Here is a 55843-nt window from a genome sequence, read left to right as displayed (position 1 = left end):
GTTTTCCTCGCGCCCCGGCCCTTGCAGCGCGCGCACGACCGACCGCACCAGATCGGCGGTGGTGATCGGCTTGACCAGGAAATCGGCGACCTGGAGCTGCACCAGGATACGCACTGCGGCTGCGTTGAATTCCTGGGTGACGACGACCACCGGAACGAGGCCTTCAAGCCGGCGCATGATGCGCTGCAGCGACTCGATCTCTTCCAGCTTTGCCGCATCCATGTCGACGATGAGCGCGCCGAAATCGGCTTCCTGGACCTCGCCGCGCAGTTCGGTAATGTTCTTCTCGACGGTCGAAAGCTGGATCACCTCCGAGGCCGCGAACGCGGTGCGCGTATCCTGCGCAAAGGTCCGGTCGCTGGACACCAGCAGGATCTTCTTGGTCTTGATGCCGCTTGCCATTTTGTCAGCCTGTCAGGTCATTCCCGGTCAAATCACCGGGCAAATCAATCGGTTGTCGCTGTCGGTTGCACGGCCTTGGCAGCAGCAGCCTGGTCGGCGGCGTTGACTGCCGCCTCACTGCGTTGCGCCGGCACCAGCAGCCTGGTGTTCTGGACGCCGTATTTCCAGGGATCGACCATCTGCATGGCCGTATTGGCAGCCTGTGCGTTGCCGGCCGCCATCGTCGGTCCCTCGGAGCGGATATAGTCGTCGCTGGTGCAGCCGCTGGCGAGGCCGGCGAGCAGCAGGGCGATGCATGGTCGCAAGCGCATGGCTTCAATCCTTCGGCAGGTCGAGGAAATGCCCGACGGTGGTGACCGCGGCCGGCTGTGCCGTGCTGCCGCTGGCCATTGCCACCGCACGATTGGCGTCGGACGATTTCACTTCCTCGGTGTTGTTTAGGAAATAGTCGACATTGCTGGCCGGCTGCGTGCCGTCGGTCGGCTCGAGCAGCTTCTTCGACGGATCGACCGGCTTGACCAGATAGGGGGTGACGATGATCACCAGATCGGTCTCGCGCCGCTGATAGGATTTGGAGGAGAACAGCGAGCCGAGCACCGGCAGCTTGCCAAGGCCGGGAAGACGCGACGTGGTGATGTCGTTCTGTGACTGCAGCAGGCCGGCGATCATGAAGCTCTGGCCGTTCTTCAGGTCGACCGATGTTCTGGCGCGGCGCACGATAAAGCCCGGCACCGAGATATTGCCGATATTATAGGAGGCCGAAGCATCGATCGAGGACACTTCCGGCGCGATGTCGAGGCTGACCAGCCCGTCCTTGAGAACCGTCGGCGTGAAGTCGAGGCTGACGCCGTATTTCTTGTAGCTGACGGAAATCTTGCCATTGTCCTCGGAGACCGGGATCGGGAACTCGCCGCCGGCGAGGAAGCTTGCCGTCTGGCCCGAACGGGCGATCAGGTTCGGCTCGGCCAGCCGCCGGGCGAGACCACGTTCCTCTAGGGCCTTGATGGCGACGTCGATCGACAGGCCGTTGGACAGCAGCCGGCCGATGATCTCGCCATTGCCGGCTCCCGGCACCGAGCCCGGCTCGATGGTGACGTCGCGCCCGCCAATGCCGTAAGCAAAATTGGCGCTGTATTTGGCGCCGAGATCCTGTCCGGCCTGGCGATTGATCTCGACGAAGCGGACGTTGAGCTGAACCTGCTGCGAGGACGAGATGTTGACCGAATTGATCACTTCTTCATTGCCGGAGAAGCGGCTGGCGATCTTGCTTGCCTTCTCGGCGGCGACCGCGTCATCGGCCTCGCCCGACAGCACGACGCGGCCATTGGCCGAGCCGACCTTGATCTTGGCGTCCGGCACGCTGGCGCGAATGGTGCTGGCCAGCTGGTCGGTGTCCAGCGTCACCTCGATGTCGACGGTGCCGACCAGCTGCTTGTTCTCGTCGAACAGCGCGATGCCGGTGGTGCCGAGATTGTTGCCCAGCACATAGAAGGATTTGTCGGTCAGCGGATTGACGTTGGCGATCTCCGGATCGCCGATCACGATCTGGTAGAAGGCGGCATTGGTCATGACCGTCTTCGGCTTGCCCTTGGCCACCTTGATCGACGCATTCGTTGTCGACGAGACATGGACGATATCGTTGTCGGCCTTGGCTGGCGCGCTGAGGCCGAGCATTACGGCCGCGGCAAGGCAAGCCCCCACCGCAAGCGCCCGCATTGGGCGCAGCCCTTTCGTCGTCTGAAATGCATGAAGTCCCGACATCTGTCCCGTCCCTCGCCCGGTCCCCACCGGCAGTTATTGCTGGTCCCGCGCAGGAACCTGGTATTCTTCGACCTGCGTGCCGCGCGTCACGATGATCGTCTTGAATTTCGGCTTCTCAGGCTCCTTGGTCGCGGCAGTGAACAGCGCGCCGGCAGCGGCCTGGACGCCGGAGGCGACCGATCCGCCGAAGGACGAGATGGTGGTGACGCCGTCCTTGGCGGCACCACCGTCGGCGGCCGAGCGGAGCGACAGCGACAAGGTGCCGACGGTGCGGGCAAGCGCCACTTTCTGCGCGCCTTCGGTCGTCACCTCGATGGTCACGGAATTGGCGATCTGCGGCGTGGTCTGGCGCTCGTCGGCGCCCTGTCCGACGGTCAGCACCTTGGCGTCGGAGACGACGATCTCGGAGGTAACGGTCGATCCGGCAGCGCCCTGCGCGTTCTTGGCCACTTCCTGGATTTCGCCCGCATCGCGTGTCAGCACCACGTCGACCCGGTCGCCCGGCATGACGAAGCCGCCGACGCCGGCGATCTCGTCGGTGCGGATTGTCACCGCCCGCATGCCGGGCGTCATCATGTTGGACAGCGTCGCGCGGCCGTTCGGCCCCGACAATTTGCTGATCAGCACCGGCTCGTTGATCTCGATCGGCGACAATACCACGCGGCTGCCTTCGGCGAGCAATGCATTGACTGTGGTGAACGCGCCCTGCGGCACCGAATCCTCGGACCATGGGATTTCGCTGAGCTGCGCCCGGTCAAGCTCCATGCCGTAACGCAGCGGCGCATTGGCCACCACGATGGTCTTGAAGACGACCTTGGGGACGGCGGGCGCCGGGATCGACGCCGTTTTCTCTTCGGCATCGGCCTTGGCCTGGCTTTTCACCCAGAAATCCGCGGCAAAGATTGAAATCGCGCCGAAGACGGCAGCGATGCCAATCATCGTTATGGCCTTGCCCCTCACAACCAACCCCTGACTCTCGTGGTCTTTTGTTTTGTTGGGGCGACGCTAGGCCGCTTTGTTAAAGATTCAGGAATCCCAGCGGCTCCGCACGGACCTATTTCCGCCGGCTTGGTTATCGAAAGGTTTTAGGATAAGAAGGGGTTAATCCCCGAACGTAACAGGAACTTCCGTCGCTTGGCGCCGAAAAGCGTGGCAGTATCGACGGGTGATTCGCGGCACCGGATTCTATGGCAGGCATGGACGACAACAACGATCTTTTCGGCAATCTGGAAAAGCAGCCGCAACCGGCTCGGACACCTTCGCGCCCGGCCGACCCGCTGGTGCAGGCCACGAAGCGTCCTGCCGCGACCAAGGACGGCAGCGAGGGCTATAGCGCCGCCGACATCGAGGTGCTGGAGGGGCTGGAGCCGGTGCGGCGCCGTCCCGGCATGTATATTGGCGGCACCGACGACAAGGCGATGCACCATCTGTTTGCCGAGGTCATCGACAATTCGATGGACGAGGCGGTCGCCGGCCATGCCACCTTCATCGATGTTGAGCTGTCGGCCGACGGGTTTCTGACCGTTACCGACAATGGCCGCGGCATCCCGGTCGATCCGCATCCGAAATTCAAGAAGCCGGCGCTCGAAGTCATCATGACGACGCTGCATTCGGGCGGCAAGTTCGATAGCAAGGTCTATGAGACCTCCGGCGGTCTGCACGGTGTCGGCGTCTCGGTCGTCAATGCGCTGTCGGACCATCTCGAAGTCGAAGTCGCGCGCGGTCGCCAGCTTTACCGCCAAAGGTTCTCGCGCGGCGTTCCGGTGAGCGGGCTGGAGCAGCTCGGCGAAGTGCACAACCGGCGCGGCACCAAAATCCGCTTCCATCCCGACGAGCAGATTTTCGGCAAGGGCGCCGCCTTCGAGCCGGCGCGGCTCTATCGCATGACCCGCTCGAAAGCCTATCTGTTCGGCGGCGTCGAGATCCGCTGGAGCTGCGACCTATCGCTGATCAAGGAAAAGGACCAGACGCCGGCCAAGGCGGAGTTCCATTTCCCCGGCGGCTTGAAGGACTATCTCAAGGCATCGCTCGGCGATGATTTCCAGGTGACCCGCGAAATCTTCGCCGGCAAGAGCGAAAAACAGGGCGGCCACGGCTCGCTGGAATGGGCGGTGACCTGGTTCGGCGGCGACGGCTTCGTCAACTCCTACTGCAACACCATCCCGACCGGCGAAGGCGGCACGCATGAGGCCGGCTTTCGCAATGTACTAACGCGCGGGCTTCGCGCCTATGCCGACCTGGTCGGCAACAAGCGCGCCTCGATCGTCACCTCCGAAGACGTTATGATCTCGGCGGCCGGCATGCTGTCGGTTTTCATCCGCGAGCCGGAATTCGTCGGCCAGACCAAGGACAGGCTGGCAACGATCGAAGCCATTCGCATTGTCGAGACCGCCATCCGCGATCCCTTCGACCACTGGCTGGCCGACAATCCGCAGGAAGCCTCCAAGCTGCTGGAATGGGTGATTGCGCGCGCCGACGAGCGGGTGCGCCGGCGCCAGGAAAAGGAAGTGTCGCGCAAGAGCGCGGTGCGCAAGCTGCGCCTTCCCGGCAAGCTCGCCGACTGCACGCAGAACGCCGCCGCGGGTGCGGAACTGTTCATCGTCGAAGGCGACTCGGCCGGCGGCTCGGCCAAGCAGGCGCGCGATCGCGCCAGCCAGGCGGTGCTGCCGCTGCGCGGCAAAATCCTCAACGTCGCCAGCGCCGGCAATGACAAGCTCGCCGCCAACCAGCAGATTTCGGACCTGATCCAGGCGCTCGGTTGCGGCACGCGCTCGAAATACCGCGACGAGGATTTGCGCTACGACCGCGTGATCATCATGACCGACGCCGACGTCGACGGCGCTCACATAGCCTCGCTGCTGATCACCTTCTTCTACCAGGAAATGCCGAACCTGGTGAATGGCGGCCATCTCTATCTGGCGGTGCCGCCGCTCTATTCGATCCGGCAAGGCGGCAAGGTTGCCTATGCCAGGGACGATGCGCACAAGGACGAGCTGTTGCGCACCGAATTCACCGGCCGCGCCAAGGTCGAGATCGGCCGCTTCAAGGGCCTGGGCGAGATGATGGCCGCGCAGCTCAAGGAAACCACCATGGACCCGAGGAAGCGCACGCTGCTCAGGGTCGATGTCATCGACGCCGTGGCGGCGACCAAGGATGCTGTCGACGCGCTGATGGGCACCAAGCCGGAAGCCCGCTTCCGCTTCATCCAGGAACGCGCCGAATTCGCCGCGACGGAAGTGCTGGATATCTGAGCGCCGGCCGACTCTTCGTTTTGACGCAGTTCCGGGCGGAAAACCGTTTCAAACTTTTCCTGGAATTGCTCTAGCCTGCACTTCCGATACGGAGACCAGCTTGTGATCCGGGTGCGGCTGAAGAGCGACTTCGAAACCAGTTTGGCGGGCCTGACGCAGCCGACGCGCTCGGATTGGATTTTCGCCCTGCGCACGGTTTCGGCCGGTCTGATCGCGCTTCTCGCTGCTTACGCGTTGAAACTCGACCACCCGCAATGGGCGATGATGACGGTCTTCATCGTCGCCCAGCCGGTCGCCGGCATGGTGCTGGCGAAAGGTTTTTACCGGCTGCTCGGCACGCTGGCCGGTGGACTTGCGGCGATCGGCATCACCTCGGTTTTCGGCACCAATCCCTGGCTGCTGGTCACGGCGCTATCCGTCTGGATTGGGCTGTGCACGCTGGTTTCGTCGCTGCTGCGCAATCCGGAAGCCTATGGCGCCGCACTTGCCGGCTATACCGCGATGATCATTGGGCTGCCGGCTTTCGGCCAGCCGCACGTGGTCGTCGATCTCGCTGTCGCGCGCTGCGCCGAGATCGTGCTCGGCATCGTCTGCGCCGGCCTGACCAGCCGGCTGATCCTGCCCAAGCTGGCCGCTGATGCCATCATCTCCAGGTTGAAGCGCAGCATCCTCGACCTCGCAACCTATGCAGGCGGCGCTTTTTCCGGCGGCGACCCGGCGACGCTGGCCGGCCTGCACCGCAAGCTGATCAGCGACGCCCAGATGCTGGCCGAGATGCGCACCTATGCCCGGCTCGAAGCACCGAGCTTCGCCACCCGCGCCCATCCGGTCCGCCTCACCATCGGTCAGCTTCTGTCGGCGCTGTCGGCGGCACGCGCGCTGCATTCGCATGCCGCGCCGAAAAACGCAGCGCTCATTCCGGTACGCTCCGAACTGCAGTCGTTGGTCAGCGAGCTGGCAGCGAAGCCCGAGGCGCTGGACGACACGTCGCCCTGGGTGACGCGGCTCGACGCGATTGCCGGCAAGGCCCGGCAAATGCCCGACGCCTCGACCGATCAGGGCGACGACAGGGTCGGCACCATAACCCGCCTCACCATCGCCGCCGATTTCGCCGAAGCCTTCAAGCAGGTGCTGCGCGGCGTCGACGCCCTGCGCGCACCGGTGACGGGCCCCAGCCGGAGCAACAGGCAGCCGCCTGCGCTGGTGGTGCACCGCGATTATCCCGGGGCTTCGCGCAATGCCATACGCGCCGGCCTTGCCACGTTGGCGGTCGCCGCCTTCTGGCTGACGACGAAATGGTCCGATGCGGCCGGCACCGTCATCCTCGTTGCCGTCGTCTCCAGTCTTTTCGCCGCGCGGCCTGACCCGGTGCGGGTGTCCTGGGGCTTCTTCAAGGGAACGCTGCTGGCTTTGCCCTTTGCCTTCCTTGTCGGCCAGGTCGCGCTGCCTGCCCTGCCCGGCTTCGGCTGGTTCACGCTGTTTGTCGTGCCGATCCTGGTACCGACGGCGCTGGGCATGGCCAATCCACGCACCGTCGGCGTGGCGACGGCGTTTGCAATCAATTTCCTCGCCTTCCTCAGCCCGCATCAGGCGATGACCTATGCCCCAGGCCCGTTCTTCGCCGGCTCGGCGTCGGTGCTGGTCGGCATCCTGCTGGCCATCGGCGTCTTCATCGTGGTGCTGCCGGTGGATCCATGGCGCGCGGCCAACCGCATCGTGCGCGCCATGCGCGAGGATCTGGCGCGGCTGTGTCTGCACGAGCGGGTACCGCGGCGTTCGGCCTTCGAGAGTCTGGCCTATGACCGCATCAACCAGCTGATGCCGCTCTTGCAAAATGCCGGCAGGAAGGGCGATGCGATCTTGGGCGGCGGGGTCGCCGCCGTTGCCGTCGGCCTCGAAATCCTGCGCCTGCGCGCCGCGCAGCAGAGCCCGTCCACTCCTTCCGACACCGCGCTCTCGATTGCCAATTTCCTGCGCGGCCTGGCGCGTGAACTGCTCTTTCGCGCACCCGGCGATCCGCAGACAGCAACTGTCACTGTGGCCCGGCAATATGCAGCCAGCCTTTCAGAGCGCAGCGGCGGTGCGGATATGCTGCAGATCGCAGCCTCGCTGCGCATCATCGCCGCCGCGATCGAGGATTTCCCGGATTTCTTCGCCAAGGACCGAGTTTAGGGCGTCAGGCCGCGGCTATCGCCAGCGCATGCCCGCGCGCGTTTTCCCGCAGCGCGTCGAGATGGATCGACTTGACCAGGCCGGCGAGATCGCCCTCGGTGGCCGGACCGCCGAGGTCCTTCAGCATCAGCCAGCTGACCTCCTGCACGCCGGCGAGGCGCTTGCCGTTGGCGACTTCGCGCCAGATTTTGAGCGCGCGCAGGATGATGCCATGGGTGGAAGCGGCAAGGCCGGCGCCGCGGAACAGCGCCTGCAACGCAACGTCCTGGCCGCCTGCGAGCAAGGCCCGCACCCGCTGCTCCGACTGCTGGCTGAGCGCAACCAGGGCCGAGCCGAAAAAGTCGACCTTGCCGTGGGCAATGGCACGGATGATGAAACTTGCGGTCAGGTCGCCGCGCAGGCGCAGATGTTCGATAAGTGCCGCATGTTCCTCCGCGCGCGTGCCTTCGACCAGCCGCACCGAAGCCTTGACGCAAGCATCGCGCGTGACGCGCTCGGCTCTGGCCGCCCCCATCAGCGCCATCACCAGCGGCGAAGCCTTCAGCGTTTCGCCGAGCTTGACCAGCAGCATGTGCCGGCAGTCGGCCGGCAGCCGCACATCCGTGACCATTGCCTCGCGCAAATGAGCGATATGGCCATGCCGCTCGGCGATGCGGCGGAAGGAGAGCGAGGCTATGTCGGCGCCGTCATTGGCGAGCAGCGCCGCACACGCTTCCGGTTCGCCGATCTCGGCGATCGCCGCGGCAACCGCCATCGAAACGACCGGCCGGTCGGCGATCAGTTTTTGCGTCGCCTTGTGCCCGGCCGCGACGCGGTCGATCAGGTCGGCGTCCGTCAGCAGCGGGGAGCGCGCCAGCACCAGGGCTGCCACTTCCGGCTGATCGGAGGCAAGCGCGCTGATGATCTGCAGCGGCGCGTGATGGCTCATCGACAGCGCTTCGGCCATAGCCAGCCGCACCTTCGACGAGGCGTCGTCGAGCAGCAGCGTCAGCGCCGCTTCGGCCGCGCAACGGTCTTCGAAAGGCAGGTCGGAATTGACGTAGGCGCGGGCCAGCGCGCTCGCCGCCGCGGCGCGCTCCGAAACTCTCGCGGTGTAGATCCATTTGAGAAAATGCGAGACAACCATACTGCCTGCTACGCCCCTTGCCGGAAAGCTTCCGGCCCCAGGAATGACCCTAGGCAGAAATGGTTTACGAACGGTTCACCATGTTTGTTAATGCATGTCGCTCGAAAGTGGTCCCGGTTTCGAGGCAACGACATGCATCAAAACAAAGACTTAAAACTTGCGGGTGGCATGGGCAGCGCCTATCAACCGTCAGGCAGCGGAGGAGAAAAACGATGCCCGGGCTTTATCTCGAAGAGTTCGTCGTCGGACATGTCTTTCGGCACACGCTGCGCAAGACCGTCACCGAAAGCGATAACATGCTGTTCTCGGTGATGACGCTGAACCCACAGCCGCTGCACATCGACTTCGACTTCGCCGCCAAGAGCGAATGGGGCAGACCGCTGGTCAATTCGCTGTTCACGCTCGGCCTGATGATCGGCATTTCCGTCAATGACATCACCGTCGGCACCACAATTGCCAATCTCGGCATGAAGGAGACGGTGTTTCCGCACCCGGTCTTCCACGGCGACACCATCCGTGTCGAAACGACGGTGCTCTCAGTCAGGGACTCGAAATCCAAGCCGGACCGCGGCATCGTCGAGTTCGAGCATCACGCCTACAATCAGAACGATGTGCTCGTTGCCAAATGCACGCGCCAGGCGATGATGATGAAAAAGGCGGCCTGATGCGCTCGCTGCTGTTTGTGCCCGGGGATTCCAAAAAGAAACTGGAGAAGGGTTTTGGCGCCGGCGCCGACGTGGTCATCGTCGACCTTGAGGATTCCGTGGCGCCACAAAACAAGCCGTCGGCACGCGACATCGCAGCACGCTTTATTGCCGGCAACAGGCAGCAGACAAGCTCCGCCATCTATATCAGAGTCAACGACCTATCGACCGGGTTGACCGACGATGATCTGGCCGCCCTGGTTCCGGTCAAACCCGACGGCATCATGCTGCCGAAGTCGAACAGCGGCCAGGATGTCCAGCAGCTATCCGTAAAGCTCCGCGTACATGAGGCCGAAAACGGATTGCCGGATGGCGCGATCAAGATCCTGCCGATCATTACCGAGACCGCTGCTGGGTTGCTGGCCGCCGCGACCTATGCCGGGGCAAGCGCCAGGCTTGCCGGCCTCACCTGGGGTGCCGAAGATCTGTCGGCGGCGATCGGCGCGCAGGCTGCGCGCGACGACAACGGCCGCTACACCGATGTCTTCCGCCTTGCCCGCACCATGACCATCCTTGCCGCCGGCGCAGCTGAAGTCGCGGCGATCGACACGGTTTTCCCCGCCTTTCGCGACATGGCCGCCTTCGAAGCCGAATGCACGGAGGCCGAGCGTGACGGCTTTACCGGCAAGATGGCGATCCATCCGGCGCAAGTGCCGGTCATCAACGCCGCCTTCACGCCATCGGCCGAGGCGGTGGAGCGCTCGCAGGCGATCGTCTCTGCCTTCGAGGCGGCAGGAAATCCTGGTGTGGTCGGCATTGACGGCAAGATGTACGACCGGCCGCATCTGCGGCTGGCCGAACGGATTCTGGCCCGGGCCAAGGCGGCCGGGGTTTAGTCCCGCGCCAGCACGATGACCCGGTCCTCCGGCAGGTAGGCCAGCGCTTCCGACTTCAACGGGTTGACGGTGACGCCGCCCAGCGCCCGCTCATCGGCTTCAGCAGTGCGGACGCGCCGGTATCCGATGGCGATCTCGCCACGCAACCGCGCCGATTCCGCGATCGTCCAGAACGTCACCGGCTGGTCGATGGCGACATAGTCGCCGACCGGGCGCATGTAGATTTCGGAGCCCTCTTCGTCGAGCAGATCATCGAAGATCGCGGCGAGATACTGGTTCTCCGACGCCTGCGCCAGCATCAGGCTGACCAGCCGGTTGCTGACGACGAAATCATCGGCCTTGGTCACCGCTGCCAGCTCGCGGTTGCGCACATCGATCATCTCGCTGACGATGCTGATATGCGTGCCGGCATCATCTGAAATCTTGCGCAGATGCAGCAGCGTCACCAGCGTGCGCGTATCGGCGGGCTGCGCCGCCATGGTCTCGCTGTAGCCCAGCACGAGCACGTGGTCGTAGGAAGGCACGTCCAGGCTGGCAAGCTCGGTGCTGCTCGACGTGTCGGTGATGCGGCAGGACACCGACAGATTGTCGCCCACGACCGGCAGTCCGGCAACTTCCTGCTCGAGGCCGGGTGTGTCGGCGGCGATGGTCAGGATCGAGCCGGGCGCGACATAGCGCGACAGTTCATAGGTGATGATCGGACCGCGGCGGTTCCAGCCGAGGATCAGCGTGCGCTCGGGCTTCGCCTCGACAGGCTGATGGCGAAGGATCGCCGCGGTATCGATCTTGGCCGCCGCGCCTCCCAGCTTGATGGCGGCATCGTCCTCGGCAATGATGATGGCGCGCATGTCCTTGCCGATCACCAGCTCCGACGACGGGTTGAGATTGACCCGCCCCTTTTGGTCGCAAAGCCCGATCAGCGCGCAATGCTCATACGCCATCACCGCCTCGCCGAAGGTCTTGCCGACCAGATCCGGTTGTTCGGTCGTGTAGATTTCGCAGCCGTCGAAATCGAGCAGCTCCGAATAGACGCCGCTGAGACCCGACTGCCGGCTCGAATGCACGACGATGCGCGAGATCAGCTGATCGGCCAGCACGAGCTGCACCTCGGCCCCGCCGACGACGCGGGCGACCTCGGCGTTCTTGCCGTCGCGGATTTCGGCGGCGATGTTGTAGGGCGCGGTGCGCCGGTTCGGGTCGTTGGCCAGCGCCAGCACCGTCTTGATCACCTGCGAATCCGGATCGTCGCCGTCCGGCGACAGCACGATGATCGAGCGCGAAGTCTGCGGGTTGACGATGGCGAGGTCATAGAGGTCGGTCGGGTCGCCGCTGCGGCAGATGATGCGCGTGTTGCCCAGCCTGTCGACCTTGGCCGCGATCTCGTCCTCCATCGCGACCTTGTCCATATTGGCCATGACCACAATGCGCGGATGGCGGCGGCTGGCATTGGCAATGACGAGTTCGGAGATGACGTCGAAGATCGACGGCGACCAGTTGAGGATAATGGTGTGGTCGCTCTCCAGCACCCGCGAACGGCCCTTGCGCAATTCATCGAGCTTGCTGTCGACGCCGGCGCTGAGCACGCCGATGAGCGCCGACACGACGAAGATGCCGGCAAGCGTGACAAAGAGCATGACGAGGCGGAAGGCCCAGCCGGTGTCGCCGCCCATCGTGCCGGAATCGAGCGTACGCATCAGCGATTCCCAGAGCGCTTCGAAGAAGTTCAGCGGTTCGCCGCCCTCCGGCGCGATGCGGGTCACCGCAAGGAAAGCCGCGGCGGCGATGATGATCAGCAGCGAAGCGAGGGCGAGCCAGCCGATCAGCGCGATCGGGCCGGCGGCCATGCTCTTGTCAAACCCGTAGCGCAGCCGGGTTCCCAGCGAGTCTCGTTTCTTCATGTCGCCGGCGACCCCCAATATCCTATGATCGATACGCCAACCCCACGCATCGCCAAGCCGCCGTCTTAGCCTGTGTTTAAATAAAGGGGAATCGCTTTCGGGTGTCAGCCGTTCCACGGCCCAGTATAATCGGCATAGAGCTTTGCCGGATCGGGCCGCGGCCGTTCCGGCGCCGGGCCCTGGTAGGAGCCGACATGGATGAAGCCGACGACGCGCTCCTGCGGCGCCAGCCCCAGGATCGCCCTGCCCTCCGCGACGTCGGAATACCAGTTGCTGATCATGTTGGTGCCATAGCCCAGCGCGTTGGCCGCGATCATCAGGTTCAGCGCCGCCATGCCGCCGGACAGGAACATTTCCCATTGCGGGATTTTTGGATTGTCCTTCGGAACCGACACCACGCCGATCACCAGCGGCGCGCGGGAAAACCGCGCAAGCTCCTGGTTGCGGCGGTTTTCCGGCAGCGGCCCTTCGCGCTGTTCGGCGAGCGCCGCCAGCTTCCTGCCGATCTCGACGCGCGCCTCGCCGCGATAAAGGATGAAGCGCCACGGCTCCAGTCGGCCGTGATCGGGCACACGGCTTGCAGCCGCGATCATGGTCGCGATATCGGCATCGCTGGGCGCCGGTTCCTTCAATTCAGGAATAGGTGCGGAGTTTCGGGTCAGCAGGAAGTCGATGATCGGCGACGCCATGGGGGCCAGGTCTCCTAAAGCACTCGATTTTGAGCTGAAGCGCGCCATTGCGGATCGGGGCGGCTCGGGCATTGGCGCGGGCGCGCCGGACGAAAGAACCTGTTGCCAAGGCGGTCGGACTCTTAAGCCTTGAAATTGCCACCGCCTTGGGCTTCAACGCAAGGCATGTTTGAGGGGACATCGCGCCTTTTCCTGATTTGGCTCGCCGTAGCGCTGTTTGCGCCGGCCTCGATGGCCATGGCGCAGAATGCCGACGGCATCGGCAATCTGAAACTCCCCGATATTTCGAGCTATGCACCGCCCAAGGGCGAGACGCCGCTGGCACTCGGTGGCGGCGGTGCCATAACGCTGTCGGCGCAGTTGACCGACAAGGGCGCCGACATCACGCGCGGCATCGTCTGGCGCGTCTTCAAGCCCGAGGCCGCGAGCGACGGCAAGCTGCCGATGGTGGCTTCCGCGCATGGCGGCAGCGCCGTGTTCCAGCTCGAACCCGGCAGCTATCTGGTCCACGCCTCATACGGACGCGCCGGCGCCACCAAGCGCATCACCGTCGGCAAGGACGCCAAGCGTGAAAGCCTGGTGCTCGATGCCGGCGGCCTCAAGCTCGACGCGGTGCTGTCGGGCGGCGTGCGCATTCCGCCGAAAAAGCTGCGCTTTTCCATCTATGAGGGCACCGCCGAGGCCAATGGCGACCGCGCTCTGATCATCCCCGATGTCGAGCCGAACAGCGTCGTGCGGCTCAACGCCGGCGTTTATCATGTCGTCTCCACCTATGGCGCGGTCAATGCCGTTATTCGCTCTGACATCCGTGTCGAAGCCGGCAAGCTGACCGAAGCCACCGTCGAGCATCGCGCGGCGGAGGAGACCATGAAGCTGGTGCGCGAGACCGGCGGCGAAGCGATCGCCGATACATCCTGGTCGCTACTCAACGAATCCGGCGACCCGATCAAGGAAGCCGTCGGCGCCTTCGCCTCGATGGTGCTGGCCGAAGGTCAGTACACCATCATCGCCAAGAACCGCGACCGCATCTACCAGAAGGATTTCACCGTCGTCGCCGGCCAGAACCAGGAGATCGAGGTTCTGGCCACCGAAGCCTCGGCGATCGATCCCGAGGAAGGCGCCGACTAACCGGCGCGTTTGCCGCTCTATTGAAGTGGTACCCGTTTCGTCAGGCTGCCTTGCGCATACGGCGCGGCAGGAAGTGGACGCGGCTGCGCGGTGCGTCGGGCGCCAGATCGAAGACGCCGCGATGAAGGCGATCAAGCAAGGTCTTGCGGTCGCGCAGCGGCTCCAGCTCATCCCAGCGCAGTACGTTGCCGACGCGAACGTCGATCGCTTTGCCGGACAGCCGCGCGAATTCGCGGATGAGCATTGAAAGGCGCAACGTCAGCGACGCCTTGCCGACTAATTTCGCCAGCCTTCCTTCGCGCTCCCCCATGTTCATCGGGCCGCTGACCAGATGGAACAGCCGGCCGTTCTGCCCGGAAAAATGCATCGGCACCACCGACGCCTTGGCGTCCTGCACGAGGCGCGCCGGAAACATCTTCCACGGCAGGTCTCGCGCCCGGCCAAAGCCTCTCGGCGCGGTGGCGACGCCGCCGGCCGGAAATACCACGATGGTGACGCCCTCTTTCAACAGCCGCACTGCCTCGTGGCGCACCGCCATGTTGTTCTTCACCGCGTCCTTGGTCTCGGAAAAGTCGATCGGCAGCGAGTACGGTTCCATTTCGCGGACCTTCAGCAGATCCTTGTGGATCATGACGCGGAACGGACGCCCGAGCTGCTCGACCAGCGACAGCACGGCAATGCCGTCGCCAATGCCGAACGGGTGGTTGGCGACGATCACCAGCGGCGTGTCCGGCAGCCCCGCCGGCGGCCACCGATCGGTGCTGCGCACCTTGACGTCGATCAGCTCCAGCATGCGGCTGAACACCCGCTCGCCCGTCGGCGCCACCTGGCGGCGCCAGAAATCGTAGAGCGCGGCATACCGGTCGCGCCCCGAGAGGCCTTCAATGGAATGGATGAACCAGCGCGTCAGCGCCGGTTGGCTCGCATTGGCGTAGGAGAGTTCGGGAAACGGTCTTTCCCGTATCTTCAGCTTGAGCATGGGGGCTCGTTACAAGGTTCGCGTGACAGGCATGTGAAAATGGCGGTGGATCGCTCCACCGCCATTTCTCCGAAACATTGTTTGCTCAGGCCGCGCTTCGCCTGCGGTCGGGCGAAACAGCCTCGTCAGAAAGCAGCTTCAGCGCCTCCGCCAGCTTGAGCGATTCCTGATCGCGCGAGCCGAGCCGGCGGATGTTGACCGTCTCCTCCTCCGCCTCGCGCTTGCCGCAGACGAGGATCACAGGAACCTTGGCCAGCGAATGCTCACGCACTTTGTAGTTGATCTTCTCGTTGCGCAGATCCGGTTCGGCCAAAAGTCCTGCCGCCTTCATCTGTGCGACAACCTTTCGCGCATAATCGTCAGCATCCGAGGTGATCGTGGCCACAACCACCTGCAGCGGCGCGAACCACAGCGGGAAATGGCCGGAATAATGCTCGATCAGGATGCCGAGAAAGCGTTCCATCGAACCGCAGATGGCGCGATGCACCATCACCGGCTGCTTCTTTTCCGAATCCGAACCTATGTAGAAGGCGCCAAAGCGTTCCGGCAGATTGAAGTCGACCTGCGTGGTGCCGCACTGCCATTCGCGGCCGATGGCGTCCTTCAGCACATATTCGAATTTCGGCCCATAGAAAGCGCCCTCGCCCGGATTGATCGAGGTCTTGATGCGGTTTCCCGAGCGCGTCCTGATTGTATCCAGCACGTTGCCCATGATCGCCTCGGCATGATCCCAGGCCTCGTCGGTGCCGACGCGCTTATCCGGCCGCGTCGACAGCTTCACGCTGACATCGTCGAAGCCGAAATCGGCGTAGGTCGACAGGATCAGATCGTTGATGCGCAGGCACTCCGCGGCCAGCTGCTCCTCGGTGCAGAAGATGTGCGCATCGTCCTGCGTGAAGCCGCGCACGCGCATCAGCCCGTGCAAGGCGCCGGACGGTTCGTAACGATGCACATTGCCGAATTCCGCAAGCTTTACGGGCAGATCGCGATAGGATTTCAACCCATGCTTGAATATCTGCACGTGGCCCGGACAATTCATCGGCTTCAGCGCGAACACGCGGTCGTCGTCGGTGTCGTCGCCGGCCACCGTCACCTTGAACATGGCATCGCGATACCAGCCCCAGTGGCCCGACGTCTCCCACAGGCTCTTGTCGAGAACCTGCGGTGCGTTGACCTCCTGGTAGCCCTGCTCGTCGAGGCGGCGGCGCATGTAGTTGACCAGATTCTGGAACATCTTCCAGCCCTTGGCGTGCCAGAAGACGACGCCCGGCCCCTCTTCCTGGAAATGGAACAGGTCCATCTCGCGGCCGAGTTTGCGGTGGTCGCGCTTCTCTGCCTCTTCCAGCATCGTCTGGTAGGCATCGAGTTCAGCTTGCTCGGCCCAGGCCGTGCCGTAGATGCGGGTCAGCATGGGGTTGTTCGAATCGCCACGCCAATAGGCGCCGGCCACCTTCATCAGCTTGAAGGCGTTGCCGATCTGGCCGGTCGAGGCCATGTGCGGGCCGCGGCAGAGGTCGAACCAGTCACCCTGGGAATAGATCTTGAGATCCTGGTCTTCGGGAATGGCGTCGATCAGTTCCAGCTTGTAGCGCTCGCCCTTGTTGCCAAAGACCTTTTTGGCCTTGTCGCGCGACCAGACTTCCTTGGTGAACGGCTTGTTGCGCGCGATGATCTCGCGCATCTTCTTTTCGATCACTGGGAAATCGTCCGGCGTGAACGGCTCGTTGCGGGCGAAGTCGTAATAGAATCCGTTCTCGATCACCGGCCCGATGGTCACTTGCGTTCCCGGCCACAGTTCCTGCACGGCCTCCGCCAGCACGTGTGCTGCATCGTGGCGGATCAACTCCAGCGCGCGCGGATCGGTGCGGGTGATGATCTCGACCTTGCCGGACTTGCCAAGCGGGTCGGAAAGATCGCGAACGGTGCCGTCGATGGCATAGGCGACAGCCTTCTTGGCCAGCGACTTCGAGATCGATTCGGCGAGGCCCGCACCGGTCATCGCCGCGTCATAGTCGCGGACGGAGCCATCGGGAAATGTCAGGGAAACGGAATTCAGCATCGGGTATCTCCTATCCAGTCCCGCAAACGAGCGCGGGTGGTCGTGGTGTGAAGCCGGAGGCATCCGGCAGCGGGCGGGTTTTAGAGGCCACGCGGCATCAGGTAAAGAGCCGTCGTTGGCGCAGCTGTCAGGAAATGGCGCGACAGATGTCGCAGGCCAGTCGCACAGGCTTGCGAATTTCCCCGACACGAGGTTGGAATCCCCGGCATGGAAGACGCAAAACCCAGCCGAACCGCCTTGGGCGTCGCGCGCATGCGGGCCCTCCACCAGTTCTCGCAGCAGGCGGCGCTGTTTCGCGACCCATATGCGAGTGCGATACTGGGCGATGCCGCACCGACGGTGCAGGAGCTCGAGCAGGAAGGTGAGCGCAGCCGGCGCATGCGCCTGTTCGTGGCAGCGCGCGCCCGCCTCGCCGAGGACTGGCTGGCTGCGGCGGTGCGCCGGGGCGTCCGGCAAGTGGTGGTGCTCGGCGCCGGCCTCGACACTTTCTCGCTGCGCAATCCGTACCCTGATGTCGCGGTGTTCGAAGTCGATCACCCGGCGACACAGGCCTGGAAACGGAAATGCATCGCCGATGCTGGTCTTGCCGAACCGCGGGCCACCATGTTCGTGCCGGTCAACTTCGAGCGCCAGCGCCCCGCGGATGAACTGGCATCGGCCGGTTTGCGGCAGACCGCGCCCAGTTTCTTCATCTGGCTGGGTGTCGTTCCGTATCTGAGCCAGGACGCAACCTTCAGCACCCTGTCTTGGATTGCCGGCATGCCCGGTTCGGAGGTCGTCTTCGACTACAGCGAGCCGGCCGAGAACCGCGATGCGGCTGGACAGGCTGCCCTCTCTTTCCATGCGGCGCGCGTCGCCGCTGCCGGAGAGCCCTGGATCAGCTTCTTCGTGCCCGCGGCACTGGCGCAATCGCTGCGCGAACTCGGCTTCGATGAGATCGAAGATCTGGAAAGCAGCGACATCGCCGCCCGCTTCTCCAGGACGCCAAAGGCGGAGACAAGGAATTCCGGCGGCCACATCCTTCGTGCCCGCCGGAGCACTTGAAGCTAAAGCAAGTTCACTTCACCAGTTGCGGCAAATCCCTCAGGAACGCCCCGCGGGTCGCCGGGCCCTTCGGTGTGTCGATCGGCTTGGTGTCGACGACCAGCCGGGCGAAGACGATCCGGCGGCCGCCCTTTTCGGCCCAGCCGACGAACCAGCCCAGCGAGCGCTTGTCCTTGCTGTTTCCCAGCCTGGTGCTGCCGGTTTTGCCCCGCACCGTCCAGCCGCCGGCCTGGAAAGTCGGCAGGATGGCTCGGGTCATCTCATGCGCCTTGGCAGAAACCGGCATCTTGCCGGCGAGCAGCTGGCGCAGGAAGGCTGTCTGTTCGACCGGCGATATCTCAAGCGAGGAATTTATCCAGGATTGCGTGAGCCCGTTGTCCTTGTCGGCATCGCCCGAGACATCCATGTTGCCGTAGCCGAATTTCGAGACGTAGAGGGCAAAGCTTTTTGCGCCGAGCCGGCGCACGATCTCGCGCGAATACCATACGATCGAGTCGCGCTCCCAGATCGTCGGGTCGACGGCCTTGTGGTCGCGCTTCACGGCGTTGAACTCAGGCTTGTAGTCCCAGCTCGGTGTATGCGCGTCGCTGAGGACACCGCTGTCGTAGCCGATCAGCGCCAGCGGCACCTTGAAGGTCGACGCCGGGCTGACGCGTTGGTCGCAGACGCCGCTTTGATAGAGCGTCTCGCCGCTCGCCGCGTCCTGGATAAGCGTGCAGGCGAAATCGCCAAGCGGCGCCGATTGCGCCCGCATCGGAAATCCCAGAAACCAGGCCAGCAGGAAGAGGACCGCGGCAATGATGAAGGGATGGGTTTCGATCCGACGCATGTGGGCTCTCCTGGGAATGAACAGGAGGCGCTTAGCCAAGTGTCTTGGCTCGATTTTGACTCAAATGCGCAGTCTTTGTGCAGCCCGTTGTAACCTTACCGGATTGTAAAGAAATGCCGCGCTGGCGATCTGGATCAGGGACCAGCGCGCCCGCCGTCAGGCCTCGCCGCGCTTCCTGCCGATCTGCCAATAACGCCATGGCATGAACCAGACATAGCGCTGATCGAGTACCTCCGGCACGCGATCGATGCCATGCGAACCGAAAGGGCCGCAGCGCAGTACGCGGAACAGCCCCATGAAGCCGCCGGCCCACAGACCATGGCGGGCGATCGCCTCATGCGCGTATTCGGAACAGGTCGGCAGATGCCGGCAGGAATTGCCGACAAATCCGGACAGCGTCAGTTGATAGAGGCGCACCAGCGACGTGCCGAAAATGCGGCCGGGTGTTTTGCGCCAGGGACCGGGCCAGTTGCGCCCGCGCCGGGTCCGTCCGGCGGCATGCACATGCCGATGCTGGTCGCCCACCGCAGTCTCTTTCCGAACGCGACCCGAAACCGGCTTCCGGGTCAGCTTGCGTTTCCAAACCGATAGATGTGAGCTTCGGCCGGCAAACGCAATCCTCTTCACTCACTCGCCTCTTTGTCGGCTCAGGTCGCGAGCGGCGAAAGGGATGCCGCTCCGATGGAGCCGCCCAGCGGGTGGCCGGCCTTTGCTCGGTGCGCTGCACATGATGCCGCCTGTCGCCATGCCACTGAAATGTCGCGATCCGCATCACATCGCAAAAGATCTTCAGTAACTGGATCATGGCGCATCTCCTTTGAGGCGGATTAGACGCCCGCTGGCCTTCGCCTTCAAACGAGTATAATTTCCGGTCCGGATAACTTCGGGTTATGCGAAATGAAGCGCGGACGGCTGCCGCTGACGGCGTTGCGAAGTTTCGAGGCAGCTGGCCGGCAATTGAGCTTTAGCCGGGCCGCCGAGGAGCTGTTCGTCTCGCAGGCCGCCATCAGCCGGCAGATCCGCGAACTCGAGCAGTTCCTGCGCCAGCCCTTGTTCCACCGTCATCACCGCCGCGTCGAGTTGACCGAGGCCGGCCAGCGCCTGCTCGATCAACTGGTCAGGAGTTTCGACGACATCGACAGGCTGCTTTCGGACCTGGTGGCGGCCCCGGCACAGTCGGTGGTTCGCGTCAGTGTCGAGCCGTCGCTGGCCTCGGTATGGCTGTTGCCGCGGCTCAACCGGTTCAGCCAGTTGCGGCCTGATATCGACGTTTCCCTCGAAGTCGACCCAAGGCCGATCGAGTTCCGCAGCGATCAGCCTGAACTCGCCTTGCGCTTCAGCGCGCGCGCCACCTCGTGGCCGCGCAGCGAGGCCGAATGGCTCGCCTCGACCGTCGATTCACCGGTCCTGTCGCCCGCCTTGCTGGCATCGGGCCCTGCCCTCGAAAAGCCGCTCGACCTTGCCCGCTACACGCTGTTGCACGAGGAGAATCGTCAAGGCTGGGCGCGCTGGTTCGAGGCAGCCGGCGTCGCCGCCGACACCATTCCGGCGCGCGGCCCTATGCTGGCGGATGTGTCGCTGTCGAAGCAGGCGGCCCTGCTCGGCCACGGCGTGGCGCTGGGCGACCTCTTGCAGATCGGCGAGGAGATTGCATCCGGCGCACTGATCAAGCCGTTCGACATTGATGTCGCATCGGGCGCCTACTGGCTGGTCGCCAGGAGTTTGAAGGACCTGGCGGAGCCGGCCAAGGCCTTCGCCGACTGGGTGAGAAGCGAATTTGCCGAAAGCAGACGGGCGCAGCAAACCAAGGCATGAGCCCGGTTACGTGAGAAGCTCCTCGACGTGTTCAGCGCCCAATTTTGACAATTCACCGGCTGTTGGAGGAGCCGTCATGTACCAACATCACGCTGCTTCTTCTGCGCGTTTCTTCTCGATCTGACCGATGGCATCGACGACCGCATCGAAGGTCAGCATGGTCGAGGCATGGCGCGCCTTGTAGTCGCGCACCGGCTCCAGATATCTCAGATCGGCAAAGCGGCCTTGCGGCGGCGCGCCGTTTTCCTTGAGCATCTTCAGCACGGTGTCGCGCACCGCCCGCAATTCGTCGGCGCTGGCGCCGATGACATGTTGAGCCATGATCGAGGACGAAGCCTGGCCGAGGGCGCAGGCCTTCACGTCATGAGCGAAATCGGTGACGACGCCATTGTCCATCTTGAGGTCGACGGTTACCGTCGAGCCGCACAATTTGGAATGAGCCTTGGCGCTCGCATCCGGATGATCGAGCCGGCCTATGCGGGCGATGTTTCCGGCAAAACCCAGAATTTTCGCATTGTAGACGTCGTCAATCATATTTTTCCAATCCGTCGCCGCCAAGCGAACAGCGATTGCCGCTGTGGCGTCTTTCATTCGCTGCGCACGACCATATATAATGCTGGCAGTCGGGTATCGACAAGGCAACGCAGAGCCATCGTCCTTGCCCATTTCGTTCACGCCGCTTGCGGGCTGGAAACCGGGCGAGTTTTCAGCACCCGAAAGGTCGTGGTCCGTTCAACTCGTTCCTCCTGAGAGAGGAACTACGGGAGACGCCTTTATGGATGCCGTCATCAAGAAAATCATGCCCCCTTCCGACTATCTGGACAAGCCGGTCACCGACAGGCCGAGCGAAGCCGAGGTCGAGGCCGCCGTGCGCACGCTGTTGCGCTGGACCGGCGACAATCCGGACCGCGAGGGCCTGATCGACACGCCCAAGCGCGTCACCAAGGCCTTTCTCGAAATGTTCAACGGCTATGACATGTGCCCGGCCGAAGAACTCGGCCGCACCTTCGAGGAAGTCGCCGGCTATGACGATCTCGTCATCGTCAGGGACATCCAGTTCCACTCGCATTGCGAGCACCACATGGTGCCGATCATCGGCAAGGCGCATGTCGGCTACCTCCCGGACGGCAAGGTCGTCGGCCTGTCCAAGATCGCGCGCGTCGTCGATATCTTCGCCCATCGCCTGCAGACTCAGGAGGCCATGACCGCACAGATCGCCGGCGTCATCCAGGACGTGCTCAATCCGCGCGGTGTCGCCGTCATGATCGAGGCCGAGCATATGTGCATGGCCATGCGCGGCATCCGCAAGCAGGGCTCCACCACGCTGACCTCGACCTTCACCGGCGTGTTCAAGGACACGCCCGAGGAACAGGTCCGTTTCGTCACCATGGTGCGCGGCCTCGGGGCGTAAGCCCCTCGCCGGCATCGCTAGATCAAGGACCCGCGATGTCGGCACTAACATTTCCCACGGCTCCATCAGACAAGAAGGCTCTCGAAGAAGGCGCGGTGTTTTCCCCGCGCTTCGATGCTGCCGGGCTGGTCACCGTCGTCGTCACCGACGCCGCTGACGGTATGCTGCTGATGGTCGCGCATATGAATCCCGAGGCGCTGGCGCTGACGCTCGAAACCGGCATCGCGCACTACTGGTCGCGCTCGCGCAGCACGCTGTGGAAGAAGGGCGAAACATCAGGCAATTTTCAGACGGTCGTCGAGATGCTCACGGATTGTGACCAGGACGCCATATGGTTGCGCGTCAAAGTGTTGGGCCACGACGCAACTTGTCACACCGGCCGGCGTTCATGTTTTTATCGGACGGTGGGGCTAATCGGCGGCAAGGCAACGCTTGCCGGCGATGGCAGCACGCCGCTGTTCGATGCGGAAAAAACGTATCGGAAGCCCGCGTGAACCATTCAACAGTCGCAAACCACTCATATTCACTATTCTCAAACGTCCTTCCTGTAGAACGGACGCGGGACAAGGGAGATCATGATGCTCGAGTGGGCGTCATTGCGTAGCAGACCGGACGTGCGGGAGGCCAATGGCCCCTCATCGTCCGGCGGCGTGCCTGACCCGCAACCCGCGGGCAAGACAGGCATTTCGCTCGCGCTGGGCGGCGGCTGCGCACGCGGCTGGGCGCACATTGGCGTGCTGCGCGCGCTCGACGAAGCCGGCATCGAAGTCTCAATGATCGCCGGCACCTCGATCGGCGCGCTGGTTGGCGGCTGCTATCTCGCCGGCAAGCTGGACGAACTCGAGGAGTTCGCCCGCAGCCTGACCAAGCGGCGCATCTTCGGCCTGCTCGATCTCAATCTGCGCGGCAGCGGCCTGTTCGGCGGTATGAAACTGGACGTCAGGCTGCGCGAGCACATGGCAGGCATCCGCTTCGAGGATCTGACGAAACCGTTCGTCGCCGTTGGCGCCGAAATTCGCACCGGCCATGAGATCTGGCTGTCCAGCGGTTCGCTGATCACCGCGATGCGGGCTTCCTATGCGCTGCCCGGCGTGTTCGAACCGGTGAATTGCAACGGCCGCATTCTGGTCGACGGCGCGCTGGTCAACCCGGTTCCGGTTTCGGTCTGCCGCGCCTACGAGCAGCCGCTGGTCGTCGCGGTCAACCTTCACTACGATCTGTTCGGCCGCGCCGCCGTCATCAAGCACAGCGCCGGCGAACTGCTCATCGAGAAGGACGCGCCCCGGCCAGGCCAGGCCAGCCCCGACCACCAGCCGCACCAAAGCCGTCTCGGCATCACCGGCGTCATGGTCGAAGCTTTCAACATCATCCAGGACCGGATTTCACGCGCAAGGCTGGCGGGCGATCCGCCCGACATGTCGCTCCAACCGAAACTCAGCCATATCGGCTTGACCGAATTCCACCGCGCGGATGAGGCGATCAGCGTCGGTTACCAGGCGACGATGGCGCAGATCAGCGAGTTGAAGCGGCTGCAGACGGTTCTCGCTTAAACCAATTCGGCAATGTCAGGCTTTGGCCGCATCGGTGATGCGGAACTGCACCGTGCGGTTGCCGTTCCAATAATTCCCCGACAGCGAGCCGGCTACATGGATCGTGTTGCCCCTGTTCTTGAACAGGAATTCGCCCAGCGCGGTATCGACGGATCGAAAGGCGATGCCCTGGATGCGGCCGCCGCTTTCCGACTGCAGATCAGCCCGGATGTGGTTGGTGCCGACGGCCCGCGCGTCGGCCAGCCGATGGCGCGGCAGCGCGAACACCGGCGCGACATGGCCGGCGCCGAAAGGCCCGGCCTTTTCCAATGCATCGAGCAAAGCAATCGTCGCGCCCTCGGCGGCGAGCGCGCCGTCGACGGCCAGACTTTCTTCGTCCTGCAGCCGGAACACTTCGGCCGCCGCGCGCTCCTCGAAGAAAGCACGGAGTTCGCCGAGCTTGGCGCGTTCCACCGTGATGCCGGCGGCCATGCCGTGGCCGCCGCCCTTGACGATCAGCCCGGCATCGGCGGCTGCGCGCACCAGCCGTCCGAGATCGAAGCCCGACACCGAACGGCCAGAGCCGGTGCCGATGCCATTGGCGTTGAAGGCGATGGCGAAGGCCGGCCGCCGCGCATGGTCCTTCAGCCGCGAGGCGATCAAGCCGACAATGCCGGGATGCCAATTGGTGCTGGCGGTGACGATGATGGCCGGCCCGTTGCCGCCGGCAAGTTCGGCGTCAGCCTCGGCGCGCGCCGCTGCCAGCATCTCCAGCTCCATCTGCTGGCGTTCCTGGTTGAGCCGGTCGAGTGTCTCGGCAATGGTCCCGGCCTCAACCGGATCGTCGGTGGCGAGCAGCCGGCTGCCAAGTGCTGCATCGCCGATGCGGCCGCCGGCATTGATGCGCGGCCCAATCAGATAGGCGAGATGAAAGGTGCTTATCGGCTCACCGATGCGGGACACCCGCGCCAGTGCGGCGAGCCCCTCATTCTTCTGCTGCCGCGCCATCTGTAGTCCCTTGACGACGAAAGCGCGGTTCACGCCGATGAGCGGCACCACATCGCAAACCGTGGCCAGCGCCGCCAAGTCGAGCAACGACAACAGGTCCGGTGGCGCTGCGTCGGGCAATCGGCTGCGCAGGACCCTCGCCGTCTGCACCAGAGTGAGGAAGACGACACCGGCGGCGCACAGATGGCCTTGCCCGGAAAGGTCGTCCTCGCGATTGGGATTGACGACCGCGGTCGCCTCCGGTAGCGGGCCGCCGACCTGATGGTGGTCGAGCACCACCACATCGGCGCCTGCGGCCTTGGCGGCATCGATGGAGACAGCGCTGTTGGTGCCGCAATCGACGGTGACGATCAGCGTCGCGCCGCGCGAGACCAGTTCGCGCATAGCCTCCGGATTGGGGCCGTAGCCCTCGAAGATGCGGTCGGGAATGTAGATCTCCGAAGGCACCGAGAAATGCGTCAGGAAGCGCTTGAGCAACGCCGAAGAGGCGGCGCCGTCGACATCGTAGTCGCCGAAGATTGCCACCTTCTCCTTGGCCATGACCGCTTCGGCGATGCGGGTCGCAGCCTTGCCCATGTCGGTCAGCGAAGCCGGATCCGGCAACAGATTGCGAAGCGTCGGATCGAGGAAGCGCTCGGCCTGGTCGGCGGTGACGCCTCGCCCGGCGAGCACGCGAGCCACAATGTCGGGCACGCCGTGGCCCTGCGCTATGGCAAGCGCGGTCATGTCCTGCCGCTCGCTCAACCGGTGTTCCCAGGAAACACCGGTCGCCGACTGCCTGATATCGAGGAAGAGGCGTTTGTCGCCCGTCATAGGAGGCGTAATCTATAGATTGTCATTTCCGGCAATATGCGACGGCTAAACAGGAAAGTCTCAAAACTTTTCCACATCCTGGTGACGCGCCTTGATCTCGCGGCTCACGCCTCCGCCAGAGCCCGATGATGATTGGTGGGTTCGACCTGAAATCTCAATCCGGCTCCAAATCAAAGAGATAGAGCATTATGGCGTCCGAAACCACTTTTCAGCAGCAGCATCAATCGGTTAAAGGAAAAAAATGACTTGGCCTAGCCCGCACGCTCGATGCGGATAACCTGCGGCTTGTCTGTGAGGTGGCCGTCCTTGGTGATGCCGTCGACAGCCTTGCGCACCGCTGCTTCCGTCGTCTCGTGGGTGACCAGGATCACCGTCTTTTGCGCGTCCGTCTCGCCGCTGACGGCATGCTGGACGATCGATTCCAGCGAAATGTCGTTGTCCGCCATGCGCTTGGCGATCGCGGCGAAGACGCCGATGCGGTCGTGCACGGTCAGCCGGATGAAATAGCCGCCGGCATGGCTGCGCATCTGCGCCTTCTTGTAGGGACGCAATTCCTTGGCCGGCAGGCCGAACACCGGACCGTGCTGGAAGCCCGGCCGGCTCTTTGCGATGTCGGCGATATCGCCGACCACGGCGGACGCGGTGGCGTTGCCGCCGGCACCGGGGCCGGAGAGCAGCAGTTCGCCCAAAATGTCGGTTTCGATGGCCACCGCATTGGTGACGCCATGCACCTGTGCGATCACCGAAGCGGTCGGCACCATGGTCGGGTGCACGCGCTGCTCGATGCCGCTGTCGGTGCGCTGCGCGACACCGAGCAATTTTATCCGGTAGCCGAGATCGGCGGCAGCGCGGATATCGGCCTGGCTGATATTGGAAATGCCTTCCATGTAGATGTCGTTGGCGGCGATCCTGGTGCCGAAGGCCAGGCTGGTCAGGATCGACAATTTATGCGCCGTGTCATGGCCCTCGATATCGAAAGTCGGATCGGCTTCGGCGTAGCCCAGCCGTTGCGCGTCCTTCAGGCACTCGTCGAAGGAGATGCCCTCGGCCTCCATGCGGGTCAGGATGTAGTTGCAGGTGCCGTTCAGGATGCCGAAGACGCGGGTGACCGAATTGCCGGCCATCGCCTCGCGCATCGTCTTGATGACCGGGATGCCGCCGGCAACTGCCGCCTCGTAGTTGAGCAGCACGCCCTTCTTCTCGGCGATTTCGGCAAGCGCCACGCCGTGCTTGGCCAACAGCGCCTTGTTGGCGGTGACGACATGACGTCCGGCTTCAAGTGCTGCCTTGACCGACGCGCGCGCTGCCCCTTCGTCGCCGCCGATCAGTTCGACGAAGACGTCGATATCGGCGGCCTGCGCCATCTTGATCGGATCGTCGAACCATTTGGCGGCGCTGAGGTCGACGCCACGGTCGCGCTTGGGATCGCGCGCGGAAACGGCCGTGACGATGACATCGCGTCCGCACTGGCGCGTCAGCTCCGCTGCCTTGTCGCGCAGCACGCGCGCCACCGAGGCGCCAACCGTACCCAGACCCGCAATTCCAACACGCAACGCTTCAGCCATGCCCGGCGACGCCCCTCAAAAAATCTGCTCGAATAAGATGTGCGGCGACTTTAGCGATGCGCGGCGAGCGGCACCACATTGTTCGGCTGCTTGGCGCTGGACGCCAGGAAGCGCTTGATGTTGCGCGCCGCCTGCCGGATCCGGTGCTCGTTCTCGACCAGCGCGATGCGGACATGATCGTCGCCATGCTCGCCAAAGCCGATGCCCGGCGCCACCGCCACGTCGGCGTGCTCGATCAGGAGCTTGGAAAACTCAAGCGAGCCGAGATGCTTGAACGGCTCCGGGATCGGCGCCCAGGCGAACATCGAGGCAGCCGGTGCCGGAATGGTCCAGCCGGCGCGGCTGAAGGCGTCGACCATGACGTCGCGGCGCTTCAAATAGACCTCGCGCACTTCGGCGATGTCGGCGCCGTCGCCATTCAGCGCATGCGCCGCCGCAACCTGGATCGGCGTGAAGGCGCCGTAGTCGAGATAGGACTTCACCCGCGTCAACGCCGAGATCAGCCGCTCATTGCCGACGGCAAAGCCCATGCGCCAGCCGGGCATGGAGAAGGTCTTCGACATCGAGGTGAACTCGACGCAGACATCGATGGCGCCCGGCACTTGCAGCACCGAAGGCGGCGGATTGCCGTCGAAATAGATCTCCGAATAGGCAAGGTCCGACAGGATGATGATGTCGTTCTTCTTGGCGAAGGCGACCACGTCCTTGTAGAAATCGAGCGAGGCGACCAGCGCCGTCGGGTTCGACGGATAGTTGAGGATCAATGCCAGTGGCTTCGGGATCGAATGACGGACACCGCGCTCGAGCGCCGGGATGAAGCCGTCATCCGGCTCGACCTGCAGCGAACGGATGACGCCGCCCGACATGATGAAGCCGAAAGCATGGATCGGATAGGTCGGGTTGGGGCACAGGATCACGTCGCCCGGCGCGGTGATCGCCTGCGCCATATTGGCGAAGCCTTCCTTCGAACCGAGCGTCGCCACCACCTGCGTGTCGGGATTGAGCTTCACGCCGAAACGGCGCTGATAATAGGCGGCCTGGGCGCGGCGCAGACCTGGGATGCCGCGCGAGGAGGAATAGCGATGCGTGCGCGGATCGCGCACCACTTCGCACAATTTGTCGACGATCGCCTTCGGCGTGGGCAGGTCCGGGTTGCCCATGCCAAGGTCGATAATGTCGGCGCCGCGCGAACGGGCGCTGGCCTTCAGCCGGTTGACCTGCTCGAACACGTAGGGCGGAAGCCGGCGGACCTTGTGAAATTCTTCCATGTCAGTTCCAGACGATTTAAGATTGGCTTTAGCACAGTTGGCTTGGCTAGGCGCCTTTGGCAAAGACCGCTTTCGGCGCGCGATATAGCCTTATTTGCAGGTAGGGTCGAGGGCGGGATCGCATTTGGCTTCGATCTGCTTCAGCGTGTCCTTGCCATGGTTCTTCGCCAGCGAATTCAGCGCCGCCGGGCTGGTGGACGGGGCACCGCCGCCGCCCTTGGCCGCTTGCCCCTGCTGTTCGCCCTTCAACTGGGCAAGCTTGGCCTGCGTCTCCTCAGGGGTGAGTTGCTTTGCCGCCACCTGCGGTGGGATGTTGAGATTGGGATAAGAGCCGGTGTCCTGCGCGCCCTGGGTCAGGCCGACATTCATCCCGTTGCCGGTGTTGGCGCTCGTGCAGCCACTTGCCGCCAGCAGCCCTGGCGCCAGACAGGCGATTGCAACCGCGATGCGGCAAAAGCGGCCTGCCCCCGAAAAAATGGTCTTGCCGGTGTTAATCGTCATATTGTTTTCCTGGCAGCCGGGGTACAGCGCATTGGACCCGGTCAGATGTCCCATGATAATATGTCAAGAAAACGCCTCGGGAGGAACCCCGCGAGCCATGTCCAAAACACCTGATTCGAGCAAAGCGGAAGATGATCAATCTTCGACCGTGGAGCAATATCTGGTGAAAGACCCGGAACGCTTCGCGTTGAACATGGCGCGCATGGTCGAGCAGGCCGGCAAAGCCGCCTCGGCCTGGGCCGAGCCGCGCGAAAAAGGCGAGGTGCGCGATCATGTCGCCGAACCCGTGGTCGACATGGTCAAAACCTTTTCCAAGCTCAGCGAATATTGGCTGGCCGACCCCCAACGCGCGCTGGAAGCGCAGACGCGACTGTTCGCCGGCTACATGACGGTCTGGGGCAACGCCATCCAGAAGGTTAGCCCGAATGCCGAAGCGCCGGACGATGCGGTCAAGCCCGAGCGCGGCGACAAGCGTTTTCAAGACCCCGAATGGGGTCGCAACGCTTTCTTCGATTTCCTCAAACAGGCCTATCTCGTCACCTCGCGCTGGGCGGCCGACCTGGTCGAGCACGCTGAGGGCCTCGACGACCACACCCGCCACAAGGCGAGCTTCTACGTCAAGCAGGTGTCCAATGCCATCTCGCCGTCGAACTTCATCCTGACCAATCCGGAGCTGTTTCGAGAAACCGTCGCCTCGAATGGAGAAAACCTGGTGCGCGGCATGAAGATGCTGGCCGAAGACATCGCCGCCGGCAAGGGCGACCTGAAGCTGAGACAAGCTGACTATTCGCCCTTCGAGATCGGCAAGAACGTCGCGACCTCTCCCGGCAAGGTGGTCGGCCGCAGCGATGTCGCCGAAATCATCCAGTACGATCCGACGACGGAGACGGTGCTCAAGCGCCCGCTGCTGATCTGCCCGCCCTGGATCAACAAGTTCTACATCCTCGATCTCAACCCGCAAAAGTCCTTCATCCGCTGGGCGATCGAGCAAGGCCATACCGTGTTCGTCATCTCCTGGATCAATCCCGACGAGCGGCACGGCGCCAAGGGCTGGGAAGCTTACATACGGGAGGGCCTGCAATACGGCCTCGACACGATCGAGAAGGCGACCGGCGAGAAAGAGGTCAACGCCATCGGCTATTGCGTCGGCGGCACGCTGCTGGCGGCCGCACTCGCACTGCTGGCACAGGAAGGCGACAACCGCATCAAATCGGCGACTTTCTTCACCACGCAGGTCGACTTCACCCATGCCGGCGACCTGAAAGTCTTCGTCGACGAGGACCAGGTGGCAGCGGTCGAGAAATCGATGAACGAAAAGGGCTACCTCGACGGCACCAAGATGGCGACCGCCTTCAACATGCTGCGCTCGGGCGACCTGATCTGGCCTTATGTCATCAACAATTACATGCGCGGCAAGGATCCCCTTCCCTTCGACCTGCTCTACTGGAACGCCGATTCCACCCGCATGGCGGCCGCCAACCACTCCTTCTACCTGCGCAACTGTTATCTCGAAAACAATCTGACGCGTGGCGTGATGGAACTCGCCGGCCGCACTTTGTCGCTGGCCGACGTCACCATCCCGGTTTACAACCTGGCGTCGAAGGAAGATCACATCGCGCCGGCCCTTTCCGTGTTTCTCGGCTCGCAATATTTCGGCGGTGACGTCGAGTTTGTGATGGCTGGTTCCGGCCACATTGCCGGTGTCGTCAACCCGCCGGCAGCCAAGAAATACCAGTACTGGACCGGCGGCAAACCGACAGGCGATTTTGACCAGTGGCTCGCCTCCGCGGTGGAGCATCCCGGCTCCTGGTGGACGCACTGGCAGCACTGGATCGAGACCCAGGACGACACCCTCGTTCCGGCCCGCAAACCGGGCAAGCACATGAAAACCCTGGGTGATGCCCCCGGCACCTATGTGAAGGTGCGTGTGTAACGGCCGGCACCTTTTGCAGGTGCCTGTGTGTAACGGAATGTAATGTCTGGTGAGTTGACGAGCCGGCAAAACGGGGCGAAATGGTGTCGTCAACCTTCAAGAAGCCTCAATTGGCCTCCAACGAGCAAATAATTCAGAGGCTTGCAGAATTGACACAAGTCTCGTTTCCGGTTTGGGAACACAAGGTTATTGGATGTGAACGTTTCGACGCCGCACCAATAGCAGTCCGGCCGGACACCGAGGGGGAATTTAGTTTGAAATCAGTAGGATCGCGTCTCGCGGGGAGAGAAGGTCGCACTATAGCGGCAGCGCTTTTCTCCGTGCTTCTGGCGTCCTGCACCTCCGCTGGCGACCCCACAATGTCCGTCGGCATGCCTGGCTACAACGCGACCGCTTCTGACATCTCCGCGGCTTCCGGCGCCAGCCCTGCGGCGCCGGGCGATTCGACCGTGCAGGTCACATCCACCGGGCCGCAGATGATGATGACGGCAGCGGGCGATGCGACACTGCCCGAGCAGGTCGCCTATGTGCCGGTGGCCAAGCCCGGCACCGGCTTCCCGGTCAATGTTCCCGCCGGCTCCGAAACCATTGTCGGCCAGACGCCGCAGTCGCTGCAGCAGTCAGCACAGACCGCGGCCGCAACGGACGCCGTGGCGCAGAAGATCGCCGCCGCCGATGCCGGCGTGACCGCACCGAAAGCGACGGCAGCGGCACCCGCGACCAACGAGGTCTACGTGACCGCCGCGCCCCAGCAGATCGACACGCCGAAGAAGGGCTTCCTGGCCTCACTGTTCAGCACCACGCCAACCTCGGCGGCACCTGCTCCGCTGGTCAACTCGCGCTCGGGCGAACAGCCTGCGGTTGCTTCCCAGAAGGCCGCCCCGGCAAAGCCGATCATCACGCTAGCGTCAGCCAATTCCGCCGACAAGCCCTTGCAGCTTGCCTCGCTTGGCAACGAGAGCAACCACATCACCGGCAGCGATGCCTTGCCCGGCGTGCGCCAGACGGCGCTGTTCGAGATCAAGCGCAAATCCGGCCTCGACGACGAAAGCGACGTCGACCTGAACGAGGACGAGGGTTCGGGCGGCGCCTATCAGGTGGCCTCCGCCGCCGGCCTCGCCCGGCTGGCGCCCAATGGCCTGTTGAAGCAAAACGAGAGCGTCGACGTCGCCTGCCTGAAGCCGTCGCTGGTGCGGGTGCTGAAGACCATCGAAGGCCATTACGGCCGCAAGATGATGGTCACATCAGGCTACCGCGACCCGGCCCGCAACCGCCGCGCCAACGGCGCCAAGAATTCGCTGCACATGTATTGCGCCGCCGCCGACATCCAGGTTCCCGGCGTCTCCAAATGGGAACTGGCGAGCTACATCCGAACCATGCCCGGCCGCGGCGGCGTCGGCACCTACTGCCATACCGAATCCGTTCACGTCGACGTCGGCCCCGAGCGCGACTGGAACTGGCGCTGCCGCCGGCGGGGTTAGCATCCCCATTCGGCAAACGGGCCGAGGGGCTGTTAGCAGCCCGCCGTTTTTTCCGATTAGCTATCAGCGACGTTCGAGATTAGCCGAGGCACCCGCGACTTCGTCATCCTATGGCGAAGCAAGGAGCGCAGCGACGCAGCGCAGACCAAGGATGACGAAGTCGCGGGGCGTTCAGGCTAATCTCCAAAGATGTGCAATGACGCGAGGGCAGAAAACCCGGGCTGGCTCACCAAACTGGCCCTTTTCGCCCCTCTTGAAAAAAGTTTCCGCATCTGGCGGCTGATGGGTTGCCGGTTGGCAACAACGCAATTATAAGCCGCTTCGTCTGAGCGCGCCCATCGTCTAGCGGTTAGGACACCGCCCTTTCACGGCGGTAACAGGGGTTCGATTCCCCTTGGGCGTACCAGATCTTTCAGGAAAACAGGAAGCTCGCGGCAGCCGCCGAACTAGCAGCGGCTGGAACGGTGGCGCGGCGAATCGGTTGAAACGGCGAACAGCGGCTGCCGTGCCGAGGTTTCCCTCGGCGCCTGCTCGCGGCAATCTCCGGCCACTCACCCCTGGTCGTGTGCTACCTGCGGCCAGCGCTGTAACGCCGCGTGACCACCCTCGGTCAGCGCGTAGACGCCGCGCTCGGCCCTGGCGAACCAGCCATAGACATTGTCCAATAGGATGCTGGGCGCGCGGGGCGAAATCGCTTTCAGATCGCGCGGGCGTTTCGGCCCGTCGGTCATGGCTGCGGCGCAGGCCAGCGCATCCTGCCGGTAGGCGGTCATGATCGGGGCGCGCGAGCCACCGCCGACCACCGGATCGCCGCGCCGGCGACGGTGTTCCTCCATCAGTCGGGAGCGGCGCTTCGGATCGCGACGCGGCGGCAGAGCCGCCGGGCTGAGCAGCACTTCGACCTCCCCCTTGCCGCTGACAGCCAGAAGCCCGAAGCCGAGCCGCCGGCACAGCGCGCGAAAACGGCGGTCGTGCTCGCGGCCTTTGCCACGCGCCGACATGCGCGCGGCCAGCCACACTTCGTCGCATGCCGCGGCGCGATCGACACCTTGCAGCACCAGTTCGAGGTTGAACTGCAATTTCAGTTCGCAGATGACCAGCACAGGCGGCTCGCCGTCGCGCACCGCCACGATATCGCAGTGCCCGACTTCGCCCTTGACCGTGAATTCCAGGCTCTCGAGAAACCGCTTCACCGGGATGTAGAGAGACGTTTCCTGCATCGCGCAGGCATAGCCGATTCGGATCGGGTCGGCACAGGGATCGCCGAGAGGCCGACGCCTTGCGCTAAGCCGCCTTGAAACCCACTGTTTGCAAAGGCGGCCGTCAGGCAGGTCTCCGGCATGATAGCCCGCCATAGCGCTCGACGATTTCCTTGGCGATGACCGACGTCGCCAGGGCCGAGCGCGACCAGTATTTCATCGCCTGTCTCGCGTTCAACAAGGCGCTCGCCGTGGCTGGGACGGCACAATCGACAGCGTAGGACCTGAGATCCGTCGACGCCAAGACCGGTCCACGGTTGGCCACACGATGATGAGCGCGTGTGTTTTGAGGCTAGGGGCGGGTGCGCGTCCGGCGCTGCCCTGGTGCGGCATCGTCCGCCTTGAAATGCATCTCGTCCTGGACCGCGGCAAAAAACCGGCGGACATCGTTGGCCGCCGAAGCCGCATCGCAGCCGGCCGCGACCGCCTTGTCGAGGAGTTCGCGCGCCGTGGCCTTCCAGAACGACGTGGCCGTGTCGCCGTGCAGTCTGCCCAGCCTTGCGGCGACCTCGCGCACCAGCACGGTCTGCCGATCTAGTGGGAAGGTACGCACATTGGCTGAAGACATGTTCTGCACCATGAAACCGACGCAACGAATCAGACGCTGCTCCATGGCCTCATGCCTAGCTGTGAAGTCGGAAACGGAACCTTAACGCCGCGGAGTCCGCGCCGATTGGAACGAGTCGGTTGGCCGGCCTCCAGGCCAAGCAGAACTCTAGACCCTCAGGCCCCTCGCCTCGCCGGCGCGCTTGGCAGTAACCATCATATCCCTGGCCAGCAGGCCACTGACCCGGCAAAACGCCATGAAGGCGCGCCAGGCGTCCTCTGTCCTGACCACATCCACCGTGGCCCCGAAGCAGGCATTGAACGCCGCTTCATAGACCTTGCCCTGTCGCTTCTTTGGCCAGTCATGCAGGATATCCAGCGCCTGTTCGACGCTGTATATTTCCTCTACCGGCAGCCCGGGCGCGGGCGCGATGCGCACCGGCACCTCGAATTGCAATCTGTCCATTCTATATCTCCCGAACTGGCGTCGACCACAGCAACGCCGTTCGTCGTCAAAAGTTGCTTTGGCTGCTTTTGCGCGAAAATGTGTCGTCAGTGCGATCTCGGCATTCGGAGGAGATCGCGCACCTGGATGTCATCTGAGCGGCCGCGCAAGCCAGGAATATCGCCAGTATCAGTCCATTGCCGGCAGTTCTTCCTTGAACCTTGCGGCTTGCAGTGCCAAATCTGAGGAAATTTTCTAACGGGCTGATATGCGCCGCCCGCTTACAGGCAAACGGACACTATGGTCACCTATCTCGACGCCGCCACGGCACCCCTCAGGAATACCGGCCAGATCCGCCTCTACGGCGAAGAAGGATTTGCCGGCATGCGCAAGGCCTGCGATCTCACCGCGCGCTGCCTTGATGAACTGGTGCCGATGGTCCAGCCGGGTGTCACCACCGAGACCATCGACCGTTTCGTCTTCGAATTCGGCATGGACCAAGGCGCGCTACCGGCGACGCTCAACTACCGCGGCTACACCAAATCGTCCTGCACCTCGATCAACCACGTCGTTTGCCACGGCATTCCAGACAACAAGCCGTTGAAGGATGGCGACATCGTCAACATCGATGTCACCTACATCCTCGACGGCTGGCACGGCGATTCCTCGCGCATGTATCCCGTCGGCACCATCAAGCGCGCCGCCGAACGCCTGCTCGAAGTCACCCACGAGTGCCTGATGCGCGGCATCGCGGCGGTCCGGCCCGGCGCCCGCACCGGCGCCATCGGCGCCGCCATCCAGACCTATGCCGAGGCAGAGCGCTGCTCGGTGGTGCGCGATTTCTGCGGCCACGGCGTTGGCCAGCTGTTCCACGACGCACCCAACATCCTGCACTATGGCACCGCCTCGGATGGCGTCGAGATGCGGCCGGGCATGATCTTCACCATCGAGCCCATGATCAATCTTGGCCGGCCGCATGTGAAAGTGCTGTCGGACGGCTGGACGGCGGTGACGCGCGACCGCTCGCTGTCGGCGCAGTACGAACACACGATCGGCGTCACCGAAACTGGCTGCGAGATTTTCACCCTGTCGCCAAACAAGCTCGACCGCCCCGGCCTGCCGCCGGTCAGCTGAAAACAAGATCGCCTCAAGCCGCAGCTTTGAGGCGCCGTCGCCGAAAAAACTCGACCGCGCGCTGCTTACCGCTCTAATCTGCCGTCGAAGCCTTCGGGGAGTGTGGGGGATGGGTGGGGAACAGCGGTGACGACGAACGGGGGTTCTTCTCCGAGCGGTGGCTTGAACCACCGGCGAAGGACAAGGCACCAACAGACAAATCGATGGAGAAGCCACACTATCACGGCCATCGCGACCGTTTGCGCGAGCGCTTCGTTGCCGGCGGCGCAGACGCCCTGCCCGACTACGAACTTCTCGAACTGCTGCTGTTTCGCCTGATCCCGCGCGTCGACACCAAGCCGATCGCCAAGGCGCTTTTGGCGCGCTTCGGCACTTTTGGCGAAGTGCTTGGCGCACCGGTGGCGCTGCTGCAGGAGGTGAAGGGCATCGGCCCCGCCGTGGCGGTCGACCTGAAGGTGATTGCCGCTGCCGCGCAGCGCATGGCGCGGACCGAGGTTCGCGACCGCGAGGTGCTGTCCAACTGGACGCAGCTTCTTGCGTACTGCCGCTCGGCGATGGCGTTCGAGAACCGCGAACATTTCCGCATCCTGTTCCTCGACAAGAAGAACGTGCTGATCGCCGACGAGGTACAGCAGGTGGGCACCGTGGACCACACGCCGGTCTATCCGCGCGAAGTGATCAAGCGCGCGCTCGAACTGTCGGCCAGCGCCGTCATCCTGGTGCATAATCACCCATCAGGTGATCCGACACCATCGCGTGCGGACATCGAAATGACCAAGCAGATCATCGACAGCGCCAAGCCGCTCGGCATCGCCGTCCACGACCACATCATCATCGGCAAGAAAGGCAACGCCTCGATGAAGGGCCTGCTGCTGATCTGAGCCTGATGGGCGCCGGTGCCGTCATCCCAAACGCCACCGCTCGCGAGCCAATCAGCAACATTCCGGCTTGGCTCAAACGCCCACGCTTGCGGTGTAGAAGTGATGATGCGACGGAAGCGCCCGCTTCGGCGACAATGTCGTAGACTCGCGAATACGAAGCAGCCAGTTCCCGTCAGCCATTGCAGGAGATCTATTCAATGACGCTCGAATGCATAAATCCAAATGATCTGCCGATTCCGGAAATGTACTCCCAGGTCGTCGTTGCGACAGGAAGCAAGCTGGTGTTCGTCTCGGGCCAGCAGCCAGAAGACATACACGGCAAGCTCGTTGGCCATGGTGATTTCGCAGTCCAGGCGCGCCTGGCGTTCGGGAATCTCAGCCGAGCGCTTGCTGCCGCCGGCGCTCGGCCCGAGCAAGTCTGCAAGATCACGATCTACATCGTCGATTACAAACGCGACGAACACGTGCCGATCATCGAAGCGGCCCAGGTCGAGCTGTTCGGCGATCACAAGCCAGCAAACGTAGTGGTCGGGATAGCGGTGATGTCTCCCGGCTACCTGATAGAGATCGATGCGATCGCGGTCATCGACCCGTAGGCCAAGCGAGGACGCGTCAAGTCGCCCAAACCAATCCCGGAGCTCGCTGCGAGATTGCCACGACCTTGATCTCTCCATCCATCCACGATCACATCGTCATCGGCAGGAATTGCGATGTCTCGATGAAGAGCCTGCTGCTCACCTGATCAACGTCGGAAACAGGAAACACGCAATGCCCCAGCCCGGCGACGAACCATGGCCGTTCGACAAGCAACGCGCAGCCCTTCTGGTCATCGACATGCAAAGCGACTTTGTCGATGAGGGCGCCGTCATGGAAGTGGCCATTGCCCGCCATCGCATTCCGGCGATGCGGCAGGTGGTCGAGCTTTGCCGCGCGCAAGGCGTCCCGGTTATCTACACCCAGCATGTGCTCAGCGACCATTTCGATATCTCGCCGCTGGAAACCGGCTATCAGCCGAAGCTGAAAACCAAAGGAATGCGGGAAGGCAGCGCCGGCGCCGAAATCGTCGCCGCGCTTGCGCCCTTGCCTGGGGATGTCGTCATCAAGAAGCACCGCTACGATGCCTTCCACAACACGCAGCTCGAGACCGTGTTGCGCAACATCCGTGGCGCAGGCCGGGTCGACACGGTGATCATCATCGGCACCGTGACCAGCATCTGCTGCGAATCCACCGCGCGGAGCGCCTTCATGCGCGACTACAAGGTGGTTTCATCAGCGACGCCAATGGCGGACTGGACGAGGCATCGCACAATGCAACCCTCGACATCATAGGCAAGGTGTTCGGGCGCGTGATGACGGTTGCCGAGCTTGGGAACCTGTTGCGGAGTTGAACCCCAGCGTCAGCTGGCGTGCGTCTCAAGCTCCGGCGCCGAGCCTGCCCTCAAGAAGGTCGCGCCGCTGCTGCAATTCGCCGGAGACGAATTTGGTGAAGGCGTGGACGCGCGCCGTGCGGCGCAAATCGTCGTGCACCAGCACCCACAGCGCCGAGCCGATCTCCTCGATCAGCCCTCCGACCCTTACAAGCCCGGGCAGGCTGTCGCCGAGATAACAGGGCAGCGCCGCAACCCCGATTCCGGCGCCCGCCGCATGCGACATCGTCACCAGGGAATCGGCGCGCATGGCGATCTCGACATCGGGCAGCGACGACCGCATCCAGCGGGCGACGCCGGTGTTGGCCAGGCTGTCGTCGGGCGCGATCCAGCGCAGCGCACCCAATCTCGGCTCCGGGGGTAGCGTTTCGGCATAGGAACGTGTCGCGTAGGCGGCGAAGGCGACGCCCGAAATGCGCCGGCCGACCAGGATTTCCTGCGGTTGCGACACCGGCCTGATCGCCACGTCTGCATCCCTTTGCGTCAGGTTGGCGATGGAATTCTGCGTCATCGCCTCGACCCGTATGCCGGGATGGAGCTTATGAAACGCCGCCAGGATCGGCGGCAGCACCGACGCCATCAGCGTATCGGTGGTGGTGACCCGCAACCTGCCTTCGAACCTGAGATCCTGCCCCGACAGTTTGCGCGCCAGTTCATTGACCGTCTCGGCCATTGTGCGTGCCGCGCCCAGCAGTTCCTCGCCGCCCGCGGTGAGGGCATAGCCAGTCGGCAGCCGATCGAAAAGGCGGATACCCAGCCGCGCCTCGAAGGCGTTGACGCGCCGCAGCACAGTCGTGTGGTTCACGCCCAGGATCCGAGCCGCCGCCGCCAGCGAAGCGCCATCGGCGACGGCCAGCACCATGCGCAGATCTTCCCAGTCGATATCGCGTGAGCTGTGCATTCTTGCAGAAAGATAAAAGAAAGCGCTGCGCTCCGCGAGTCAAAATGACGCTTCGCTGTGCAAAAACGCAGAGCAAGCGGGCGAATCGGCATGTCGATCTGCGCATGCACGCACGCCATATGGAGTCCGACGACAAAAGAAACAGTCGCGGAGAAGAGCCATGACGCCGATAGAACTCTACACCTGCCAGACACCCAACGGGCACAAGGCCTCGATCATGCTGGAAGAGGTCGGCCTGCCCTACTCGGTCCGCTTGGTCGACATCGAAAGGGGCGACCAGACCAAGCCTGATTTCCTGGCGCTCAATCCCAACAACAAGATCCCGGTGATCGTCGACCGGGACGCCGGCCGCACGGTCTTCGAATCCGGCGCCATCCTACACTACCTGGCGCGACGGTCGGGCAAGCTTCAGCCGGTGGGCGCGCAGGAGGCGGACGATACGCTGACCTGGACCTTGTTCCAGGCGGCCCATGTCGGCCCGACGCTTGGCCAATTGTGGAATTACAAAATCTTCGCGCCGGAAAGAATCCCTTACGTGATCGAGCGTTTTGAGCGCGAAACCGGACGTGTCTTCCGCGTTCTCGATAGCCGGCTAAAGCACCATGAGCACATTGTCGGCAAAAGCTACGGCATCGCCGATGTGATGACATGGCCATGGATCGACGCGGCCGTCACCAGGCTCGGCCTCAGCCTCGATGACGCGCCAGACCTGGCGCGTTGGTATGCGGCCATAGGCCGACGCTCCGCAGTTGTCAGAGGCATTGCCGTTCCCGCCCTGCCCGAAGCATCGGCTGCCGCTTAGATCATGATGAGATTTGGTTGAAATCTCATCATGATCTAACCCTTTGTTGGAGCATGATCTTTTCCAAAAACCGGCACCCACTTTTTGGGATCATGCCCTAGCAGCCGCACCCCGCATTCAAGGAATACGATCGTGGAAATCCTCTTCATCCCTCTGGCGCTTGTCGCCGGTGGCCTGCTCGCAGTGCAGGCTGGCGCCAACGCCCAACTTTCAAAGGCGGTCGGCTCACCCTTTGCCGCGACCACGCTTCAGCTCGCGGTCGGCGCCATCGTGCTGTTGTCGATCACGGCCCTCACCGGAACGACACCGGCTCTGCTTGCCGTTCGGCAAGCCGAATGGTGGCATGCGATCGGCGGCATGGCTTCGGCCTTCTACGTCGTTTCGACCATTCTTCTGTTCCCTCGCCTTGGCGCCGTCGTGTCCGTCGGGCTCTTCATCGCTGGGCAGATGCTTGCATCCATCGCCCTCGACACGTTCGGCTGGCTCGGGATCCCCGAAGCCGGACTGCGAGCCGGGCCTGCCTTCGGCATGCTCGTCTTGCTTGCCGGGGCTGCCCTCATCGTTCTGGGACAGAAGGGCGCGGCCGACAATACCGCATCCTCAAGACCAGGGTGGATCGGACTGGCGCTGCTGGCAGGCGCCGTGCTTCCGGTGCAAGGCGCTGTAAACGCCTTGCTTCGGCACGACCTTGGCGTGCGCGCCGTTTGCGGTCGGCACCATCTCGTTCCTGGTGGCGATGCTGGCCATGGCCGCGGTGCTTCTGATCGCGCTTGCCCTGACGAAGACGCCCCGCCCTCGCCTCGCCGGCCTGTCGTCGATGCCCTGGTGGGGCTGGCTCGGAGGTTTTGCCGGCGCCACCTATGTCACGACCGTGTTCACCGCCATCCCCGTCATCGGAGCGGCAGCTGCCGTCAGCCTGACGGTGGCCGGCCAGCAGGTCGCCGGCATCTTCGTCGACACCTTCGGCTGGTTCCGCCTGCCGCAGCGGCTTGTCTCCGGCATGCGGCTCGCCGGCGTCGTGCTGCTTTTGGCCGGGTGCATCATCATCAAGGCGCTTTGATCCCGCTGGAACAAGGCAAGCCGAATCAAACCAGCCCCTGCCCTCCCTGATTTGGGGGGTCAGGTGTCGCTCCGGCGTCACCAACGAAGCAAGGTCCGGGCGCCGCAGAAGCAATTTTTCGCTCCTTCCACAACCGGCTCTAGAATTTCGATCGCAAATCACGCATGATGCACTTGGTATTTTCCCGGGACGGCTTCGCGCCCCCTGAAATACCGGGAGGAACGGGACATGCCCATAGTGGTTGTACTCGTTTTGATCGTCGTGGGCTCGGTGTTGTTCCACTTCCTGAGCCCATGGTGGTGGACTCCGATTGCCTCGAATTGGGACTATATCGACAACACCATCATCATCACCTTTTGGATTACCGGCGTCGTCTTCGCCGCAGTCGTCCTATTCATGGCCTATTGCGTTTTCCGCTTCCGTCACCGCGAAGGCAACCAGGCGGCCTACGAACCGGAGAACAAGCGGCTCGAATGGTGGCTGACGATCGTCACCGGAGTGGGTGTTACCGCCATGCTGGTTCCCGGCCTGTTTGTCTGGAGCCGGTTCGTCAACGTTCCAAGCGACGCAACCGTGGTCGAAGTCGTCGGCCAGCAATGGCAGTGGAGCTTCCGCTTGCCCGGCAAGGACGGCAAACTCGGCACATCCGACACCCGCGACGTCACCGCTGAAAATCCGCTGGGCGTGATCGCCAAGGATTCCAGCGGCCAGGACGACGTCGTGGTCGAAGCGGCCGACCTGCATCTGCCGGTCGGCAAGCCGGTCAAGATGCTGCTGCGCTCGATCGATGTGTTGCACGATTTCTACGTTCCGGAATTCCGCGCCAAGATGGACATGATACCGGGCTCGGTCACCTATTTCTGGTTCACCCCCACCAAGACCGGGACCTTCCAGGTTCTGTGCGCCGAACTGTGCGGCCAGGGGCACCCGATGATGCATGGCATCGTCATGGTCGATACCGAGCAGGACTATGTGGCCTGGCTCGACCAGCAGCAGACGTTCGCGCAGTTGTCGGCGCCGCAGCAGACGGGCTCGGTGGAACAGGCGCCGGGCAACGCGACGGCGTCAGCTCTAGAAGTTGCGGCAAAACTCGAAACTGTCGGGTCCCGCTGAAGGGCACGGAGGTGCTCCGCCTATGGTCGATATCACGCCTGTAGATGCCGTCCCGCCCGCCGAAGTCGCGGAAATGGAGCTTTACCATCCGCACAGCTGGTGGACGAAGTATGTCTTCTCGCAGGACGCCAAGGTAATCGCCATCCAGTATTCGGCGACCGCAACGGCCATCGGCCTGGTCGCGCTGGTGCTGTCCTGGCTGATGCGGCTGCAGCTCGGCTTCCCCGGCACGTTCGATTTCATCACCCCCGAGGCCTACTACCAGTTCATCACCATGCACGGCATGATCATGGTGATCTACCTGCTCACCGCACTCTTCCTCGGCGGCTTCGGCAACTACCTGATCCCGCTGATGGTCGGCGCCCGCGACATGGTCTTTCCCTATATCAACATGCTGAGCTACTGGATCTACCTCCTTGCCGTGCTGGTGCTGGTGTCGAGCTTCTTTGCGCCCGGCGGACCGACCGGCGCCGGGTGGACGCTCTATCCGCCGCAAGCCATCATGACCGGCACACCTGGCGGCCAGGAATGGGGCATCATCCTGATGCTCGTCTCGCTGATCCTGTTCATCATCGGCTTCACCATGGGCGGTCTGAACTATGTCGTGACGGTGCTGCAGGCCCGCACGCGCGGCATGACGATGATGCGCCTGCCGCTGACCGTCTGGGGCATCTTCACCGCCACCGTCATGGCGCTGCTCGCGTTCCCGGCGCTGTTCGTCGCCTGCGTGATGATGCTGCTTGACCGAGCGCTCGGAACCTCCTTCTTCATGCCCGCGGTCGTCGAGATGGGGGAACAGCTACAGCACAATGGCGGCAGCCCGATCCTGTTCCAGCATCTGTTCTGGTTCTTCGGCCACCCGGAAGTCTACATCGTGGCGCTGCCAGCCTTCGGCATCGTCTCCGATCTTATCAGCACGCATGCGCGCAAGAACATTTTTGGCTACCGGATGATGGTCTGGGCAATCGTTGGCATCGGCGCGCTGAGCTTCGTGGTCTGGGCGCACCACATGTATGTCAGCGGCATGCACCCCTATTTCGGCTTCTTCTTCGCCACCACGACACTGATCATCGCCATCCCGACGGCGATCAAGGTCTACAATTGGGTGCTGACGCTGTGGCGGGGCGACATCCATCTCACCATACCGATGCTGTTTGCCATGGCTTTCATCGTCACCTTCGTCAATGGCGGGTTGACCGGGCTGTTTCTCGGCAACGTCGTCGTCGACGTCCCGCTGTCGGACACGATGTTCGTCGTCGCTCACTTCCATATGGTCATGGGTGTTGCTCCGATCGTCGTCATCTTCGGCGCGATCTACCACTGGTACCCGAAGGTCACCGGCCGGATGCTGGACGAGACGCTCGGCCGGTTCCATTTCTGGGTCACATTCCTCGGCGCCTACCTGATCTTCTTTCCCATGCATTACATCGGCCTGATGGGCGTGCCGCGGCGCTATGCCGAACTGACCGACGTGACGGTCATGACGGAGTCGGCGCATCACCTGAACTCGTTCATCAGCATCATGGCGTTTATCGTCGGCTTCGCCCAGATCGTTTTCCTGTTCAATCTTATCTGGAGCATCCGCCATGGGCGCGAGGCCGGTGGCAATCCATGGCGAGCCACGACACTCGAATGGCAAACGCCGCAGACGCCACCGGCGCATGGCAACTTCGGCAAGGATCTGCCGATCGTCTATCGCTGGGCCTATGACTACAGCGTGCCGGGCGCCAAGGAGGACTTCATTCCGCAAAACATGCCGGGCACGTTCGGCCCCTCCAGGGAGCCGGCATGAGCGTCATCCTGGTCTTCCTTCTCGTGATCGCCGGCTTTGCCGGCTGGTGGCTCTCGCATCAGCGGCTGATGGCGAAACCATGGCTCGAGCAAGGTGTGGCAGGAGATTTTGTCGCCTTCGACCGATCGAGCCTGCCGACCGCCAAGATTGGCCTCGGTGTCTTCCTCGCCGTGGTCGGCTGCCTGTTTGCGCTGTTCACCAGCGCCTACTTCATGCGTATGGCGCTGTCGGACTGGCAGCCGCTGCCCATCCCACGCCTGCTCTGGCTCAACACCGGCATGCTGGTGCTGAGCAGCGTTGCGCTGCAATGCGCCTCGATCGCGGCGCGCAAGCGCCAGATGGACACGGTCAGGCTCGGCCTTGCCGCGGCTGGGCTCACCGCGATCGCCTTCCTCATCGGGCAGCTCATGGCATGGCGGGACCTGACCGCCGATGGCTATTTTCTGGCCTCCAATCCGGCCAACAGTTTTTTCTACCTGATAACCGGGATGCACGGCCTGCATATAGTGGGAGGGCTGGTGGGCCTGGGCAGGACAACCGCCGGCGCCTGGAACGGGGCACGGCCGGAACGGCTTCGCCTCAGCGTCGAATTATGCGCCATGTACTGGCATTTCCTGCTTTTCGTCTGGCTCGCCATCTTCGCTCTTTTAGCCGGCTGGGCCGCGACGTTCATCGATATTTGCCGGCAGTTGCTGACCTAGGAGGTCGAGGAGCATGGCAGAAACGACACTGACGCATACCGGCCAAACGGAGACGCGGCCCGCAGGCTGGCAAGGCATCGCCGCCGATTGGTCCTCGGATCAGCGCGCGTTCAAGAACGTGTCCTGGGGCAAGGCCATGATGTGGATCTTCCTGCTCAGCGACACCTTCATCTTCGGCTGCTTCCTGCTCTCCTACATGACCGCGCGCGTCTCCACACGTGTGCCGTGGCCCAATCCGAGCGAGGTCTTTGCGCTTCGCATCGGCGGTTCGGACATTCCACTGATCCTGATCGCCATCATGACCTTCGTGCTGATATCGAGCAGCGGAACGATGGCCATGGCGGTCAATTTTGGCTATCGCCGCGACCGCCGCAAAACCGCAATCCTCATGCTTCTGACGGCAGCGCTAGGAGCCACCTTCGTCGGCATGCAAGCCTTCGAATGGACCAAGCTGATTACCGAAGGCGTACGGCCGTGGGGCAATCCCTGGGGCGCGGCACAATTCGGCTCGACTTTCTTCATGATCACCGGCTTCCACGGCACGCATGTGACGATCGGGGTGATCTTCCTCATCATCGTGGCGCGAAAGGTCTGGCGTGGAGACTACGACGTCGGTCGTCCCGGCTTCTTCACCAGCCGCAGGGGTCGCTACGAGAACGTCGAAATCATGGGGCTCTACTGGCATTTCGTCGACCTGGTCTGGGTGTTTATTTTCGCATTCTTCTATCTTTGGTGAGAGGCTGACATGGCTGAAGCAACCGCAAACGGCCTCGGGCAACACGCGCTGCACTCTGATCATGCGCATGAAGGGCCACCGACCGGCGTCGCGGAGGTTCATCAGGAACATCCGATCAAGCTCTATCTGGTGGTCTGGGCATGGCTGTTCATCCTCAGCGCCTGCTCCTACATGGTCGATTATCTCGGCATCCACGGCTATCTCAGATGGTCTCTGATCCTGATCTTCATGATCCTCAAGGCCGGGCTGATCGTCGCCGTGTTCATGCACATGGCTTGGGAGCGGCTGGCGCTGACCTATGCGATCATCCTGCCGCCGCTTCTGATATTGGTGTTCGTGGCGATGATGCTCTTCGAAGCGGACTACACGCTTCTCACCCGGTTGTCCTTCTTCGGACCGGGGCCCTGACGCACAGCTTCATCTCCGGTCAAAGACCGGAGATGAAGCTTCCCATCAGCTGATCTGCAGGGTCAGAGGCCGACCCGCGTCGGGGACGATGGCGGCTCCACAACCTTGCGGTAGACATGCCAGGTGGCGTGACCCAGGATCGGCAGCACGACCGCCAGCCCGGCAAACACCGGCAGCGAGCCTATGATCAGGGCAACGGCGACAATCAGTCCCCAGACAGCCATGGGGATCGGGTTCGCCAGCACCGCTCGCACCGATGTGTGGATGGCTTCGTAGGCGCCGACGTCGCGGTCGAGCAGCAATGGGAAGGCGACAACCGTCGTGCACAACACCACCGCGGCGAAGACGAAGCCGATGGCGTGCCCCAGGACAATCAGAGACCAGCCGCGTCCGGTGGCAAATATTTCATTGATGAAGCCCGAAATCGATACAGGCGGAGCCGGGCCGAAGAGATATTCGTAGAACACCTGCGCCGCCAAAAGCCAGGCGATGAAGATTGCAACCAGCATGATCCCGACTGCGGCGATGGCTGGCAGGGCCGGAGAATTCCTGACCTCGAAAGCGTGCGTCCAGGAGGTGTCGAGCCCGGCTTCTCGTCTGCGGCTGATCTCATAGAGGCCGATCGCCGCGAATGGACCTATCAGCGCAAAGCCGGACACCAGCGGAAACAACATCGGCAACGCATTGGCGCCCGAAGTCCAGGCAGCGAGCACCACGCCGACAAGCGGATAGATCAGGCAGAGAAAGACGATGTGCGACGGTTTGACCATAAAATCGTCAACACCGCGCTTGAGCGCATCGAAAAGATCGGAAACGCTGATTTTTCGGATTTTGGTGTGTTCCAGCGTTTCGCTGGCGCCTGCAATCACGTGAAAACTTGTCATGCCCGTTCCTCCAGACCAGGTCCGGCAAGGTCGCGGTTTCACGGTGCTGCCGTTCTGCATGACTGGCCACGCGAACCGCGACCTGCACCGCAATCAATATACTCCATTGACTGGAGCTTGTCGCCCGTTCTTACAAAAGGCTCCCGGAAGGCGAGGTTTCCGAACACAGCGTCATGCCGTCACCCTCCGGCTGACATGAACGCGCGTATCGCGATGGTATCGGCAAGCAGCACGGCAAAGATCGCGAAAAGATAGAAGATCGAATAGGCAAACAGCGCCTTGGCCGGCTTCATCTCCTTGTCGAGGACGACCAGGGCGTTCCAGGCATGCCAGATGAAACCCGAGCCCAATGCAGCCGAAACAATCCCATAGACCCCGCTCGTGAATCCGAACGCCCAGGGCAGCACGCCGATTGGTGCCAGGAGCAGTGAATAGGCGAAGATCTGCCTTCTGGTCGAGGCCTGGCCGGCCACGTTCGGCATCATCGGGATGCCGGCAGCGGCATAGTCGCCGGCCTTGAACAGTGCGAGCGCCCAGAAATGCGGCGGCGTCCACAGGAAAATGATCAGGAACAGGATCAGGCTTTCAATGCCGATGGCGCCGGTGGCCGCTGCCCAGCCGATCATCGGAGGAAGCGCACCCGCCGCGCCGCCGATGACGATGTTCTGCGGCGTCGAGCGCTTCAGCCACATCGTATAGATGACGACGTAGAAAAAGATGGTGAAGGCCAGCAGTGACGCGGCAAGCCAGCCCACCAGCACGCCGAGCGTCATGACCGAAACTGCGGAAAGCACCAGGCCGAAGCCGAGCGCTTCGCCCGCCGTGACGCGGCCCGACGGAACCGGCCGCTTTGACGTGCGCGACATCAGCGCGTCGATGTCGGCGTCGTACCACATGTTGAGCGCGCCGGCCGCTCCCGCTCCAACCGCAATCGCACCTATGGCGATCACGGCGATGACCGGGTTCATCGCGCCGGGCGCCACCATCAGACCGACGAAGGCGGTAAAGACGGCAAGGGCCATGACCCGAGGCTTCAAGAGCGCAAAGAAATCACTGGCCGTCGCTTCCGAGAGGCGGACGCCGGTATCCTTGAGGCTTTCCTTGACCGACATTTGAGACGACCATCGATGGAAACCGGGCAGCCTAGAGCAATTCCAGGAAAAGTGTATGCGGTTTTCCGTCCGGAATTGCGTAAGAACAAAGAGATCGAGCGGATCGCCGTTTCCGTGAAACGGTGAAACGCTCTGGCCGGCCGAAGAGCCAGGTTACGGGGAAAATTGCTTCAGATAGGCGATGACGTTGGCGACGTCCTCGTCCTTCTTGAGGCCGGGAAACGCCATCTTCGTCCCTTTGACCATTGCCTTGGGGTCGTGAAGATACGTCGTCAGTGTCGGCTCATCCCATTTGACGCCGGATGTGCCGGCCGCGATCATGGCTTCGGAATATTTAAAATCCGGATGCGTGCCGGCCGTCCGGCCGATAACGCCATGCAAAGAAGGGCCTATCTTGTTGGTGTCTTGGTCTGCGACGTGGCAGACCTTGCATTTGGTGAAGACCTTCTCGCCCGCCGCGGCGTCCTGTGCCCGCGATGGATTGGCGATGAAAGTTGCAACGGAAACGACGGCGAAAAACGCAACCAAGCGCATGGCATTCCTCCCTGATCGTCAAATTTGCCTGAGACGGTCTGCACATGCCGGTAGCACCAGCATGCGCCCTGCACGGCAGAATAGATTCTCCGCTCCTCCCCAGATGGAATTGCGGCACTTGTGTACCACAGAATCTGGCCGGTAGGTAGAACAGGTCGACCGTACAAAGGTTCAGGTGGGCTGCGGTGGCTCAAGGCACATCCGCCACAACGAAAAAGGCCGCCTCGAGGGCGGCCTTTTCTGATCTTGTCGTCAGGCGCTTATTCGGCGTCCTTGGCGGCCTTCTTTTTCGGGGCTGCCTTCTTCTTCGGCTCTTCCGCGTCGTCGGCCTTTTCAGCCTTGTCGGCCTTCTTGGCAGCGGCCTTCTTCGCCGGCTTGGCCTTGGCTGTATCGCCCTCTTCGTCGTCAGCCATCAGCTCTTCCTTGCTGACCTTGACGTCGGTGACCGAGATCTGGCTGAGCAGATGGTCGACGACCTTCTCCTCGAACATCGGCGCGCGCAGCGTGTTCAGGGCTTCCGGATTGCTGCGATAGAACTCGAAGGCTTCCTGCTGCTGGTTGGCCGGGTAGCGGCGCACCTGCTCGAACAGGCCGCGCTGCAGTTCCTCGTCGGAAACGGTGACGCCGGCCTTCTCGCCGATCTCGGCCAAAACCAGGCCGAGACGCACGCGGCGCTCGGCAAGCCGCAGATATTCGGCGCGTGCCTCTTCTTCCGTCGTCTCCTCGTCGGCGAAGGTACGGCCGGCGGCTTCGAGATCGCGGTTGACCTGGGTCCAGATGTTGTTGAACTCGGCATCGACGAGCTTCGACGGCGCCTCGAACGAATAGGCCGCGTCAAGCTGGTCAAGCAGCTGGCGCTTGACCTTCTGGCGGGTCATCGAACCGAACTGGTTCTCGATCTGGCCGCGCACCACGTCGCGCAGGCGCTCCAGCGATTCCAGGCCGAGGTTCTTGGCCATTTCGTCGTTGATTTCCAGCGCGCCGGGCTTGGACACTTCCTTGACGGTGACGTCGAAGGTGGCTTCCTTGCCGGCCAGATGCGCTGCCTGGTAGTTTTCCGGGAAAGTGACCGTGACCTGCTTCTCGTCGCCGGCCTTGGCGCCGATCAGTTGGTCCTCGAAGCCCGGAATGAATTCCTTGGACCCCAGAACCAGCGGCTGGTCGGTGCCGGCGCCGCCGGAAAAGGCCTCGCCGTCGATCTTGCCGACATAGTCGATCGAAACGCGATCGCCTTCGGCGGCCTTGCCGGTCTTCGGCTCGAAGCTTCGCGCCGATTCGGCAACGCGCTGGACCTGCTCGTCGATCTCGCTGTCCGGCACTTCGAATACCTGGCGCGTCACCTTGATGTCGGAGAAATCCTTGATCTCGATCGCCGGGATGACCTCGTAGTTGAGGCGGAATTCGAAGTCGGCGCCGCCGGCCAGGATCTTCTCGGCCTCTTTCTCGTCTTCCGTCATGATCACTTCAGGCTGCATGGCGGCCTTTTCGCCGCGCCCCGTGATGATCGAACGGGTCGAATCGTTGAGGATTTCGTTGACCACTTCGGCCATGAACGACTTGCCGTAGACCTTGCGCAAATGCTGCACAGGCACCTTGCCGGGACGGAAGCCGTTGATGCGGACCTTGTTCCTGGCGTCGGACAGCCGCGCCATCAGCTTGGCTTCCATATCACCGGCCGGCACGGTGATCTTGATCTCGCGCTTGAGACCGGAGTTGAGCGTTTCGGTGACCTGCATCGTAAAACCTTTATCTTCACCAAAGAGGCTGCCACGGCGTCTTGCCGTTCACAGCCTGCCGGTACAATCTTGCCGGGAATGGCTTTTGGTACGGAACCTGGCGATTTGACCGAAATTACGGCTCAAATTGTTCCAAACTGCGTTCCAAGATGTGAATAAGTTCTTGTTTTTCCTACTTCTTATCACATTCTGCAGAAGCGGATCGGCGCGTCCCGTCACATTTGACACGCCTTTTGTCACAGGCGAGGCCAATTTTCAACCATCTTCGCGTTGCAGCGAATGACCGCCCCAACGGCAGACATTTTCGCCCCGACATTGACAGAATGATGGCTACATGGGATTGCCGACAAATGCGGATGTGGCGGAACTGGTAGACGCCCTGGATTTAGGTTCCAGTGCCGAAAGGCGTGGGGGTTCGAGTCCCTTCATCCGCACCACCCTTCGCTCTATCGAGCTTCGGGTGGCAGGCCACCCAGGAGCTTGATAAAGCGAAGGGTGTCCTCCGAAGCCGTGGCGTAGGAGGACTGGCGGCGACGGCCTACACTTCAAACACTTGACCGGTAAACCACTCCGCCAATTTCGCCAGCTCCGGCCCCAGCACCCGGTCGGCGTCGACCGGGGGCACGATCTTCCTGATATCCGCGACAAAATCCTGCAATGCCGGCGGCGCGGCGCGTTCAGTCACGTACAGGGCCTGCGAGGCGATCATGGCCAGCATCGCCATTGCCGCATCGAGGCAGCGGCCGGCCGTCGCTTCCTTGGTCCAGGCGAAGAATGCGGTGGTGGCGACGTCGTCCTGGCCGGCGCCGGCCGATTCGGTGCCCGGAATGAAGGTGCGCTGCGCCGCGAGTTTGGCCTGTTCGAGATAGCCGGTGATCGCCATCGGCACATAGCCGACATTGCCGTGCCCGTCGCTGTCGGCCCAATGCCGCCCGGTCATCAACAGGTCGGGCAGCAGCGACACCTTGCCGTTCAGCAGCTTTGAGGCGTGGCGGTCGCAGAGCAGGCAGAGATCGGCCCAGATCGCCGCCAGATCGTCGAGCGCCGGCGTCGCCATGGCATTGTGATAGCCGCCGGCCGAGATGCAGCGCCCCAGCGGGTGCGCCGCGTCGGGCGGGATATAGACTGGATTGTCCGAGATCGAGGCCAGCGATACGGTCGCCGCCTGCTCGGCGCCGGCCAGCGCCCGATGCGCATGGCCGAGCACACGCGGCACGATGCGGTAGCTGACCGGCGCCTGATAATTGCGCCGTCCATCCCCTGCGCCGACCAGAAACTGCCGCAACCCTTGCAAGGCGGCCGCTTCGTGTTCGTCGCCCCAGAGCCCGTCGAGCGCTGCATCATAATGCTCGAGCGGCGCACGAAACGCTTCGATCGACAGCGCGAACACCTTGTGCGCCATGGCGAGGCGACGACGCGCGGCAAGTGCTGCGTCCGCCACCAGTGCCGCCGCGCAGGGCGAGCCGTTGATCAGCGAACCGCGCTCCTTCACCTCAAGCTCAAGGCTGGCGGTAAGCGCAGCAAACAGCGGATAGAGCGCCAGGATCTCGCCGGCGCCACCCTGCCCTTGCGACGGCACCACCGGCATCGGGCCGCCGTCGAGCATCGCCGCGACCGCCCGTGCGATGCGCGGCGTGGTCGCGGCATTGCCTTCGATAAAGTTGGTCAGCCGCGCCAACACGATCGCCCTTACGACGCGCTCAGGCAATGGCTCACCGAACGATGTGGCGGCAGCAAAAGCCTTGATGCGCGCATGGCGGTCGCGCTCGTCAAGTTCGAGCTTGCGGCTTGCCAGCTCGCCCATCGCGGTGGTGACGCCGTAGATGACCGGCGGCGGATCGGACTCAATGAGTTTCAGGAACGAGGCGCGGCATTCGGCAATGCGTTGCAAGGCCTTGTCGCCGATTTCGACCGTGTCGTTTCTCCAGGCGACGCGCAAAACGGCATCGAGATTGATATCTTCGCGCGTCGTCACCGTAATCGGCATTGTCTTCGCCCGTCTGGTTTGCATGAGGGCGAAGCGATCGATCGTTGCCGAAATCCATGCCCTGGGTAATGTCTTCTAGTAGAGCGGTTCCTCAAACAATGTCTTGTCGCCGTCCATCAGCGCCTTGATCTGTGCCTGGCCACTGGCGGCGAGCGCGATGCGCACGCCGAATGGCCGCACCCGCATGTCGTTCTGGATCGCCATGCCCTGGCCCTCAGGTAGGTAGAAGCGGTCGATGCCGTATTGCGGTGCGATCGTGGATTCAGGATCAAGCGTCCAGCCCGGCGCGACCTGGCCGACAATATCGGCTTCGTCGGCGGTCGCCGGCGTCGGAGCCTTGCCGAACCAGGCCGTGGTCGCATGCCAATAGCCGTCGGCACCCGGCTTCAGCCGGACCACGATCGGCGTGTTCTCGCTCACGAGCTGGCCGGCCGGGATGTTGGCGATCAGCTTCACCGGCAAGCGCGATATTTCATAGCCGAGGATAATATAGTCGCCGCGCAGCAGATCGCGCGGATCGACCGGCTCGACTTTCAGCAAGACCTCCTTGCCGTTGCGCAGGATCGCCGCGCGGCCGGCGATGATCCAGCTCAGGAAGCCGATCTGGACGAGCGCCAGGACCAGCGCCGAGATGACAAGTTTCTTTCCCGACATCATGCTGCCGCTCCTTCCGGGGCCTTCATGCGTTTTTCCACACGGATGATGACGAGAGCCAGGATGCCGAACAGCACTGCGGCAGCCAGGAAGAAGCCGGCCGTGCCGAGCATCGTCTGCAAGGTCACGACATAGATAATGGCGAGCTCGAAGGCAAAGCCGGCATAGGCAACCCAGCGCAGCCCCCTGCTCTCGCGCCCGCCCAGCATGATCGCCGCGGCAATGCCGGCCAGTGCGATGACCGACGCAATGGCAAAGCCGTTGCTGAAGGCGTTGTCATCGCCCAGTTCGATCTGCATCATCGCCAGCCCGGTGAGAAAGCCGATCAAGGCGTGCAAAGGCAACCGCCCGCCGAGTTGCAAGATCCGGTCGGCCGGCCCAGCGGCGAAGATCGAAACCGCAAACAGCAGCGCCGACACCACGACGAGAGGAATAGCCACGGCGAGCGTGTTCTGGTCCAGGCCGCGCACCGCGATATAGAAAATGACCGAGAGAATGATCAGGTGGCGTGCCGGCTGGCTGCGCGTCCACAACGAGACGACAAAAAGCACCGGCGCCATGATAACGAAGAAATCCGGAAATACGGGGCGGTCATAAAAGTCGAACGCGCGCACGAACAGCCAGGCAACGGATATGCCGACGGCAGCGACCGTCAGCGGGTTCGAGCGCAACGCCACCGCGGCTAATGCCGTGCCGATGCCCCAGGTGACGATGGCCGAGGCTTCGTCACCCGTGAGATGGTACATCTGGCCGATCAGCGCGATCGATCCGCCGAAGGCCGCGGCGGCCACGATCCACAGCGCCTCGCCGATCGCCGCATGGTCGCGCATCTTCAACACCGCGCCGCCGACATAGCCGGCGAGAATGACGGCAAACAGTGCCGCGACCCGCACCAGCCGCGGGATGGCGTCCCAGTTGGCGGCGACGAAGAGCAGGATCGCGGCGCCGAACAGCAGCGCCGCCATCATGGCCAATATAGTGCCGAAGCTCAGCGATTTGCGCTCGTTTGCGTCGATGTCGCGCTTAAGCGCATCGGCCGTCTTCGCGTCGATCAGGCCAGCCTGCAGCCACCGCCCGATATCGGCCCTCGCCCGCGACGAATAGCTCGCCATGCCGCTTCTCCCCCACCTTGGTCTTTCTGACAGCCGATCCGCTCAAATCGTTGACGCAACGTCATTTTCCGATTCGGGTTTCTTCATGACGAAGCCGCGAACGCGCGTTAATGTTGCATTGCACAATTTGCATTGCTGCCATGCGCCAACAGCACTTTTAAATCGATATAACCCAGCCTATTTACTGTTCGTACACAAACGGAATGATCCGAAGAAAGACGAAACGAGCACTACCATGAACCTGATCCGCAACTACCGCAACTGGCGCCGCTACCGGGACACCGTCTCCGAGCTGAGCCGCCTGTCGAACCGTGAACTGACCGACCTCGGCATCAGCCGCAGCGACATCCACTACGTCGCCCGCAAGGCGGTCTAATCCTCTTCGGATCGCAAATGGTCCGAACCAGTTTTGAAAAAGAGAACGACAATGAACCTGATCCGCAACTATCGTAACTGGCGCGTTTACCGCGACACCGTTACCGAGCTGGGTCGCCTTTCGAACCGTCAGCTCCATGATCTCGGCATCGTCCGTGACGAGATCAAGATCATCGCCCGCAGGGCGACGATCTAACCAGAATTTCGCCAGGGTCGACCTCCTCCCCGACCCTGACGGATACGGTCAGCCTTCACCTCCTCCCGAGGGTTGACCACCAAAACGGCGCCCGCCGCACCTCCTCCCGCGGCGGGCGCTGTTTCCAAAGCGAACGCAGTTCGTCTTTCCGAAGCGAACGCTAGTTCGTCTTCAAAGTGAACGCAGGTCGTCTTCCAGGGATTTCGCCTCCCTCGATCCGGCGAAAAGAATTTCGTCAAAGCCGACCTCCTCCCCGGCAATGGCGAATACGGCCGATCCCCACCTCCTCCCGAGGATCGGCCCCAAAAACGACACCCGCCGCACCTCCTCCCGCGGCGGGTGTTGTTGTTTTTGGGCAGGCTTTTCAATTGCGCATGCAGTCGATCGAGGCGCTTTACGCCGCCATCAGACCGTCGCCGCGGACATAAGAAAGTCGAGCTCCGTCGCTGCACGACAATGACCCACGCTCGCACCGGCCAATTGCAAACGGCGCGCCAAGCGATTATTCCGGCGCTCATGAGCAAAAATCCTATCCACATCGTCGGCGGCGGCCTCGCCGGCTCCGAAGCCGCATGGCAGGCAGCGCAAGCCGGCGTTCCCGTCGTCCTGCATGAGATGCGCCCGGTGCGCGGCACCGATGCGCACAAGACCGATGGGCTTGCCGAACTCGTCTGTTCCAATTCCTTCCGCTCCGACGATGCCGAGAACAATGCCGTCGGCCTGCTGCATGCCGAAATGCGGTTGGCCGGCTCGCTGATCATGAGTGCCGGCGACGCCAACCAGGTGCCGGCCGGCGGCGCGCTGGCCGTCGATCGCGACGGCTTCTCCGACGCGGTGACGAAAAGGCTCGAAGCGCACCCGCTGATCACCATCGAGCGGGAGGAAGTGCCGGGCTTGCCGCCGGCGGAATGGGACCAGGCGATCATCGCCACCGGCCCGTTGACCGCGCCGTCGCTCGCCCAGTCGATCGCCGAGGCAACCGGCGCCGACGCGCTGGCCTTCTTCGACGCCATCGCCCCGATCATCCATTTCGACACGATCGACATGGACATTTGCTGGTTCCAGTCGCGCTACGACAAGGTTGGGCCCGGCGGCACCGGCAAGGACTACATCAATTGCCCGATGGACAAGGACCAGTATCTCGCCTTCGTACAGGCGCTGGTCGACGGCCAGAAGACCGAATTCAAGCAGTGGGAAGGCACGCCCTATTTCGACGGCTGCCTGCCGATCGAAATCATGGCCGAGCGCGGCGTTGAGACGCTGCGCTACGGGCCGATGAAGCCGATGGGGCTGACCAATGCCCACAATCCGACGGTAAAAGCCTATGCCGTGGTGCAGCTGCGCCAGGACAATGCGCTGGGCACGCTCTACAACATGGTCGGTTTCCAGACCAAGCTGAAGCATGCCGAGCAGGTGCGCGTCTTCCGCACCATTCCGGGCCTGGAAAACGCCGAGTTCGCCCGTCTCGGCGGCCTGCACCGCAACACCTACATCAATTCGCCGACCTTGCTCGACGCCTCGCTGCAGCTGAAGTCGCGGCCGGGCCTGCGCTTTGCCGGCCAGATCACCGGCTGCGAGGGCTATGTCGAGAGCGCGGCGATCGGCCTGCTCGCCGGCCGCTTCGCCGCCGCCGAGCGGCTCGGCCACGCGCCATCGCTGCCACCGCTCACCACCGCCTTCGGCGCCTTGCTCAACCACATCACCGGCGGCCACATCGTTTCCGACGACGAGCCGGGCAAACGCTCGTTCCAGCCGATGAACGTCAATTTCGGCCTGTTCCCGCCGGTGGAAGCACCGAAGACCGAAGGCAAACGCCTGCGCGGCAAGGACAAGACGGTGGCCAAGC

54 protein-coding genes, 2 tRNA genes and 1 pseudogene (2 of these 57 cut by a window edge) are annotated in these 55843 nt (G+C 63.0%); 29 read left to right on the top strand and 28 right to left on the bottom strand.

Features of this window, described 5'->3' with window-relative positions:
• From NKI32_RS06670 to cpaB, 4 genes are all read right to left on the bottom strand, one after another.
• Positions 1-402 carry the start of a CpaE/TadZ family protein gene (locus NKI32_RS06670; protein WP_353002327.1) on the bottom strand. The gene continues 813 nt to the left of window position 1, outside the view, so the window shows 402 of its 1215 coding nt (coding positions 1-402); it begins with the start codon at positions 400-402; its stop codon lies beyond the left edge, outside the window.
• Between the two features lie 44 nt (positions 403-446).
• Entirely contained in the window at positions 447-713 is a 267-nt protein-coding gene (locus NKI32_RS06665) for a hypothetical protein (RefSeq protein WP_023741470.1), read from the bottom strand.
• A 4-nt stretch (positions 714-717) separates the two neighbouring features.
• Complete coding sequence (locus NKI32_RS06660; RefSeq protein WP_031193121.1) at positions 718-2118, bottom strand: type II and III secretion system protein family protein; 1401 nt, start codon at positions 2116-2118, stop codon at positions 718-720.
• A 78-nt stretch (positions 2119-2196) separates the two neighbouring features.
• Complete coding sequence (gene cpaB / locus NKI32_RS06655) at positions 2197-3102, bottom strand: Flp pilus assembly protein CpaB (RefSeq protein ID WP_023681601.1); 906 nt, start codon at positions 3100-3102, stop codon at positions 2197-2199.
• A gap of 257 nt (positions 3103-3359) precedes the next feature.
• On the opposite strand from cpaB, the gene parE reads away from it, so the two are divergent.
• Positions 3360-5414 carry a DNA topoisomerase IV subunit B gene (parE, locus tag NKI32_RS06650; protein ID WP_023741472.1) on the top strand — a complete coding sequence of 685 codons (2055 nt, stop codon included), beginning with the start codon at positions 3360-3362 and terminating at the stop codon, positions 5412-5414.
• Between the two features lie 102 nt (positions 5415-5516).
• Positions 5517-7586 (top strand): FUSC family protein, encoded by a 2070-nt coding sequence (locus tag NKI32_RS06645; protein WP_353002324.1) that lies wholly within the window; start codon positions 5517-5519, stop codon positions 7584-7586.
• 4 nt (positions 7587-7590) lie between these two features.
• Here the strand turns inward: NKI32_RS06645 and NKI32_RS06640 are convergent, their stop codons facing one another.
• Positions 7591-8712, bottom strand: a complete 1122-nt coding sequence (locus tag NKI32_RS06640; RefSeq protein ID WP_353002322.1) for a DUF2336 domain-containing protein — start codon at positions 8710-8712, stop codon at positions 7591-7593.
• 59 nt (positions 8713-8771) lie between these two features.
• On the opposite strand from NKI32_RS06640, the gene NKI32_RS06635 reads away from it, so the two are divergent.
• Together NKI32_RS06635 and NKI32_RS06630 are read left to right on the top strand one after the other, a co-directional pair.
• Positions 8772-9377: a MaoC family dehydratase gene (locus NKI32_RS06635; RefSeq protein ID WP_502897915.1), complete on the top strand. Its 606-nt coding sequence runs from the start codon at positions 8772-8774 to the stop codon at positions 9375-9377.
• Positions 9377-10252 (top strand): HpcH/HpaI aldolase/citrate lyase family protein, encoded by an 876-nt coding sequence (locus NKI32_RS06630; protein ID WP_353002320.1) that lies wholly within the window; start codon positions 9377-9379, stop codon positions 10250-10252. Before NKI32_RS06635 ends, NKI32_RS06630 begins: the two co-directional genes overlap by 1 nt.
• Here the strand turns inward: NKI32_RS06630 and NKI32_RS06625 are convergent.
• Complete coding sequence (locus NKI32_RS06625; RefSeq protein ID WP_352670377.1) at positions 10249-12150, bottom strand: CASTOR/POLLUX-related putative ion channel; 1902 nt, start codon at positions 12148-12150, stop codon at positions 10249-10251. The two genes, NKI32_RS06630 and NKI32_RS06625, sit on opposite strands and share 4 nt — an antisense overlap.
• A 104-nt stretch (positions 12151-12254) precedes the next feature.
• Positions 12255-12839, bottom strand: coding sequence for a nitroreductase family protein (locus tag NKI32_RS06620; protein ID WP_353002317.1), 585 nt, complete (start codon positions 12837-12839; stop codon positions 12255-12257).
• A gap of 165 nt (positions 12840-13004) precedes the next feature.
• Between NKI32_RS06620 and NKI32_RS06615 the strand changes: the two genes are divergently transcribed.
• Positions 13005-13967, top strand: a complete 963-nt coding sequence (locus tag NKI32_RS06615; protein ID WP_352444089.1) for an RgsD C-terminal domain-containing protein — start codon at positions 13005-13007, stop codon at positions 13965-13967.
• A 40-nt stretch (positions 13968-14007) separates the two neighbouring features.
• On the opposite strand, the gene NKI32_RS06610 is transcribed toward NKI32_RS06615, so the two are convergent.
• Both NKI32_RS06610 and thrS read right to left on the bottom strand, forming a co-directional pair.
• Positions 14008-14946: a lysophospholipid acyltransferase family protein gene (locus tag NKI32_RS06610; protein WP_352444090.1), complete on the bottom strand. Its 939-nt coding sequence runs from the start codon at positions 14944-14946 to the stop codon at positions 14008-14010.
• 85 nt (positions 14947-15031) lie between these two features.
• The gene (thrS, locus tag NKI32_RS06605; protein WP_353002315.1) at positions 15032-17005 is read right to left on the bottom strand and encodes a threonine--tRNA ligase; all 1974 of its coding nucleotides are present in this window, start codon (positions 17003-17005) and stop codon (positions 15032-15034) included.
• A gap of 207 nt (positions 17006-17212) precedes the next feature.
• Between thrS and NKI32_RS06600 the strand changes: the two genes are divergently transcribed.
• Positions 17213-18049: an SAM-dependent methyltransferase gene (locus tag NKI32_RS06600; protein WP_353002313.1), complete on the top strand. Its 837-nt coding sequence runs from the start codon at positions 17213-17215 to the stop codon at positions 18047-18049.
• Between the two features lie 13 nt (positions 18050-18062).
• On the opposite strand, the gene blaOXA is transcribed toward NKI32_RS06600, so the two are convergent.
• Complete coding sequence (blaOXA, locus tag NKI32_RS06595) at positions 18063-18878, bottom strand: class D beta-lactamase (protein WP_353002311.1); 816 nt, start codon at positions 18876-18878, stop codon at positions 18063-18065.
• 156 nt (positions 18879-19034) lie between these two features.
• Positions 19035-19403: a membrane protein insertion efficiency factor YidD gene (gene yidD, locus NKI32_RS06590; RefSeq protein ID WP_023667617.1), complete on the bottom strand. Its 369-nt coding sequence runs from the start codon at positions 19401-19403 to the stop codon at positions 19035-19037.
• Positions 19404-19775: 372 nt separating this feature from the next.
• On the opposite strand from yidD, the gene NKI32_RS06585 reads away from it, so the two are divergent.
• Complete coding sequence (locus NKI32_RS06585; protein WP_352670368.1) at positions 19776-20693, top strand: LysR substrate-binding domain-containing protein; 918 nt, start codon at positions 19776-19778, stop codon at positions 20691-20693.
• Between the two features lie 87 nt (positions 20694-20780).
• On the opposite strand, the gene NKI32_RS06580 is transcribed toward NKI32_RS06585, so the two are convergent.
• On the bottom strand, positions 20781-21227 hold the full coding sequence (locus NKI32_RS06580) for an iron-sulfur cluster assembly scaffold protein (RefSeq protein WP_023710657.1): 447 nt from the start codon (positions 21225-21227) through the stop codon (positions 20781-20783).
• Between the two features lie 241 nt (positions 21228-21468).
• On the opposite strand from NKI32_RS06580, the gene folE reads away from it, so the two are divergent.
• From folE to NKI32_RS06565, 3 genes are all read left to right on the top strand, one after another.
• Complete coding sequence (folE, locus tag NKI32_RS06575) at positions 21469-22104, top strand: GTP cyclohydrolase I FolE (RefSeq protein ID WP_023667622.1); 636 nt, start codon at positions 21469-21471, stop codon at positions 22102-22104.
• 35 nt (positions 22105-22139) lie between these two features.
• Positions 22140-22598: a phosphoribosyl-AMP cyclohydrolase gene (gene hisI, locus NKI32_RS06570; protein WP_023710659.1), complete on the top strand. Its 459-nt coding sequence runs from the start codon at positions 22140-22142 to the stop codon at positions 22596-22598.
• A gap of 84 nt (positions 22599-22682) precedes the next feature.
• Positions 22683-23654, top strand: a complete 972-nt coding sequence (locus tag NKI32_RS06565; protein WP_023667624.1) for a patatin family protein — start codon at positions 22683-22685, stop codon at positions 23652-23654.
• Positions 23655-23669: 15 nt separating this feature from the next.
• On the opposite strand, the gene recJ is transcribed toward NKI32_RS06565, so the two are convergent.
• The 4 genes from recJ to NKI32_RS06545 all read right to left on the bottom strand — a co-directional run bounded on the left by recJ (position 23670) and on the right by NKI32_RS06545 (position 28788).
• Positions 23670-25454, bottom strand: coding sequence for a single-stranded-DNA-specific exonuclease RecJ (recJ, locus tag NKI32_RS06560; protein WP_353002309.1), 1785 nt, complete (start codon positions 25452-25454; stop codon positions 23670-23672).
• A gap of 251 nt (positions 25455-25705) precedes the next feature.
• Positions 25706-27019, bottom strand: coding sequence for a homoserine dehydrogenase (locus NKI32_RS06555; protein WP_023738997.1), 1314 nt, complete (start codon positions 27017-27019; stop codon positions 25706-25708).
• 50 nt (positions 27020-27069) lie between these two features.
• Positions 27070-28287, bottom strand: a complete 1218-nt coding sequence (locus NKI32_RS06550; RefSeq protein WP_023681615.1) for an LL-diaminopimelate aminotransferase — start codon at positions 28285-28287, stop codon at positions 27070-27072.
• Positions 28288-28377: 90 nt separating this feature from the next.
• Positions 28378-28788 (bottom strand): hypothetical protein, encoded by a 411-nt coding sequence (locus tag NKI32_RS06545; RefSeq protein WP_353002308.1) that lies wholly within the window; start codon positions 28786-28788, stop codon positions 28378-28380.
• A gap of 97 nt (positions 28789-28885) precedes the next feature.
• On the opposite strand from NKI32_RS06545, the gene phaC reads away from it, so the two are divergent.
• The 3 genes from phaC (at position 28886) to NKI32_RS06530 (ending at position 32608) form a co-directional block, all read left to right on the top strand.
• A complete protein-coding gene (gene phaC, locus NKI32_RS06540; RefSeq protein WP_023818132.1) occupies positions 28886-30721 on the top strand; it encodes a class I poly(R)-hydroxyalkanoic acid synthase in 1836 nt (611 codons plus the stop codon).
• 359 nt (positions 30722-31080) lie between these two features.
• On the top strand, positions 31081-32202 hold the full coding sequence (locus NKI32_RS06535; RefSeq protein ID WP_245275043.1) for a D-Ala-D-Ala carboxypeptidase family metallohydrolase: 1122 nt from the start codon (positions 31081-31083) through the stop codon (positions 32200-32202).
• Positions 32203-32533: 331 nt separating this feature from the next.
• A tRNA-Glu gene (locus NKI32_RS06530) sits at positions 32534-32608 on the top strand.
• Between the two features lie 145 nt (positions 32609-32753).
• Here the strand turns inward: NKI32_RS06530 and NKI32_RS06525 are convergent.
• The 3 genes from NKI32_RS06525 to NKI32_RS06515 form a co-directional block, all read right to left on the bottom strand.
• Positions 32754-33422, bottom strand: coding sequence for a DUF2161 domain-containing phosphodiesterase (locus NKI32_RS06525; protein WP_023667651.1), 669 nt, complete (start codon positions 33420-33422; stop codon positions 32754-32756).
• Between the two features lie 331 nt (positions 33423-33753).
• A complete protein-coding gene (locus NKI32_RS06520; RefSeq protein WP_353002306.1) occupies positions 33754-34074 on the bottom strand; it encodes a DUF6074 family protein in 321 nt (106 codons plus the stop codon).
• A 102-nt stretch (positions 34075-34176) separates the two neighbouring features.
• Positions 34177-34473, bottom strand: coding sequence for a DUF982 domain-containing protein (locus tag NKI32_RS06515; RefSeq protein WP_023688240.1), 297 nt, complete (start codon positions 34471-34473; stop codon positions 34177-34179).
• A 279-nt stretch (positions 34474-34752) separates the two neighbouring features.
• Between NKI32_RS06515 and map the strand changes: the two genes are divergently transcribed.
• The 4 genes from map (at position 34753) to NKI32_RS06495 (ending at position 37796) form a co-directional block, all read left to right on the top strand.
• A complete protein-coding gene (gene map / locus NKI32_RS06510; RefSeq protein WP_353002304.1) occupies positions 34753-35586 on the top strand; it encodes a type I methionyl aminopeptidase in 834 nt (277 codons plus the stop codon).
• A gap of 113 nt (positions 35587-35699) precedes the next feature.
• Positions 35700-36467, top strand: a complete 768-nt coding sequence (gene radC, locus NKI32_RS06505; RefSeq protein WP_353002302.1) for a RadC family protein — start codon at positions 35700-35702, stop codon at positions 36465-36467.
• Positions 36468-36664: 197 nt separating this feature from the next.
• Positions 36665-37063 carry a RidA family protein gene (locus NKI32_RS06500; protein ID WP_352511694.1) on the top strand — a complete coding sequence of 133 codons (399 nt, stop codon included), beginning with the start codon at positions 36665-36667 and terminating at the stop codon, positions 37061-37063.
• A gap of 172 nt (positions 37064-37235) precedes the next feature.
• Complete coding sequence (locus tag NKI32_RS06495; RefSeq protein WP_352511696.1) at positions 37236-37796, top strand: isochorismatase family protein; 561 nt, start codon at positions 37236-37238, stop codon at positions 37794-37796.
• A gap of 84 nt (positions 37797-37880) precedes the next feature.
• Here NKI32_RS06495 and NKI32_RS06490 read toward each other — a convergent pair whose 3' ends face one another.
• A complete protein-coding gene (locus NKI32_RS06490) occupies positions 37881-38795 on the bottom strand; it encodes a LysR family transcriptional regulator (RefSeq protein WP_023667658.1) in 915 nt (304 codons plus the stop codon).
• 160 nt (positions 38796-38955) lie between these two features.
• Between NKI32_RS06490 and NKI32_RS06485 the strand changes: the two genes are divergently transcribed.
• Both NKI32_RS06485 and NKI32_RS06480 read left to right on the top strand, forming a co-directional pair.
• On the top strand, positions 38956-39597 hold the full coding sequence (locus NKI32_RS06485) for a glutathione S-transferase family protein (RefSeq protein ID WP_352511697.1): 642 nt from the start codon (positions 38956-38958) through the stop codon (positions 39595-39597).
• A gap of 132 nt (positions 39598-39729) precedes the next feature.
• A pseudogene (locus NKI32_RS06480) lies at positions 39730-40143 on the top strand (DMT family transporter); the annotation flags it as partial.
• 54 nt (positions 40144-40197) lie between these two features.
• Here NKI32_RS06480 and NKI32_RS06475 read toward each other — a convergent pair.
• Positions 40198-40344 carry a hypothetical protein gene (locus NKI32_RS06475; RefSeq protein ID WP_353002300.1) on the bottom strand — a complete coding sequence of 49 codons (147 nt, stop codon included), beginning with the start codon at positions 40342-40344 and terminating at the stop codon, positions 40198-40200.
• Here NKI32_RS06475 and NKI32_RS06470 point away from each other — a divergent pair.
• The 6 genes from NKI32_RS06470 (at position 40343) to NKI32_RS06445 (ending at position 45407) form a co-directional block, all read left to right on the top strand.
• A complete protein-coding gene (locus NKI32_RS06470) occupies positions 40343-40657 on the top strand; it encodes a DMT family transporter (RefSeq protein WP_353002298.1) in 315 nt (104 codons plus the stop codon). The two genes, NKI32_RS06475 and NKI32_RS06470, sit on opposite strands and share 2 nt — an antisense overlap.
• A 228-nt stretch (positions 40658-40885) precedes the next feature.
• On the top strand, positions 40886-41770 hold the full coding sequence (locus tag NKI32_RS06465) for a cytochrome c oxidase subunit II (RefSeq protein ID WP_353002296.1): 885 nt from the start codon (positions 40886-40888) through the stop codon (positions 41768-41770).
• Positions 41771-41792: 22 nt separating this feature from the next.
• On the top strand, positions 41793-43562 hold the full coding sequence (ctaD, locus tag NKI32_RS06460; protein WP_353002294.1) for a cytochrome c oxidase subunit I: 1770 nt from the start codon (positions 41793-41795) through the stop codon (positions 43560-43562).
• Positions 43559-44263, top strand: a complete 705-nt coding sequence (locus tag NKI32_RS06455; RefSeq protein WP_023688233.1) for a cytochrome c oxidase subunit 3 — start codon at positions 43559-43561, stop codon at positions 44261-44263. Before ctaD ends, NKI32_RS06455 begins: the two co-directional genes overlap by 4 nt.
• A gap of 13 nt (positions 44264-44276) precedes the next feature.
• Positions 44277-44999 (top strand): heme-copper oxidase subunit III family protein, encoded by a 723-nt coding sequence (locus NKI32_RS06450; RefSeq protein ID WP_023667664.1) that lies wholly within the window; start codon positions 44277-44279, stop codon positions 44997-44999.
• 9 nt (positions 45000-45008) lie between these two features.
• Positions 45009-45407 (top strand): cytochrome C oxidase subunit IV family protein, encoded by a 399-nt coding sequence (locus NKI32_RS06445; RefSeq protein ID WP_023733688.1) that lies wholly within the window; start codon positions 45009-45011, stop codon positions 45405-45407.
• A 62-nt stretch (positions 45408-45469) separates the two neighbouring features.
• On the opposite strand, the gene NKI32_RS06440 is transcribed toward NKI32_RS06445, so the two are convergent.
• From NKI32_RS06440 to tig, 4 genes are all read right to left on the bottom strand, one after another.
• Positions 45470-46291, bottom strand: a complete 822-nt coding sequence (locus NKI32_RS06440) for a DUF2189 domain-containing protein (RefSeq protein ID WP_023667666.1) — start codon at positions 46289-46291, stop codon at positions 45470-45472.
• Positions 46292-46470: 179 nt separating this feature from the next.
• Positions 46471-47403, bottom strand: a complete 933-nt coding sequence (locus tag NKI32_RS06435) for a heme o synthase (RefSeq protein ID WP_353002291.1) — start codon at positions 47401-47403, stop codon at positions 46471-46473.
• Between the two features lie 153 nt (positions 47404-47556).
• Positions 47557-47937, bottom strand: coding sequence for a c-type cytochrome (locus NKI32_RS06430; RefSeq protein ID WP_023667668.1), 381 nt, complete (start codon positions 47935-47937; stop codon positions 47557-47559).
• A gap of 260 nt (positions 47938-48197) precedes the next feature.
• Positions 48198-49673, bottom strand: coding sequence for a trigger factor (tig, locus tag NKI32_RS06425; protein WP_023681635.1), 1476 nt, complete (start codon positions 49671-49673; stop codon positions 48198-48200).
• A 352-nt stretch (positions 49674-50025) separates the two neighbouring features.
• Between tig and NKI32_RS06420 the strand changes: the two genes are divergently transcribed.
• Positions 50026-50110 (top strand) — tRNA-Leu (locus NKI32_RS06420).
• Positions 50111-50211: 101 nt separating this feature from the next.
• Here NKI32_RS06420 and NKI32_RS06415 read toward each other — a convergent pair.
• From NKI32_RS06415 to NKI32_RS06405, 3 genes are all read right to left on the bottom strand, one after another.
• The gene (locus tag NKI32_RS06415; RefSeq protein WP_353002289.1) at positions 50212-51660 is read right to left on the bottom strand and encodes an aromatic amino acid lyase; all 1449 of its coding nucleotides are present in this window, start codon (positions 51658-51660) and stop codon (positions 50212-50214) included.
• Positions 51661-51735: 75 nt separating this feature from the next.
• On the bottom strand, positions 51736-52317 hold the full coding sequence (locus NKI32_RS06410; RefSeq protein WP_023697610.1) for a GDYXXLXY domain-containing protein: 582 nt from the start codon (positions 52315-52317) through the stop codon (positions 51736-51738).
• Positions 52314-53426 carry a DUF2157 domain-containing protein gene (locus tag NKI32_RS06405; protein WP_353002287.1) on the bottom strand — a complete coding sequence of 371 codons (1113 nt, stop codon included), beginning with the start codon at positions 53424-53426 and terminating at the stop codon, positions 52314-52316. The genes NKI32_RS06410 and NKI32_RS06405 overlap by 4 nt, the downstream gene beginning before the upstream one ends.
• A gap of 235 nt (positions 53427-53661) precedes the next feature.
• Between NKI32_RS06405 and NKI32_RS06400 the strand changes: the two genes are divergently transcribed.
• From NKI32_RS06400 to trmFO, 3 genes are all read left to right on the top strand, one after another.
• Positions 53662-53802, top strand: coding sequence for a DUF1127 domain-containing protein (locus NKI32_RS06400; RefSeq protein WP_006335194.1), 141 nt, complete (start codon positions 53662-53664; stop codon positions 53800-53802).
• A gap of 51 nt (positions 53803-53853) precedes the next feature.
• On the top strand, positions 53854-53997 hold the full coding sequence (locus NKI32_RS06395; RefSeq protein WP_023667673.1) for a DUF1127 domain-containing protein: 144 nt from the start codon (positions 53854-53856) through the stop codon (positions 53995-53997).
• Positions 53998-54513: 516 nt separating this feature from the next.
• Positions 54514-55843: the 5' portion of a methylenetetrahydrofolate--tRNA-(uracil(54)-C(5))-methyltransferase (FADH(2)-oxidizing) TrmFO gene (gene trmFO, locus NKI32_RS06390; protein ID WP_353002285.1), read on the top strand. Its footprint extends 83 nt past the window's final position; only the first 1330 of its 1413 coding nucleotides appear in the window; its start codon is at positions 54514-54516; its stop codon lies beyond the right edge, outside the window.

This window comes from Mesorhizobium sp. M0761, from assembly GCF_040320205.1.
Classification (GTDB): Bacteria; Pseudomonadota; Alphaproteobacteria; order Rhizobiales; family Rhizobiaceae; genus Mesorhizobium.
This window is presented reverse-complemented; position numbering and strand designations above follow the sequence as displayed.

Bases quoted from the DNA above. Each gene is read 5' to 3' on its own strand.
- NKI32_RS06665 (WP_023741470.1), bottom strand. From the start codon at position 713: ATGCGCTTGCGACCATGCATCGCCCTGCTGCTCGCCGGCCTCGCCAGC.
- NKI32_RS06660 (WP_031193121.1), bottom strand. From the start codon at position 2,118: ATGCGGGCGCTTGCGGTGGGGGCTTGCCTTGCCGCGGCCGTAATGCTC.
- cpaB (WP_023681601.1), bottom strand. From the start codon at position 3,102: ATGATTGGCATCGCTGCCGTCTTCGGCGCGATTTCAATCTTTGCCGCG.
- parE (WP_023741472.1), top strand. From the start codon at position 3,360: ATGGACGACAACAACGATCTTTTCGGCAATCTGGAAAAGCAGCCGCAA.
- NKI32_RS06640 (WP_353002322.1), bottom strand. From the start codon at position 8,712: ATGGTTGTCTCGCATTTTCTCAAATGGATCTACACCGCGAGAGTTTCG.
- NKI32_RS06635 (WP_502897915.1), top strand. From the start codon at position 8,772: ATGGTTTACGAACGGTTCACCATGTTTGTTAATGCATGTCGCTCGAAA.
- NKI32_RS06630 (WP_353002320.1), top strand. From the start codon at position 9,377: ATGCGCTCGCTGCTGTTTGTGCCCGGGGATTCCAAAAAGAAACTGGAG.
- NKI32_RS06625 (WP_352670377.1), bottom strand. From the start codon at position 12,150: ATGAAGAAACGAGACTCGCTGGGAACCCGGCTGCGCTACGGGTTTGAC.
- NKI32_RS06620 (WP_353002317.1), bottom strand. From the start codon at position 12,839: ATGGCGTCGCCGATCATCGACTTCCTGCTGACCCGAAACTCCGCACCT.
- NKI32_RS06615 (WP_352444089.1), top strand. From the start codon at position 13,005: ATGTTTGAGGGGACATCGCGCCTTTTCCTGATTTGGCTCGCCGTAGCG.
- NKI32_RS06610 (WP_352444090.1), bottom strand. From the start codon at position 14,946: ATGCTCAAGCTGAAGATACGGGAAAGACCGTTTCCCGAACTCTCCTAC.
- thrS (WP_353002315.1), bottom strand. From the start codon at position 17,005: ATGCTGAATTCCGTTTCCCTGACATTTCCCGATGGCTCCGTCCGCGAC.
- NKI32_RS06600 (WP_353002313.1), top strand. From the start codon at position 17,213: ATGGAAGACGCAAAACCCAGCCGAACCGCCTTGGGCGTCGCGCGCATG.
- blaOXA (WP_353002311.1), bottom strand. From the start codon at position 18,878: ATGCGTCGGATCGAAACCCATCCCTTCATCATTGCCGCGGTCCTCTTC.
- NKI32_RS06585 (WP_352670368.1), top strand. From the start codon at position 19,776: ATGAAGCGCGGACGGCTGCCGCTGACGGCGTTGCGAAGTTTCGAGGCA.
- NKI32_RS06580 (WP_023710657.1), bottom strand. From the start codon at position 21,227: ATGATTGACGACGTCTACAATGCGAAAATTCTGGGTTTTGCCGGAAAC.
- folE (WP_023667622.1), top strand. From the start codon at position 21,469: ATGGATGCCGTCATCAAGAAAATCATGCCCCCTTCCGACTATCTGGAC.
- hisI (WP_023710659.1), top strand. From the start codon at position 22,140: ATGTCGGCACTAACATTTCCCACGGCTCCATCAGACAAGAAGGCTCTC.
- NKI32_RS06565 (WP_023667624.1), top strand. From the start codon at position 22,683: ATGCTCGAGTGGGCGTCATTGCGTAGCAGACCGGACGTGCGGGAGGCC.
- recJ (WP_353002309.1), bottom strand. From the start codon at position 25,454: ATGACGGGCGACAAACGCCTCTTCCTCGATATCAGGCAGTCGGCGACC.
- NKI32_RS06555 (WP_023738997.1), bottom strand. From the start codon at position 27,019: ATGGCTGAAGCGTTGCGTGTTGGAATTGCGGGTCTGGGTACGGTTGGC.
- NKI32_RS06550 (WP_023681615.1), bottom strand. From the start codon at position 28,287: ATGGAAGAATTTCACAAGGTCCGCCGGCTTCCGCCCTACGTGTTCGAG.
- NKI32_RS06545 (WP_353002308.1), bottom strand. From the start codon at position 28,788: ATGACGATTAACACCGGCAAGACCATTTTTTCGGGGGCAGGCCGCTTT.
- phaC (WP_023818132.1), top strand. From the start codon at position 28,886: ATGTCCAAAACACCTGATTCGAGCAAAGCGGAAGATGATCAATCTTCG.
- NKI32_RS06535 (WP_245275043.1), top strand. From the start codon at position 31,081: ATGTCCGTCGGCATGCCTGGCTACAACGCGACCGCTTCTGACATCTCC.
- NKI32_RS06525 (WP_023667651.1), bottom strand. From the start codon at position 33,422: ATGCAGGAAACGTCTCTCTACATCCCGGTGAAGCGGTTTCTCGAGAGC.
- NKI32_RS06520 (WP_353002306.1), bottom strand. From the start codon at position 34,074: ATGGAGCAGCGTCTGATTCGTTGCGTCGGTTTCATGGTGCAGAACATG.
- NKI32_RS06515 (WP_023688240.1), bottom strand. From the start codon at position 34,473: ATGGACAGATTGCAATTCGAGGTGCCGGTGCGCATCGCGCCCGCGCCC.
- map (WP_353002304.1), top strand. From the start codon at position 34,753: ATGGTCACCTATCTCGACGCCGCCACGGCACCCCTCAGGAATACCGGC.
- NKI32_RS06500 (WP_352511694.1), top strand. From the start codon at position 36,665: ATGACGCTCGAATGCATAAATCCAAATGATCTGCCGATTCCGGAAATG.
- NKI32_RS06495 (WP_352511696.1), top strand. From the start codon at position 37,236: ATGCCCCAGCCCGGCGACGAACCATGGCCGTTCGACAAGCAACGCGCA.
- NKI32_RS06490 (WP_023667658.1), bottom strand. From the start codon at position 38,795: ATGCACAGCTCACGCGATATCGACTGGGAAGATCTGCGCATGGTGCTG.
- NKI32_RS06485 (WP_352511697.1), top strand. From the start codon at position 38,956: ATGACGCCGATAGAACTCTACACCTGCCAGACACCCAACGGGCACAAG.
- NKI32_RS06470 (WP_353002298.1), top strand. From the start codon at position 40,343: ATGGCCGCGGTGCTTCTGATCGCGCTTGCCCTGACGAAGACGCCCCGC.
- NKI32_RS06475 (WP_353002300.1), bottom strand. From the start codon at position 40,344: ATGGCCAGCATCGCCACCAGGAACGAGATGGTGCCGACCGCAAACGGC.
- NKI32_RS06465 (WP_353002296.1), top strand. From the start codon at position 40,886: ATGCCCATAGTGGTTGTACTCGTTTTGATCGTCGTGGGCTCGGTGTTG.
- ctaD (WP_353002294.1), top strand. From the start codon at position 41,793: ATGGTCGATATCACGCCTGTAGATGCCGTCCCGCCCGCCGAAGTCGCG.
- NKI32_RS06455 (WP_023688233.1), top strand. From the start codon at position 43,559: ATGAGCGTCATCCTGGTCTTCCTTCTCGTGATCGCCGGCTTTGCCGGC.
- NKI32_RS06450 (WP_023667664.1), top strand. From the start codon at position 44,277: ATGGCAGAAACGACACTGACGCATACCGGCCAAACGGAGACGCGGCCC.
- NKI32_RS06445 (WP_023733688.1), top strand. From the start codon at position 45,009: ATGGCTGAAGCAACCGCAAACGGCCTCGGGCAACACGCGCTGCACTCT.
- NKI32_RS06440 (WP_023667666.1), bottom strand. From the start codon at position 46,291: ATGACAAGTTTTCACGTGATTGCAGGCGCCAGCGAAACGCTGGAACAC.
- NKI32_RS06435 (WP_353002291.1), bottom strand. From the start codon at position 47,403: ATGTCGGTCAAGGAAAGCCTCAAGGATACCGGCGTCCGCCTCTCGGAA.
- NKI32_RS06430 (WP_023667668.1), bottom strand. From the start codon at position 47,937: ATGCGCTTGGTTGCGTTTTTCGCCGTCGTTTCCGTTGCAACTTTCATC.
- tig (WP_023681635.1), bottom strand. From the start codon at position 49,673: ATGCAGGTCACCGAAACGCTCAACTCCGGTCTCAAGCGCGAGATCAAG.
- NKI32_RS06415 (WP_353002289.1), bottom strand. From the start codon at position 51,660: ATGCCGATTACGGTGACGACGCGCGAAGATATCAATCTCGATGCCGTT.
- NKI32_RS06410 (WP_023697610.1), bottom strand. From the start codon at position 52,317: ATGATGTCGGGAAAGAAACTTGTCATCTCGGCGCTGGTCCTGGCGCTC.
- NKI32_RS06405 (WP_353002287.1), bottom strand. From the start codon at position 53,426: ATGGCGAGCTATTCGTCGCGGGCGAGGGCCGATATCGGGCGGTGGCTG.
- NKI32_RS06400 (WP_006335194.1), top strand. From the start codon at position 53,662: ATGAACCTGATCCGCAACTACCGCAACTGGCGCCGCTACCGGGACACC.
- NKI32_RS06395 (WP_023667673.1), top strand. From the start codon at position 53,854: ATGAACCTGATCCGCAACTATCGTAACTGGCGCGTTTACCGCGACACC.